The organism is Rhizobium sp. PDO1-076 (assembly GCF_000247475.1).
Taxonomy (GTDB): Bacteria; Pseudomonadota; Alphaproteobacteria; order Rhizobiales; family Rhizobiaceae; genus Allorhizobium.
Map to the genome: position 1 here is coordinate 1 of NZ_AHZC01000177.1, position 46,414 is coordinate 46,414.

General features: G+C 60.1%; 36 protein-coding genes and 2 pseudogenes. 16 read left to right on the forward strand and 22 right to left on the reverse strand.

Annotation, left to right across the window (positions count from 1 at the left end; translation table 11 throughout):
* A partial coding sequence (locus PDO_RS11310) for a M20/M25/M40 family metallo-hydrolase (protein WP_141649887.1) occupies positions 1-352 on the forward strand: 352 nt, incomplete at its 5' end.
* Positions 353-395: 43 nt separating this feature from the next.
* On the opposite strand, the gene PDO_RS11315 is transcribed toward PDO_RS11310, so the two are convergent.
* The 6 genes from PDO_RS11315 to PDO_RS11340 form a co-directional block, all read right to left on the reverse strand.
* On the reverse strand, positions 396-1,925 hold the full coding sequence (locus PDO_RS11315; RefSeq protein ID WP_009109408.1) for a helicase HerA domain-containing protein: 1,530 nt from the start codon (positions 1,923-1,925) through the stop codon (positions 396-398).
* 291 nt (positions 1,926-2,216) lie between these two features.
* Positions 2,217-2,453 (reverse strand): hypothetical protein, encoded by a 237-nt coding sequence (locus tag PDO_RS11320; protein ID WP_009109410.1) that lies wholly within the window; start codon positions 2,451-2,453, stop codon positions 2,217-2,219.
* Between the two features lie 442 nt (positions 2,454-2,895).
* On the reverse strand, positions 2,896-4,182 hold the full coding sequence (locus PDO_RS11325; RefSeq protein ID WP_081593171.1) for a hemolysin family protein: 1,287 nt from the start codon (positions 4,180-4,182) through the stop codon (positions 2,896-2,898).
* An 84-nt stretch (positions 4,183-4,266) separates the two neighbouring features.
* A complete protein-coding gene (gene murI, locus PDO_RS11330; protein WP_009109415.1) occupies positions 4,267-5,100 on the reverse strand; it encodes a glutamate racemase in 834 nt (277 codons plus the stop codon).
* Complete coding sequence (locus PDO_RS11335; RefSeq protein WP_009109417.1) at positions 5,078-5,917, reverse strand: RNA methyltransferase; 840 nt, start codon at positions 5,915-5,917, stop codon at positions 5,078-5,080. Before PDO_RS11335 ends, murI begins: the two co-directional genes overlap by 23 nt.
* Before the next feature lie 136 nt (positions 5,918-6,053).
* On the reverse strand, positions 6,054-6,578 hold the full coding sequence (locus PDO_RS11340; RefSeq protein WP_009109419.1) for a hypothetical protein: 525 nt from the start codon (positions 6,576-6,578) through the stop codon (positions 6,054-6,056).
* 224 nt (positions 6,579-6,802) lie between these two features.
* Between PDO_RS11340 and PDO_RS11345 the strand changes: the two genes are divergently transcribed.
* The gene (locus tag PDO_RS11345; RefSeq protein ID WP_009109421.1) at positions 6,803-8,017 is read left to right on the forward strand and encodes an NADP-dependent isocitrate dehydrogenase; all 1,215 of its coding nucleotides are present in this window, start codon (positions 6,803-6,805) and stop codon (positions 8,015-8,017) included.
* A 126-nt stretch (positions 8,018-8,143) separates the two neighbouring features.
* Positions 8,144-8,775 (forward strand): annotated as a pseudogene (locus PDO_RS11350) (glutathione S-transferase family protein).
* A gap of 72 nt (positions 8,776-8,847) precedes the next feature.
* Here PDO_RS11350 and PDO_RS11355 read toward each other — a convergent pair.
* From PDO_RS11355 to recA, 3 genes are all read right to left on the reverse strand, one after another.
* The gene (locus tag PDO_RS11355; protein ID WP_160167036.1) at positions 8,848-10,026 is read right to left on the reverse strand and encodes a GGDEF domain-containing protein; all 1,179 of its coding nucleotides are present in this window, start codon (positions 10,024-10,026) and stop codon (positions 8,848-8,850) included.
* 232 nt (positions 10,027-10,258) lie between these two features.
* Positions 10,259-12,919: an alanine--tRNA ligase gene (alaS, locus tag PDO_RS11360; RefSeq protein WP_009109427.1), complete on the reverse strand. Its 2,661-nt coding sequence runs from the start codon at positions 12,917-12,919 to the stop codon at positions 10,259-10,261.
* A 155-nt stretch (positions 12,920-13,074) separates the two neighbouring features.
* On the reverse strand, positions 13,075-14,160 hold the full coding sequence (gene recA, locus PDO_RS11365; RefSeq protein WP_009109429.1) for a recombinase RecA: 1,086 nt from the start codon (positions 14,158-14,160) through the stop codon (positions 13,075-13,077).
* Between the two features lie 241 nt (positions 14,161-14,401).
* Between recA and PDO_RS11370 the strand changes: the two genes are divergently transcribed.
* Both PDO_RS11370 and PDO_RS11375 read left to right on the forward strand, forming a co-directional pair.
* Positions 14,402-15,346 carry a carbohydrate kinase family protein gene (locus tag PDO_RS11370; RefSeq protein ID WP_009109431.1) on the forward strand — a complete coding sequence of 315 codons (945 nt, stop codon included), beginning with the start codon at positions 14,402-14,404 and terminating at the stop codon, positions 15,344-15,346.
* 25 nt (positions 15,347-15,371) lie between these two features.
* Positions 15,372-16,298 (forward strand): pseudouridine-5'-phosphate glycosidase, encoded by a 927-nt coding sequence (locus tag PDO_RS11375; protein WP_009109433.1) that lies wholly within the window; start codon positions 15,372-15,374, stop codon positions 16,296-16,298.
* A gap of 76 nt (positions 16,299-16,374) precedes the next feature.
* On the opposite strand, the gene cckA is transcribed toward PDO_RS11375, so the two are convergent.
* Complete coding sequence (gene cckA, locus PDO_RS11380) at positions 16,375-18,990, reverse strand: cell cycle histidine kinase CckA (protein WP_009109436.1); 2,616 nt, start codon at positions 18,988-18,990, stop codon at positions 16,375-16,377.
* 272 nt (positions 18,991-19,262) lie between these two features.
* Here cckA and PDO_RS29430 point away from each other — a divergent pair.
* A pseudogene (locus PDO_RS29430) lies at positions 19,263-19,541 on the forward strand (flagellar biosynthetic protein FliO); the annotation flags it as partial.
* 1,485 nt (positions 19,542-21,026) lie between these two features.
* On the opposite strand, the gene dksA reads toward PDO_RS29430, so the two are convergent.
* Positions 21,027-21,446 carry an RNA polymerase-binding protein DksA gene (gene dksA, locus PDO_RS11390; RefSeq protein WP_009109440.1) on the reverse strand — a complete coding sequence of 140 codons (420 nt, stop codon included), beginning with the start codon at positions 21,444-21,446 and terminating at the stop codon, positions 21,027-21,029.
* A gap of 274 nt (positions 21,447-21,720) precedes the next feature.
* Between dksA and PDO_RS11395 the strand changes: the two genes are divergently transcribed.
* The 4 genes from PDO_RS11395 to PDO_RS11410 all read left to right on the forward strand — a co-directional run bounded on the left by PDO_RS11395 (position 21,721) and on the right by PDO_RS11410 (position 25,657).
* Positions 21,721-22,227, forward strand: coding sequence for a SixA phosphatase family protein (locus PDO_RS11395; protein ID WP_009109442.1), 507 nt, complete (start codon positions 21,721-21,723; stop codon positions 22,225-22,227).
* A 157-nt stretch (positions 22,228-22,384) separates the two neighbouring features.
* A complete protein-coding gene (locus tag PDO_RS11400; protein ID WP_009109444.1) occupies positions 22,385-23,860 on the forward strand; it encodes a YcjX family GTP-binding protein in 1,476 nt (491 codons plus the stop codon).
* On the forward strand, positions 23,857-24,960 hold the full coding sequence (locus PDO_RS11405) for a YcjF family protein (RefSeq protein ID WP_009109446.1): 1,104 nt from the start codon (positions 23,857-23,859) through the stop codon (positions 24,958-24,960). Before PDO_RS11400 ends, PDO_RS11405 begins: the two co-directional genes overlap by 4 nt.
* 142 nt (positions 24,961-25,102) lie before the next feature.
* A complete protein-coding gene (locus tag PDO_RS11410) occupies positions 25,103-25,657 on the forward strand; it encodes a hypothetical protein (RefSeq protein WP_009109448.1) in 555 nt (184 codons plus the stop codon).
* A 30-nt stretch (positions 25,658-25,687) separates the two neighbouring features.
* Here the strand turns inward: PDO_RS11410 and folK are convergent, their stop codons facing one another.
* From folK to folP, 3 genes are all read right to left on the reverse strand, one after another.
* The gene (gene folK, locus PDO_RS11415; RefSeq protein ID WP_009109450.1) at positions 25,688-26,134 is read right to left on the reverse strand and encodes a 2-amino-4-hydroxy-6-hydroxymethyldihydropteridine diphosphokinase; all 447 of its coding nucleotides are present in this window, start codon (positions 26,132-26,134) and stop codon (positions 25,688-25,690) included.
* Between the two features lie 61 nt (positions 26,135-26,195).
* Positions 26,196-26,555: a dihydroneopterin aldolase gene (folB, locus tag PDO_RS11420; RefSeq protein ID WP_192814363.1), complete on the reverse strand. Its 360-nt coding sequence runs from the start codon at positions 26,553-26,555 to the stop codon at positions 26,196-26,198.
* A 5-nt stretch (positions 26,556-26,560) separates the two neighbouring features.
* Positions 26,561-27,436: a dihydropteroate synthase gene (folP, locus tag PDO_RS11425; protein ID WP_009109455.1), complete on the reverse strand. Its 876-nt coding sequence runs from the start codon at positions 27,434-27,436 to the stop codon at positions 26,561-26,563.
* A 110-nt stretch (positions 27,437-27,546) separates the two neighbouring features.
* Here folP and PDO_RS11430 point away from each other — a divergent pair, with 110 nt between their 5' ends.
* A complete protein-coding gene (locus PDO_RS11430) occupies positions 27,547-28,170 on the forward strand; it encodes a DUF922 domain-containing Zn-dependent protease (protein WP_009109457.1) in 624 nt (207 codons plus the stop codon).
* A gap of 305 nt (positions 28,171-28,475) precedes the next feature.
* Here the strand turns inward: PDO_RS11430 and PDO_RS11435 are convergent, their stop codons facing one another.
* Both PDO_RS11435 and PDO_RS11440 read right to left on the reverse strand, forming a co-directional pair.
* Entirely contained in the window at positions 28,476-28,796 is a 321-nt protein-coding gene (locus PDO_RS11435; RefSeq protein WP_009109459.1) for a 2Fe-2S iron-sulfur cluster-binding protein, read from the reverse strand.
* 117 nt (positions 28,797-28,913) lie between these two features.
* On the reverse strand, positions 28,914-29,285 hold the full coding sequence (locus PDO_RS11440; RefSeq protein WP_009109461.1) for a hypothetical protein: 372 nt from the start codon (positions 29,283-29,285) through the stop codon (positions 28,914-28,916).
* Positions 29,286-29,760: 475 nt separating this feature from the next.
* Here PDO_RS11440 and PDO_RS11445 point away from each other — a divergent pair, with 475 nt between their 5' ends.
* Positions 29,761-36,168 (forward strand): apolipoprotein A-IV repeat region-like domain-containing protein, encoded by a 6,408-nt coding sequence (locus PDO_RS11445; protein WP_009109464.1) that lies wholly within the window; start codon positions 29,761-29,763, stop codon positions 36,166-36,168.
* A gap of 98 nt (positions 36,169-36,266) precedes the next feature.
* Here the strand turns inward: PDO_RS11445 and PDO_RS11450 are convergent, their stop codons facing one another.
* The 5 genes from PDO_RS11450 to PDO_RS11470 form a co-directional block, all read right to left on the reverse strand.
* A complete protein-coding gene (locus tag PDO_RS11450; protein ID WP_052023439.1) occupies positions 36,267-36,893 on the reverse strand; it encodes an ABC-type transport auxiliary lipoprotein family protein in 627 nt (208 codons plus the stop codon).
* Between the two features lie 29 nt (positions 36,894-36,922).
* The gene (locus PDO_RS11455) at positions 36,923-38,296 is read right to left on the reverse strand and encodes an MlaD family protein (RefSeq protein WP_009109467.1); all 1,374 of its coding nucleotides are present in this window, start codon (positions 38,294-38,296) and stop codon (positions 36,923-36,925) included.
* A gap of 7 nt (positions 38,297-38,303) precedes the next feature.
* Positions 38,304-39,122: an ABC transporter ATP-binding protein gene (locus PDO_RS11460; protein WP_009109471.1), complete on the reverse strand. Its 819-nt coding sequence runs from the start codon at positions 39,120-39,122 to the stop codon at positions 38,304-38,306.
* 8 nt (positions 39,123-39,130) lie between these two features.
* Positions 39,131-40,282, reverse strand: coding sequence for an MlaE family ABC transporter permease (locus PDO_RS11465; RefSeq protein WP_037073581.1), 1,152 nt, complete (start codon positions 40,280-40,282; stop codon positions 39,131-39,133).
* A 178-nt stretch (positions 40,283-40,460) separates the two neighbouring features.
* Positions 40,461-41,315 (reverse strand): UDP-2,3-diacylglucosamine diphosphatase, encoded by an 855-nt coding sequence (locus PDO_RS11470; protein ID WP_009109476.1) that lies wholly within the window; start codon positions 41,313-41,315, stop codon positions 40,461-40,463.
* A 157-nt stretch (positions 41,316-41,472) separates the two neighbouring features.
* Between PDO_RS11470 and PDO_RS11475 the strand changes: the two genes are divergently transcribed.
* Entirely contained in the window at positions 41,473-43,785 is a 2,313-nt protein-coding gene (locus tag PDO_RS11475; protein ID WP_009109477.1) for an NADP-dependent malic enzyme, read from the forward strand.
* Positions 43,786-43,851: 66 nt separating this feature from the next.
* On the opposite strand, the gene PDO_RS28585 is transcribed toward PDO_RS11475, so the two are convergent.
* Positions 43,852-44,406, reverse strand: coding sequence for a hypothetical protein (locus PDO_RS28585; protein WP_192814365.1), 555 nt, complete (start codon positions 44,404-44,406; stop codon positions 43,852-43,854).
* A gap of 30 nt (positions 44,407-44,436) precedes the next feature.
* Between PDO_RS28585 and PDO_RS29045 the strand changes: the two genes are divergently transcribed.
* The 3 genes from PDO_RS29045 to PDO_RS11490 form a co-directional block, all read left to right on the forward strand.
* Complete coding sequence (locus tag PDO_RS29045) at positions 44,437-44,679, forward strand: helix-turn-helix domain-containing protein (RefSeq protein ID WP_280113369.1); 243 nt, start codon at positions 44,437-44,439, stop codon at positions 44,677-44,679.
* Between the two features lie 116 nt (positions 44,680-44,795).
* Positions 44,796-45,437, forward strand: coding sequence for an acyl-homoserine-lactone synthase (locus tag PDO_RS11485; RefSeq protein ID WP_009109481.1), 642 nt, complete (start codon positions 44,796-44,798; stop codon positions 45,435-45,437).
* Between the two features lie 150 nt (positions 45,438-45,587).
* Positions 45,588-46,414, forward strand: an 827-nt coding sequence (locus PDO_RS11490) for a DUF2865 domain-containing protein (RefSeq protein ID WP_009109483.1), incomplete at its 3' end; no start/stop codon positions are given.

Consider the following 46,414-nt stretch of genomic DNA (forward strand, 5'->3'; position numbering starts at 1 on the left):
CTGGAAGACATCACCAAGGAACGTGATGAAGACCTATCCGGGCTCCAGCTACACATTCAAGGTCAAGCAGCAATATCGCAACATGAAGCAGGTGCTCGACCAGCATCCCGAGGTCGTCGACAATCTCGCCGAAGCTGTTCGGCGCATTGGACTGGATCCCAAGCTGCACAGTATCCGCGGCGGCACCGACGGCTCACGCCTGTCGTTCATGGGCCTGCCCTGCCCCAACATCTATACCGGTGGTCACGCCTATCACTCACCGCTCGAATGGGTCAGCGTCCAGGATATGGAAACGGCAGCAAGGACCATTGTCGAACTAGCGAAGGTCTGGGAAGAACGCGCGACGGCCTGACATGGCGCCGTCTCGAACGCAGCATAAGGCTCCGTTCAGCCCGTCACTCGGCCGCCGACTGCGACAACACGTCCGCATCCACCACATTGGGATCGCCCGGTTGGGTCTCCGCTTCGAGATCCGGGAAGGCGACGATGCGCTTGCCGGAAAAATCGGTATGCACCACGACCAGTCCCTGCTCTTCGAAATAGCCGAGCAGGCGTCGCGCCCGGCGGGACGAATGGGTACCATAGGCCTTGGCGATGCGATGGTCGGACGGGCACTCCTCCGACAACAAGGCGGCCTTGGCGAGCAGCAGGAATACGCCCTGCAGGTCGTCGGAAACACGCACCGACAGATCGAGTGCCGTCGCCCACGCAGCGCTCGCTGCCGTCTCCTCATCGACGCCGGAACGTGAAATCGCCACGCGTCGACGAAACTCACCCATCGGCATTGGCGGCCCCGACACCCGGCGCATCCGGGCCCGCACGAGAAACTCCTGGTAAAGCACGCTGTCGGTGCGATAGGCGGCCTGAGGATCCCCGAGAATTTCCGACAGAACGGCAGCCAGCCGCTCCTCGCGTTCCTCCGCCGACATTTCAGCGCCGCGCGTTGGCGTTCCCGGTTCGCTGCCGCCGACCGGTGACAGGGCAGCCGGTGTCGATCGCGACAATTCTGCGAGAATGTCCGTCGTCGGACGCGGTGCCGGCGGCGCCCGGCGCACGATCGGCCGGGTGAACTCTTCCGGATCCGGCGTGAAGATCAAATCCTCGACATCCTGTGGCGCATCCGGCAGAGGCATCAGCTTCGGGCTGGACGAACGCGCCGATGTCTCCACCTCGCCAATCACGATCGGCAAGGGGCGGCGCGACAGGGCTGGGCCAAGCGCCACGAAATTGCCGCGCTGCAGATCGCGGAACATCTCGGCCTGGCGACGGTCCATGCCGAGCAGGTCGGCGGCGCGCGCCATGTCGATATCAAGAAAGGTGCGGCCCATCAGGAAGTTAGACGCTTCGGCGGCCACATTTTTCGCCAGCTTCGCGAGGCGCTGGGTGGCGATTACCCCGGCAAGCCCGCGCTTACGGCCACGGCACATCAGATTGGTCATGGCGCCGAGCGACATCTTGCGCGCATCTTCCGAAACATCGCCACCGACCGCCGGGGCAAACATCTGCGCCTCGTCGACCACGACCAGAACCGGAAACCAGAATTCCCGGTCGGCATCGAACATGCCGTTGAGGAAGGCAGCCGCCGACCGCATCTGCTGCTCGACATCAAGGCCTTCGAGCGTCAGCACGCAGGATACCCGGTGCCTGCGGATTCGGTCGGCAATACCGGCAAGCTCCGCTTCGGTGCGCTCGCCATCGACGACGACATGGCCGTATTTGTCCGACAATGTGACGAAATCGCCTTCGGGATCGATGATCACCTGCTGCACCCATTGCGCGGACTGTTCCAGCAGTCGCCGCAGGAGATGCGATTTACCCGATCCGGAATTGCCCTGAACGAGCAGACGCGTGGCGAGAAGTTCCTCGATGTCGAGCTTCGCCGGAGCGCCGCCCGTCAGGGTTCCCATATCGATTCCGACCTGCACCAATGCCACCTCGTATGCTCACGCGCTTACCGCGCGTCCGGACCGCCAAACGACCCGCAGATGCTTTAGCAAATAATTCACGAATCAGCGTCGCGAAACACGTCGCCATCAACAGGCAATTATGCCGCTTCGACAGACAAAATTCGAGAGCCTGACTGTTTGTCCCACGTATTGCCCGGCTGATCGATACACCTAGACCGACCGCAAACCGAAATCACTTGCCGAAATCACCGGGCGAGTTCAGCCAAAAGCCCCGGCGGATGCCATCCACCGGAGCTTTTGCACCAACCATCACAAACGGATATCCCACAGGGAAAGCCGCGATGGCAACCGCCAGTCCTGGCGCGCATCGAGACCGATGTCCTGGCGCATGCGGTCGGACAGACCGTCAACCGAATTGGACTTCCGCCGCTGTGCCCACGCAACATAGATCAAGGTGCGGGCGGCAGCCCAGACGCCGAATTTCTGGCACAGTTCGTCGACCGTAGCCGTCAGGGTATCAACAACTATAGATTGTTCTTTGTGCATAGCTTTTCCGTCCCGGCGCAGCGAAGCGACCAGGTCCTCTAGATGAAAAACACGGAGAGACGGACGAGCAAAAACGCAGCAGCGTGCTGTCAGCCGATCACGTTAGTTTTGTTGAAAATGGCGCCAGACGCCGGAAACCCTGTACGGAATAACCGTTCAGGCGGTGGTTCGTGGCGAATAGGAGCAAGTGGCCCCTGCCGTAAACACCGATCCGCCAGAGAGGCGCATATATACAGAATGAGTAATCATTGACGCCTCCTATTGTTTGAATTGCGGATGTGCAGAAGATTACACAAGAAAAAGCAACCGGCAAGATCACAATTCGGGATTGCAAACTTTGTCGAATTTTAGTTGCTGAAAAGCAACACTGCACAAACCGGTTCCGGCTGCGAAGTGTTGCTTCGGATCAGATGCCGAACCTGAGCTGGCTTCGCCTTCGGCGTCAGTCCCCCGGCCCCACCGGCGACACCAGCAGCTTGTCGATCCGGCGTCCGTCGAGATCGATCACTTCGAAGCGCCAGTTATTCTTGACGAAGCTCTCGCCAAGTTCCGGGATCCGCTTCATCTCTGCGATCACAAAGCCTGCAACGGTGGTGTAATCCGGATCGGCATCGATCGGCACACGGATGCGATCGATGAATTCATCAATCGGCGTCCAGCCGGCCACCAGATAGGAACCGTCTTCGCGCAGGACCAGCGAAGGCTCACCCTCGTTGTCGTCCTGGAATGCCCCGGTGATCGCCTCGAGAATGTCGCCGGAGGTGATGATGCCTTCGAAATGACCGTATTCGTCATAGACCAGTACCATGTGCAACGAGGTCTTGCGCATCGCCTGAATGATATCGATCGCCCCGGCAAGATCGGAGACGATCGGCACTTCGCTGACCAGTGTGCGGATGTCCACGGCTGTCCCGAGTGCGATGGCCTCGTAGACCTTCTTGACGAACAATACGCCGATGATCTCGTCGGAATCGCCCGAACGGACCGGCAGGCGCGAATGCTGGCTGTCGCGCAACGATTCTTTCAACTCGTCGAGTGTATCCTTCACATCGAGCATCTCGACGTCGCGGCGCGGTGTCATCAGACCACGGGCAGTGCGGTCTGCAAGGCGCATGACGCCCGAGATCATCGCTGATTCTTCCGATTCGATAACGCCGGCGCTATGCGCTTCGGCGAGAACCGTCTTGATTTCTTCATCTGTGACCGTGCCGGCCGACACACCTTGCTGGCCAAGCAGCGACAGGATCAGCTTGCCGGATCCATTCAGCAGCCACACAAGCGGAGCCGACACCTTTGACAGAACGAGCATCGACATCGCGACGCGTGCTGCCACCGCTTCCGGATTGCGCAGTGCAATCTGCTTGGGAACAAGCTCGCCGACAATCAGCGACAGATAGGTGATCATCATGACGACAAAACCAACGCCGACGGCGTCCGAAACACCGTTGGACACGCCCTGAAGCTCAAGCCAATCCGAAAGGCGCGCTCCGAGGGTAGCGCCGGAAAATGCGCCGGACAGGACGCCGACAAGGGTGATTCCGATCTGGACTGTTGAGAGAAAGCGGCCCGGATCTTCCGCCAGCCGGATGGCAACAAGCGCACCGTGGTTTCCCAGTTCACTCATGACTTTGAGACGTGCGGGTCGCGATGAGACTACGGCGAGTTCAGACATGGCCAACACGCCATTCAACAGCGTCAGGAATACGACAATCGATATCTCGGTTAACAAGACTGCGAGCAAAGCTCCTCTACACCGGCTAAGCGTCCGGCAACGGCTCGACCTCTAGCACACCGACATACTGATCCAAAGGCTCTATCGGCAAAACCCGGCATGATCGGCGGATGCGATCGACAGTCCCATGCCCTGCATCAGCCGTCGGGTCGAAAAATTGGGGTGCCCGGAGGTAAATACGGCAAAATCGAACCCATCGGGATGCTCTGCCCCCTCGACCAGTGGAACCATGCGTCGCGACTGTCGCGCAATCGCTTCGGCCGGATCGAGCCAGTCGACAGGCCATGGTGCAAGACGGCGAAAGACATTGGCCAGGAACGGATAATGCGTACAGGCAAGCACGACGATATCCGTCCGGGCACCCTCCCTGTCGACAAAGCACGGTGCGATTTCCGCAAGCACCTGCGCATCGTCCAGCGCCTCGCCGCGAATATAGGCTTCCGCCATGCGCGCCAGGTTTTCCGAGCCGACCAGCCGGACATGGCACTGGCTGGCAAAAGATTGAATGAGATCGCGGGTATAGGCGCGCTTGACGGTGCCGGGCGTCGCCAGAACCGAGACGAGGCCGGAGCGCGTGCGCTCAGCTGCCGGCTTGACTGCCGGCACGGTCCCGATGAAGCGCATCGCGGGAAAGGCGGCGCGCAAGTCGGCACCAGCCAGCGTGAAGGCGGTATTGCAGGCGACAATCACCGCTTCCGGATCATATGCGGCGAGCAGATCGCGAAACAGGGAAACGATCCGCACTTTCAGCGGCTCTTCCTCCCAACCGCCATAGGGAAAGCCGGCATCGTCGGCAACATAGATGAAGCCGCGCTCCGGCATCAGCAGTCGGGCCTCGCGAAGAACTGTCAGGCCACCGATGCCGGAATCAAACACCAGAACCGGTTTCAGCTCACTCGTTGTCGCCGCTATCATGCCGCTTGCTGCCCCTGGATAGCGCCGGATCTGGCGCGCCTGCGCCGCGTGGCCGGGACCGCTGGAACCGGTCGAGCGAAGAAATCACGCCACGCAAAACCTTGATTTCGGGCGAGGTGAAGGCGCGCCGCGAAAGAACAGCACGAAGGTTGTCGATCATTCTCGGTTTTTTCGAGGCCGGATGGAAATAGTTGCGCGCATCGAGCGCCTCTTCCAAATGATCGAAAAGCCCGATGACCTCGTCTTTGGTGGCGGGCGCCTGCTCCACCGCGTCGAATGGCACGGCCTGAACGTCGTCCATGCTGGACTTCATCCATTCATAGGACATCAACAGCACTGCCTGGGCAATATTCAGCGATGCGAAGGCGGGATTGACCGGAAAGGTGACAATTTCGTCGGCCAACGCCACATCCTCATTCGACAGGCCGGATTTCTCCCTGCCGAACATGATGCCGGTCTTTTCGCCCGCCGTGAAACGGTGACGCAATGTCGAGGCCGCCGTCACCGGCGATCGTACCGGCTTGAAGCCGTCGCGGAAACGGGCAGTTGTGGCATAGACGAAGTTAAGATCGGCGACAGCCTCTTCCAGCGTCTCGAAAACGACCACGCCGTCGATCACATGGTCTGCCTTGGATGCCGCGGAGCGCGCCTTGTCGCTTGGCCATCCATCGCGCGGTTTGACCAGTCGCAATTCGGCCAGACCGAAATTGGCCATGGCCCGCGCCACCATGCCGATGTTCTCGCCCAGTTGCGGTTCGACCAGGATGATCGCCGGTCCCTCGGCCAGAAGTACGCGTTCGCTGTTGGTGCCTGCCATATTCGCCCGTCTCAATCGATATTTGCGGCCTCACTGACACAAACCGACGGAAAAATCAAAAGCTGCGGAAAAGCACGATGCCGGAGGTTGCCGCGATGGCGTAATTCATCCTGTCGATGAGACTGAAGCGTTCGAATTACTGCCCGGCAATCGCTTTCAACTCATCCTTGATCGATTGCCCGGACTGACCGTTTTCGACCGGATAGATGTCATCGATCACCGCGCGACCGTTTTCGTCCAAAACATGAAAAATCAGCACCGTATCTTGCCTGTTGGCCGAATCGTCGCCCATGCATTCGCGATTGTTGAACAGGGCAGTCACCTGCCCGTCTCCATCGTCCTCGATACGTATATTCTGGAACGGGCAACCATCCTGGCCTCTGGCAATCGGATCATAGTCGAACGGAAACCCCGTCGTTTCGCCTTCCGGTAGATCGTAGGCCGGGTTCTTCGAGGCTTCACGGTACATCATGGCAAATTCCGCGCTGAAAATCCGCTCCAGCCGATCTTCCGTGAAGACCTCCTGTTCGTTGCCGAAGGCCTCTTCCGTCCAGTTGCTTGCGGTCGCCTCAATGATTTCGCGGACCGGGGCAGTCACGTCAGCAGCCAGCGCACCGACGCTGGAGATGAGAAGCATCGAGGCGGCAATCAGGATGTTCATGTCGGATTCCATAGGCAGAGTGAATGTTGCGGCACTCTATAGCGGCGCTGCCAAAGCTCAATGTCGATAGACGAGCATATGAGACCTTTGTTGGTGTCAATTTGTGAATGAAATCGCGCTATCAGCCTGTGCCGGTGCTTTGCGTTCTCAACCGGGAATGCTATAGCCCAGCGAGCCGAACCAAGTGGGACGCTCGTCCCTATTCATTCCGAGCGAGGATATTCATGAGCAAGATCAAGGTAGCCAACCCGGTCGTCGATCTCGACGGCGACGAGATGACCCGTATCATCTGGCAGTTCATCAAAGAAAAGCTGATCCTGCCCTACCTCGACCTCGATATCGAGTATTACGACCTGTCGGTCGAGAACCGCGACGCGACGTCCGACCAGGTCACCGTAGACGCCGCCCATGCCATCAAGAAGCATGGCGTCGGCATCAAGTGCGCCACGATCACCCCGGACGAAGACCGCGTCAAGGAATTCAATCTCAAGCAGATGTGGAAGTCGCCGAACGGCACGATCCGTAACATCCTCGGCGGCGTGATCTTCCGCGAGCCGATTATCTGCAAGAACGTTCCTCGCCTCGTTCCGGGCTGGACCAAGCCGATCGTTGTCGGCCGTCATGCCTTCGGCGACCAGTACAAGGCAACCGACTTCAAGTTCCCGGGCAAGGGCAAGCTGACGATCAAGTTCGTCGGCGAAGACGGCCAGGTGATCGAAAAGGACGTTTTCGACGCCCCCGGCGCTGGCGTTGCCATGGCAATGTACAACCTCGACGAATCGATCCGCGAATTCGCCCGCGCCTCGATGATGTATGGCCTGATGCGCAAATGGCCTGTCTATCTGTCGACCAAGAACACCATCCTCAAGGCCTATGACGGCCGCTTCAAGGACATCTTCGAAGAAGTCTACCAGGCCGAGTTCAAGGCAAAGTTCGATGAAGTCGGCATCACCTATGAACACCGCCTGATCGACGACATGGTGGCATCGGCCCTGAAGTGGTCCGGCGGTTACGTCTGGGCCTGCAAGAACTACGACGGTGACGTCCAGTCCGACACGGTTGCCCAGGGTTTCGGCTCGCTTGGCCTGATGACATCGGTCCTGCTTTCGCCGGATGGCCGCACGGTTGAAGCCGAAGCAGCCCACGGCACGGTGACCCGTCACTACCGCCAGCACCAGAAGGGTCAGGAAACCTCGACAAACTCGATTGCCTCGATCTTCGCCTGGACCCGTGGTCTCGCCCACCGCGCCAAGCTCGACGACAATGCCGAACTGGCACGCTTCTCCAGCACGCTGGAAAAGGTCTGCGTCGACACCGTCGAAGCCGGTTACATGACCAAGGACCTTGCTTTGCTGATCGGCCCTGATCAGCCGTGGCTGTCGACCACCGCCTTCCTCGACAAGGTCGATGAAAACCTGAAGAAGGCCATGGCTGCCTGATTGCCGCCCAATGACTGACGAAAAGCCCGGCCCCGCGCCGGGCTTTTTTATTTCTCCCATAGCTTGCATCAAACACCTCACCGTTCCTATGCTGAAACATAAAGGGAACAAACAAGGTGGAAATCCATGGCGGAACTTGTGCTTTGTACCAATCCCATGTCACGCGGATGCATTGCCCGTCTGATGCTGGAGGAAGTTGGCGAACCTTATCGCGCACGGAAATCGTGGCCTTCGGTCCATCAATGAGCGTGCCAGATTACCTAGCAATCAATCGGATGGGAAAGGTTCCAGCATTGAAACATGGCGCCACCATCGTCACCGAATGCGCCGCGATCTGCGCCTATCTGGTGGACGCTTTTCCCAAGGCTGGCCTTGCACCGACTGGGGAGGAACGCAGCGCTTACTATCGTTGGATGTTCTTCGCGGCAGGCCCGCTCGAAGCGGCGGTCATCAATCGCAGTCTGGGCGTAGAGATCGCGGCCAACAGACGCCGCATGGTCGGCTACGGTTCGTTCGGAGCCGTGATGAACGCGCTGGAGTAGGCGGTTTCAGTCAATCCTTACATTGCTGGCGATCGATTTACCGCAGCAGATGTCTATGTCGGCTCACAGATCGGCTGGGGTTTGCAATTCGGCTCGATTGAGAAGCGCCCCGCCTACGAAACCTATTACAGCCGCCTTGCCGCACGACCGGCATGGCAACGCGCCAGATCGCTCGGCGGTGCAGCCGTGGCAGACCTGCAGCAAGCAGAACGATAAAGACGCAATCGCACTCCCCAGCGTTTCACCCGAGAGCACGCAAGCCAGTGCAGTATAGGCGATCTTCGGACTTCATGCGATCGTAGCTGCAGGGGCATGAACCGGAGAACCGCCGATCCGGTCCTTGTCACTCGGAGCAAAAATGCTTGTCGTGACACAGTTGCGACCTGCCTTTTTCGACGCATAAAGCGCACGATCCGCCACCGCCAGGGCCATCTGCATATCGAGCCGCCCTGCCGGGAGAACGCAATGGCCGATGCTCACGCTCATCTGGATGCATGCCGTCCCGTGCTGAACGACCATGGCGCCAATATCGACACGGATGTGCTCCAGCAGATCGGCATTGATCAGAGCAGCGGAGGCCGGCAGATAGATGGCGAATTCCTCTCCGCCAACACGCCCGAAAACCGCACCCTGCGGCAGCCGGCTGGCAACCAGGCCTGTCAGGCAGGTCAGTACGATATCGCCAGCACCATGCCCATGCGTGTCATTGATCGACTTGAAATGATCTGCATCCAGCAGAGCCAGAACCGCACCCGCTCTGTCGCCCTCTGGGCGCGCTCGACTGGCATCGATGGCGGCAAGAAAGGCACGGCGATTGCAAATACCTGTCAGATAATCGATCTCCGAGGCCACCTTGTAGCGCAGGGTCAGGCGCTCATGCACCATCGCGAAGATGGCAAGCGCACCGAACAGCACCTGAATGAAATATTCAAAAGTGACCACCCCAAACCACAGATTGGGATGTCCTCCATTCAAGGTAGCGGGGAAAAGCAATGGCACCGGCAGTCGCAACAGGTAGAACAAACCATGCAGCCCGAAGGCAAAGACCGCGAGCCGTCTGGCAGGCAGAGGTTCCTGTCGATATCCCCGCCATACCGTGTTGACGATGAGAAACGAATATCCTGCATAAAGGGCTGAGGCCGCGATAATGCGGATATTCAGGTCTTCGGCAAAGCGCGGCCAGCAAGCAACCAGCGTAAACCACAAAAGCCCGCCTGCCATCGCCAGCGCTGACGGCGCGTCGGGATCCCATTCATTGAACGCCCGACAGCCAAGCCAGATCAGACCAAGGCTCCAGAGACTAAGCGCATTGCCCAGCCCTATCGAAAGGATCGGCGGCCCAACATCCCGCAAGCCCAACAGGATCAGGCCGAGGCAGCCAAGCCAGAACCCCAGTGTCCAGCGCAGCAACGCCTGGCTCGATCGATCCCAGAGCCAGAGAAGCGTCAGAAAAATTGAGATGATCACGCAGGCTGCCGAAAGGCAGAGCATCAATGTGGGAATGTGGAAAAGATGGTCCAAGCCGGCAAACCTCAAAAACGAGGCAACACATACCAATCAAGACTGAAGGAAAAGAAAACCCGCTTGTTAAATGACAATACATCCGGCCCGCCAGGCGCGGCAAAGCGCGGCTGAAACACCCGAAATCGTCATGTCTGGCTTCGAAACACATCAGCTTTCCGAAGCCAGACTGACAAGATCAAACCGCGAGCGCTGCGGCGACCGCTTCGATCGCGGCTTCCGCCTGCGCACCGTCCGGGCCACCCGCCTGCGCCATGTCGGCTCGACCGCCGCCACCCTTGCCACCCAGTGCAGTCGAGGCGATCCGCACCAGATCAACCGCACTGAAACGCTCGGAAAGGCTGGGCGTGACCGAAACCACGGCGCTCGCCTTACCATCCTCGGCCACGGCGATCAGCACAACCACTGCAGACTCGAGGCCGGCCTTGGCCTCGTCGGCCATGCCTTTCAGGTCTTTGGCATCGATACCGGCAAGCTGGCGGCCGACAAAGCTGATGCCATTGATGACCCGCGGGGCGTCACCGCCACCGGAAGCACCACCGCCCATCGCCAGCTTGCGCTTGGCATCCGCCAGTTCCTTCTCAAGCTTGCGGCGCTCGTCGATCAATGTCTCAACACGCGAAAGCACATCGGACGGCTGAACCTTCAGCGATGTAGCCAGCGCCTTCACCCGTTCGTCCTGCTCGGCTAGATAGGCCCGTGCCGATTCGCCGGTCAGCGCTTCCAGACGCCGAACACCGGCACCGACAGCGCTTTCACCGACCAGGCGCACCAAGCCGATATCGCCAGTCGCGTTGACATGCGTGCCGCCACACAGTTCGATCGAATAAGCCTTGCCGGCCTTCTCGCCACGAACGGCGGTACCCATCGACACGACGCGCACCTCGTCACCATATTTTTCACCGAACAACGCCATGGCACCCTCGGCAATCGCATCGTCGACGGCCATCAGGCGCGTCGTGACCTGCGCATTCTGCACGATGATTTCGTTGGCCATCTCTTCGACGATTTTCAGCTCTTCAGCGGTGATCGGCTTCGGGTGCGAGATATCGAAGCGCAGCCGCTCGGGCGCAACCAGCGACCCCTTCTGCGCCACATGCGTTCCCAGCACGTCACGCAGCGCCTCATGCAGCAGATGGGTCGCGGAATGATTAGCCCGAAGTCTGGAGCGGCGGGCATGATCGACATTCAGCGTCATCGCTTCGCCGGCACGAACGACGCCGTTGCGGACGGTAGCGATATGAACAAAGAGCCCCTCGCCCTTCTTCTGGGTATCGGTCACGTCCAGCGAGAAACCTTCGCCGATGATTTCGCCGGTATCACCCATCTGGCCACCGGATTCTCCGTAGAACGGGGTCTGGTTGACAACGATCTGAACCTGTTCGCCGGCAGACGCCGCGTCGACAGCAGCCCCGTCACGCACTATTGCCTGGATCTGCCCTTCGGCCGTCTCGGACGAATAGCCGAGGAACTCGGTCGCACCGTGTTTCTCGCGCAGTTCGAACCAGATCGTCTCAGTCGCCTTGTCACCGGAACCAGCCCAGTGCGAACGAGCCTCGGCCTTCTGGCGCTGCATCGCATCGTTGAAACCGGTGATATCGACGCCGATGCCACGAGTACGCAAGGCATCCTGTGTCAGGTCCAGCGGGAATCCATAGGTATCATAGAGCTTGAAAACGGTTTCGCCATCGAGGCTGTCGCCCTGGCTGAGATCGGTCGTCGCATCCGAGAGCAGCGACAGACCGCGTTCGAGGGTCTTGCGGAACCGGGTTTCTTCCAGCTTCAGCGTCTCGGCAATCAGCGATTCTGCACGGGCAAGCTCGGGATAGGCGCGGCCCATCTGCTGAACGAGAACCGGCAGCAGCTTGTAGATGATCGGATCGCGCGCACCGAGCAGCTGCGCATGGCGCATGGCGCGCCGCATGATGCGCCGCAGGACGTAGCCGCGCCCCTCATTCGACGGCAGAACGCCATCGGCAATCAGAAAGGCCGACGAACGCAGGTGGTCGGCGATCACCCGGTGGCTGGCGCGACGTTCACCCTCGGCCTTGACGCCGGTCAGTTCAACCGACGCCTCGATCAGCGAACGGAAAAGATCGATGTCATAATTGTCGTGCTTGCCCTGCAAAAGGGCGGCAACGCGCTCGAGGCCCATGCCCGTATCGATCGATGGACGGGGAAGATCGACACGTTCTTCCTTTGTCACCTGCTCGTACTGCATGAAGACGAGGTTCCAGATCTCGATGAAACGATCGCCATCCTCTTCCGGCGAGCCGGGCGGTCCGCCCCAAATATGGTCGCCATGGTCATAAAAGATCTCAGAACAGGGACCGCACGGACCGGTATCGCCCATGGCCCAGAAATTGTCGCTGGTCGGGATTCGGATGATCCGGTCATCCGTCAGGCCCGCGATCTTCTTCCATAGGCCATGTGCTTCATCGTCCGTGTGATAGACGGTCACCAGCAGCCGGTTCTTGTCGATGCCGAATTCCTTGGTGATCAGGTTCCAGGCCAACTCGATGGCGTTCTCCTTGAAATAGTCGCCAAAGGAGAAATTGCCGAGCATTTCGAAGAACGTATGGTGACGGGCGGTGTAGCCGACATTGTCCAGATCGTTATGCTTGCCACCGGCACGCACGCATTTCTGCGCAGTCACGGCGCGCGAATACGGACGCTGTTCCAAGCCGGTGAACACATTCTTGAACTGCACCATGCCCGCATTGGTGAACATCAACGTCGGGTCGTTGCGCGGCACCAACGGACTGGAGGATACGACCTCGTGACCGTTCGTCTTGAAGTAGTCGAGAAAAGTCGACCGGATGTCGTTTACACCGCTCATGTCACGCCCTTCATTCAGGCCGGAACCCGGCCAATTCGCAAAATCAATGGCTTTTATCGTCCGCCATGGTCGCTGTCCAGCCGCGCAATAGAAAACCGGCCATGCCTCTTTCGAAACATGGCCGGCTGGAATTCGAATTTGGCAGCGCGCGAGACTTAATCTTCGGCACTGTCACCATCATTGGTGTCGGGACCACCGTTCTGCAGGAACTTCTCCGCGATCAGCCCCGCATTCTGCCGCAGCGCCAATTCGATCTCCTGCGCAAGCGCCGGATTGTCACGCAGGAACAGCTTGGCGTTTTCACGCCCCTGGCCGAGACGCTGGCTGTTGTAGGAGAACCAGGCACCTGCTTTTTCGACAATGCCAGCCTTGACGCCGAGATCGACGAGCTCGCCGGTCTTCGAGACCCCTTCGCCATACATGATGTCGAACTCGACCTGCTTGAACGGTGGCGCCATCTTGTTCTTGACGACCTTGACGCGCGTCTGGTTGCCGACAACCTCTTCGCGATCCTTGACCGCGCCGATACGGCGGATATCGAGGCGCACCGAAGCGTAGAATTTCAGCGCGTTGCCGCCAGTTGTGGTTTCCGGTGAACCGAACATAACACCGATCTTCATGCGGATCTGGTTGATGAAGATCACCATGGTCTTCGACTTGGAGATCGAGGCTGTCAGCTTGCGCAGCGCCTGGCTCATCAGACGCGCCTGCAGACCGGGCAGGCTGTCGCCCATTTCGCCTTCGATTTCGGCGCGCGGCGTGAGCGCTGCAACCGAGTCGATAACCAGCACGTCGACAGCGCCGGAACGCACCAGCGTGTCGGTGATTTCGAGCGCCTGCTCGCCGGTATCCGGCTGCGAAATGAGCAGGTTCTGCAGATCGACACCCAGCTTGCGGGCGTAGACCGGATCGAGGGCATGTTCGGCGTCGACGAAGGCGCAGATACCGCCCTTCTTCTGCGCTTCGGCTATCGTCTGCAGCGCAAGCGTCGTCTTGCCCGAACTTTCCGGACCGTAAATTTCAATGATTCTGCCCTTTGGCAGACCGCCGATACCCAGCGCGATATCGAGGCTGAGCGATCCCGTCGAGACAGTCTCGACTTCGACCACGCTCTCGTTTGCACCGAGCTTCATGATCGAGCCCTTGCCGAACGACCGTTCGATCTGCGAGAGCGCCGCTTCCAATGCCTTGCTTTTATCCACCGATTTGTCCTCTACCAACCGCAAAGAATTCTGTGCCATTTGATCCACCTTTAGGTTATTGAGGCCGCATAGGCAATGAAGCCGCCGATGGACTGTATGTACTTCGTTTGTTCTCATTTGGCAAGCTCCATTCAAGCCATTGAGAAAAAACGGATTTTTACCCTATGTTCGTTATCTGTTCCGAAGACTGGAAAAGCTTTTGCAAACAGGGTCTTACATTGCAAAATCGATGTTTTGATGTCCTTGCGATTCGTATCAGCCGCGTGAGAAAGTGCCGTGCATGAGCTTTGATATTCTGGCCATAGGCGGCGCCCATATCGACCGTCGCGGACGTCTGTTCGGTGACACGAAGCCAGGCTCCAGCAACCCCGGACAATGGTTCGAGGAAGCGGGCGGCGGCGTGTTCAATGCCGCCTGCAATCTGTCCCGGCTCGGACACCGTGTTCGCCTTGTTGCGCCCCGAGGTGGCGACCCGGCCGGCCAGACGGTGGCGGATGCAGCAGAGCGTGCCGGTCTCGACGATTGCCCGGTGGTCTTTCTCGATTGCGCCACACCGAGCTATACCGCCATCCTCGAGCGCGACGGCAATCTGGTCATCGCCCTGGCCGACATGGCGCTATATGACATGTTCAGCGCCCGCCGGCTCCGCGCCCGCTCTACCCGCGACAGCCTCGACATCGCTCGCCACGTTCTGTGCGACGCGAACCTGGCTGGCCCAACCATCACGGCCCTTGCCGAAGAGACCACCAAGCGCGGCATAGGCCTGTCGGCCATCGCCATCTCCCCGGCAAAGGTCCTGCGCCTCAGGGAGGCCCTGCCCCGCATCGACCATCTTTTCCTCAATGTCGCCGAAGCCGAAAGCCTGACCGGAAAAACGGCAGCGCGTCCGGAAGACTGGCCAGCGATTCTCCGTCTTGCCGGGCTTCGCGGCGGCAGTGTCACCAGTGGCGGACGCATTGCGATTGCCTTCGACGAGACATCCGCGGCCGCGATCGAGCCAGCACCCGTAACCCAGATCGCAGACGTCACCGGCGCCGGCGATGCCTTTGCTGCCGGATTTCTGAGAGCCCGGCTCGCCGGCGACGATCTGTGCGACGCGCTTCGCCAGGCGACGGCGGCGGCCGCGATAACCCTTGCCTCCCCGCATGCAACCGAAGAAAACCTCACGCCCCAGCGGCTGGAAACACAGTTGGCTCTTGTCCCACGGGCCCGTTTCCTGCCATGACGGGCAAAACCATCTGGAAGCTCAAATGAACCGTTCCATCTCCCCTCTCCTGCCCATTACCTATTCCAGCGAAGTCAGCGCCGCCAAGCAGCGCGGCGCGCCGATCGTGGCGCTGGAATCGACCATCATTACCCATGGCATGCCTTATCCTGGCAATCTCGACATGGCGAAGAGTGTCGAGACGATCATCCGCCAGCAGGGCGCTGTGCCGGCGACCATTGCCGTGATGAACGGCGTGCTGCATATCGGCCTTGAGCCTTCCCAATTGGAAGCACTGGCCCAGATGAGCAATGTGATGAAGCTGTCGCGTGCCGATCTGGCCTTTGCGCTCGCCGAACGCCGCAATGGCGCCACCACGGTCGCAGCAACGATGATTGCCGCCTATCGTTCCGGTATCCATGTGTTTGCAACGGGTGGCATCGGCGGCGTGCACCGTGGAGCGGAAGAAAGCTTCGATATTTCCGCTGACCTTGAAGAACTGGCGCGCACGGCCGTCATCGTGGTGTCTGCAGGTCCGAAGGCCATTCTCGACATTCCCAAGACCCTTGAAGTGCTTGAAACCCGCGGCGTGCCTGTTGTCACCTATGACAGCGAAGACTTCCCGGCTTTCTGGTCACGCAGTTCCGGCCTCAAGAGCGTGCTCAACCTGACGAGCCCGGCCGCGATCGCCAATTTCCAGAAGCTGCGCGAACAGCTTGGCATCGATGGCGGCATGCTGATCGCCAATCCCGTGCCGGAAGCAGACGAAATCCCGCGCGAGGAAATGGAAATCTACATCAGCCGTGCGCTGGCCAACGCCGAACGTGACGAGATCGCCGGAAAGCAGGTTACCCCTTATCTGCTCGACAATCTCTTCCACCTGACCGAAGGCCGCAGCCTGAAGACCAACATCGCGCTGGTCGAAAACAATGCACGCCTGGCCGCGGAAATCGCCGTCGCAATGAACGGTTGATACAGGCGCCGGACCCTCGAAGCAAAAAACCGCACTGTCGCCAGCGCGGTTTTTTTATCTTCGATATGCCTGGATCTCAGGCTTGACCGTCAAGCATCTCACGAACGGCTACCGCCAACTGCTTCAGCGAGAACGGCTTGGGCAGGAAGCCGAATTTGGCATCTGCCGGCAGATTGCGCGCAAACGCGTCCTCGGCATAACCCGATACGAAAATGAACTTCATGTCGGGATATTTCTTGCGCAGTTCGGTGAGCAGCGTAGGTCCATCCATTTCCGGCATGACGACGTCGGACACGACGATGTCCACCGCCCCACCTAGCTCTTCCAGAATGTCCAGCGCCTCGACGCCCGAGCCAGCTTCGTGAACCGTATAGCCACGCGTCTCCAGCATGCGCTTGCCACCGCGGCGCACGGCCTCTTCATCTTCCACCAGAAGCACGATGGCCGACTTTCCGGTCAGATCGCGGTTCTCGGCGGATGCTTCACTGCTCGCAGTGGAAGCCGCATTGGCGGCTGGATCCGGCGTACCGGCCGCCTGCTCGATCACCGGCTGGATCTCCGGGATATGCCGCGGCAGGAAGATGCGGAACGTCGTACCTTTGCCGACTTCCGATTCCGGATAGATATAGCCGCCGGACTGCTTGACGATGCCATAGACCATCGCAAGGCCGAGACCGGTTCCCTTGCCCACTTCCTTCGTCGTGAAGAACGGCTCGAAGATCTTGTCCATGATATCAGGCGCAATGCCGGTACCGGTGTCGGCAACCTCGATCAGCACCATCTCTTCCGCCGGCAGGCCGCGGTACTGGAAATCATCCGATTCCTGCGCCGAGACATTGCGTGTCGACACGGTGATCGTCCCACCGTTCGGCATCGCGTCCCGCGCGTTGACGCAGAGATTGATCATCACCTGCTCGAACTGCGATAGATCGGTCTTGACCGGCCAGAGATCGCGCCCATATTCGACCCGCAGCTTGACATTGCTGCCGGAAATCAACCGATCGACCAGCATGCGCAGATCGCCGATTACGTCGGTGAGGTTCAACACCGAGGGGCGCATCGTCTGCTTGCGTGAAAAGGCCAGTAGCTGACGGACCAATACCGCCGCACGATTTGCGTTACGCTTGATTTCCATCAGGTCGGCGAAACTCGCATCCGACGGTCGCGCCTGCAACAGAAGGTGGTCGGACGACAGCAGGATTGCGGTCAGGACATTGTTGAAGTCATGCGCGATACCGCCGGCAAGCGTGCCGACTGCGTTCATCTTCTGCGTCTGCGCCATCTGCGCTTCCAGCGCCTTCTGGTCGGTGACATCGACGGCATAGACGATCGCCGCCTCTTCGGGCGCCTCGTCGCTCTGGTCGATCACTGCATTGACGTAGAAACGGAAATGCCGGGTATCGCTGACCGGATGCCGGCTGTCGATCGGCGCGATATCGACCTGACGATCCTTGGCCAGCGCCAGGGCGTCATGAAACCGCTCGCGCTCGCTCTCGTGGAACACGATCTCCAACTTGTCATGCTGCTCGATCTGGTCGCGGCTGATAATGTCGGCAAACAGCTTCATGAAAGGCGCATTGGTGCGCAGGATCCGGCCTTCGCCATCGACAGATGCAATCGCCATCGGCGTATTGTTGAAGAAACGGGTGAAACGCATGGACGCGACCGAGGCCGAGTGATCGCCGGTATCGCCACTTTGCCGGGCAAGCACGATCGACCGGCTTTCGCCCGGTGCCCCGTCACGCGCTGCGCGCACGCGGTGCACCAGTCGCACAGGCAGGATCTGGCCATTGACCCGGCGCAGATCCAGATCCAGCGTCTCTGTCCGCGAATTGCCGGGTTCGGCCTGCACAGAATTGATCAGCGCCATGCCTTCGCCGGCAACCAGATCGGCAATCGACATCGAGCCCGGGCTGAACTGCGTCAGATCGACACCCAGCCATTCGGCCAGTGTCGCATTGAGATAGTAGATTTCGCCCTTGCGGCCGGCGGAAAAGAATCCGGCAGGCGCGTGGTCGAGATAATCGATTGCGTGCTGCAATTCCTTGAAAAAGCGCTCCTGGTCGTCGCGCTCGACGGTAATGTCGGAAATCTGCCAGACATGCAGGCCACGTCCGCGGCTCTCGCTCGCCAGCAGCCGGGCCTTCAGCCGATACCAATGGGCACCCGAGCCATTGCCGGTCTGGTTGCCGAGCGGCTTTAGCAGCCGGAATTCCTCGTAGCTCTCGCGACCTTCGCGCAGACCATTGGTCAGCCGGTAGAGCGCTTCGCTCGACTCACGGTAGCGCGACAGCAAGGCCTCGAGCGTCTGGACATCCGTCGCCTTCTTCGCGCCGGTCATCTCGCCATAGGCCGCATTGGCATAAACAATGCGCCCTTCCGAATCGGTGATCAGCGTGCCTTCCGGCTGGCTGGCGAGAAAACGGCGCGCAAGCGTATCGGTATGCGATTGCGGCATCACCTCGACGAAGCCGATCACGGCCGAGACGATGAAGAAGATCCCCATCATGGCCAAAACACCGAGGACACCGAGAACGATCTGGTTGTCCAATTGGTCACGGAAAAAGACAAAGGCTGCCGATGCTCCGATCAGGACCAGAGCGAGCAAAAGAATACGCAGCGCCGTCCCGAATCCGCCCCGGCGGTCCACCAGAGGGCTGTCGTTATCGCCGGGCTTCTGCTGTCGTGTCATGAATGCCTCTTGCCTGTCCGCGCCTTGCTCCCGACCCGCTACGGGAATCGGCGCACCGTCCTGTTTAGCAATTTGCAAGGGGTGCAAAAAGCGAAGAAAGCCCGAAACCCGCATGCTTTGTCGCTACCCCACAGGATTGCCGCATTCTGAGTGGAAATTGAGGGGTGGTGACCATGCAATTGCTGCCTGGGACGGACGACAAGTCATGATTGCGGCCCGTGATTGCAGAACCCGCCATCTTCTGCGAGAAAGCGTGACAAGGAGAGCGTATCATGCTGGACGAAATGATTACCGCCTATGGCAACCGTTTACTGGTGGCGGCACTTGGCGTGGCGCTCGCTCTGCTATGTTTGTTCATCGTGCTCTGGCTGATGCGCAATCGCGCATCCTCACCTTTCGTTCGCGGCGGCAGAAACCGCCAGCCCCGTCTGCAGGTCCTGGATGCTGCAGCCGTCGACGCACGCCGTCGGATTGTCCTGATCCGCCGCGACAATGTTGAACACCTCGTCATGATCGGCGGCCCGACCGATATCGTCATCGAAAGCGGTATTGGCGATGACCGTGCCTATCTTTCCGCTTTGGCCGTCAAGGCTGAGGCCTCGGAGGTATCACAGAATCTGCCTGCTTCCGAGACGGCCAGGATTGTCGCCGCTCCCAGCGAGCCGGAAGCTGCCGTCAAGCCTAAACCTATACGTCCCGTGGAAGCAGTTGTTGCCGCGGAACCAGTACTAGCCGAACCGGAACCGATCCGCTCCAAGCCACAACCGGTGTCCGCGCCAGTTGTACCCGCAGAACCGCTGCGCACCACACCGCAGGCCAGCGCGGTGACTGCGCCGAAAGCTCCAATCGCTACGGGCGCGCAGACAGGCGCGGCAGCCCCGATCTCCGTCGTTCCGCTCACTGCAGCTTCGGTAGCACCTGTCGTTGCGGCAGCAACGACCCCGGTGATGACGGTGCAAGCCACGCCACTACCGCCGACGCCACTGCCGGCTGTGCAACTGGTGCGTGACGAACCACAACCGATCGATCCGGTTCGCGCGCCGAGTGCTGCCGGCCCGGCCGAGGTGCGTCCGGAACCGCGCCTTGAAGTGGTGGCATCGCCCGTTCCTCAGACTCCGCCCGCGGCAATTGCTCCCATTGTTGAACCGGCTCAAACGGCAACGATCCAGGCTCCGGTCGAAATTGTGTCCCCCGCAGTGCCAACAGACGCCTACGCCTCGATGGCCATCGTCCCTGAAGTTTCGCTTGCGGCTTCGCATGAGCCGCAGTTCGAACAGCCGATGAATACCGGCCGCGCGCCGGAGGTTGCATCGATCGCTTCGTACGCGGTGCCTGATGTGCCTGTAATCCACATCCCTTCAATTGATATTGCGTCAGATGCCACACCGGCACGCGCACCCCATGTAACGGCACCGGATGCGGCCAACATACTGGAAGCGGCGCGCGCGCGTGTCTTGCCAATCAACGCAACGGAGCGTCCGGGATCCGCGCAACCCTTCGCAGCCGAACGCTTCTCACCACAGCACGAACCGGTCAAGGCCGCCGAGAAGCAGGAGCCGCCGCGCGACATGAGCGATTTCGAGCGGGTTCTTGAAGAGGAAATGGCGCTGCATCTGGCCGCTGATCCGCTGCCACTGCCCCCGGCCGGCAACTTCAAGGGCGACAGTCCCATGAGCCAGCCATTTCTACCCGAGATCCGCAGCGACCGCCCCGGTCTGCCGATATCGGCGGTCCTGCCGGAAAGCAGGCATGCGACGACCCCGGTGGCGAAGCCGGCCACAGACGCTGACGCTAAACCAGACGAACCGAACCTGCAGAACGAGATCGCCCGCATCTTCGGCGAGATGTCAGCCAGCCGAAACTCGTAAGAATGGGGCAGTCAGACAACGTCTGGCTCTTTGGTCGGACAAGTATGCGGCACGCACGTCCGTCGTCACGTTCGACCGCATGACCCATCACCAAAACGAAAAATGCCGGCCCGAAGGCCGACATGGAAAATCAGTCGCTGCTAGGGGCGCAGGCGCGAGCGAAGAACTTCACTCGTCGCGATAGACCTTTTCGCGACGCTCGTGGCGCTCCTGCGCTTCGATCGACAGGGTCGCAATCGGACGGGCGTCAAGGCGCTTCAAACCGATCGGCTCGCCGGTCTCCTCGCAAAAACCATAGGTGCCTTCATCGATCCGCTGCAAGGCGGCGTCGATCTTGGAGATCAGCTTGCGCTGTCTGTCGCGAGCACGAAGCTCGATGGCACGGTCCGTTTCGGAGGAAGCCCGGTCGGCGAGATCGGGATGGTTGGCGCTCTCTTCAGCAAGGTGACCGAGAGTTTCGCGCGCTTCGCGTAGGATATCATTCTTCCAGGCAACAAGCTTTGCCCGAAAATAAGCCCTCTGGTTCGCATTCATGAACTCTTCATCCTCAGAGAGCACATAATTGCTAAGATTGATCTTCTCACTCAACGCGATTCTCCTGAAGAACATCTCAATGTGCGGGTGTATAACCTTTCATTCAAACCTGTTCAAGCCTCCTGACTGTTTCCACGGCATTTTTAAATCTGTTACATTTTTCATCTAAGAGTATATTTTTTAAGCACTATTTCCCACAGCCACATCGGACCGTGCCTTCGCAAGGCATCGGATGCGGACCACGATATGCCACCTGCGACCAGTTGACGTGGAGGGTTGATAACCGCTAGTTCATTAGCAGGATGATCTGACGCGGATAACCCAACGGATGACGCTCTCCACTAAGCCTCCTGAACGCATCTATTTGTTGCGGCATGCAAAATCCGGTTGGGCCGAACCTGGCGGCCGCGATTTCGATCGCAGCCTTTCCGACGCAGGCTTTGCCGAGGCCGAGTTGCTCGCGGAGACTGCCGCGGAAAAGGGCTATCGGCCCGAACTGGTGATTTCCTCAACCGCAAAGCGGTGCCGCCAGACTGCCGATGCAATACGCAGGGCCTTTTCCGGCCAATCGGAATTTCGTTTTGTCGATGAACTGTATAACTCGCCGGCCGACACTTATCTCGAGATCCTGACGTCGACGCGCGGCGTCCAATCGCTGATGATGGTGGGTCACAACCCTGCCGTTGAGGAAGTCTTCGCGCGACTGGTCGGCCATGACATTGTCGGCCGCACCGTGCCCGAAGGCTATCCGACATCCGGCCTTGCCGTGATCGACGCCCTGAAGATCGAAGGCCCGGGTCAGGGCTGGAAACTACAGGACTTTATCGTCGGCTGATCAGGCGAGTACCATCAACAAGGTGCAAAGCGTCCCCGCTCCTTTTTTGCAGCGCAATGGCAACCTATATGCTGCAAGGCAGATGCGTGTCTCCGGCCCGGGTCTTCGGTCGACGTCCTGCAGCAGACTGCGCCACGACAATTTCAGGAACCCGCCATTGCCTCCTTCCCTGTTCACCAGCATTACCGACGAAGCAGCAATCGCTCTCGACAATGTTGCCGACCGTGCCGCCAATCTGGTCCACCCGACGATCCGCCTTGGCGTAACCGGCCTGTCGCGCGCGGGTAAAACCGTCTTCATCTCCTCGCTCGTCCACAACCTTCTGCATGGCGGAAGACTGCCGCTGTTCGAACCCGTTCGCTCCGGCCGCATCGCTGGCGCGAAACTGGAGGAACAGCCGGACGACGCGGTACCACGGTTCCAGTATGAAGATCACATCCGCGCCCTGATCAGGGACCGCGTCTGGCCGGATTCGACCCGGGCGATTTCCGAGCTGCGATTGACCATTGAATACAAGAGCGCCAGCGCATGGAACCGCCTGCTTTCGTCCGGGCGCCTGTCGATCGACATTGTCGATTACCCGGGCGAATGGCTGCTCGATCTGCCCTTGCTGCAGCAGGACTATCGCCAGTTCTCCGACGCGACGGCAAGTCTTGCGACAACAGGTGTGCGCGCCGAACTGTCACGCGAGTGGCGGGAACTTTCCGCATCCGTTGATCCGCATGCCCCGTCGGACGAAATGCTGGCACGCCGACTGGCGGAAACATTCACCACTTATCTGCGCCTGTGCAAATCCGATGAACGCTCGTTGTCGACGCTGCCGCCAGGCCGCTTCCTGATGCCCGGCGACCTGGAAGGCTCGCCTGCGCTGACCTTTGCCCCCCTGCCAGTCCTGGCCGACGGCAAAGCGCCGAAGGGATCGCTGCAGGCGATGATGGAGCGCCGCTACGAAGCCTACAAGAGCCTGGTGGTGAAACCCTTCTTCCGCGAACATTTCGCGCGGCTCGATCGCCAGATCGTGCTTGTCGATGCGCTGCAGGCCATCAACCGTGGTCCGGAAGCGGTTCAGGATCTGGAACGGGCTCTGGGCGATGTACTCGCCTGCTTCCGCGCCGGCTCCAACAATATTCTGACCTCACTGATCCGCCGCCGCATCGATCGCGTGCTGGTTGCCGCCACCAAGGCCGACCACCTGCATCATGAGAGCCACGACCGGCTGGAAACCTTGACCCGCCGCCTGGTGGACCGGGCAATCCAGACGATCGGTATGAGCGGCGCGGGTATCGAGGTGATGGCGCTTGCCTCCGTCCGCGCGACGCGAGAGGCCAATGTCAAACGTGACGGCCATGATCTGCCGGTCATTGTCGGCACCCCGATGGTGGGGGAACGGATCGGCAGCGAGACCTTCGATGGCGAGCGCAAGACCGCTGTCTTCCCCGGCGATCTTCCCGAAGATCCGGAAGCCTTCTTCCGCTCGATCGACGCCGGCGAGCCCGCCGAACTGCCTGATCTCGACATTGTCCGCTTCCGTCCGCCGCGCCTTGAAGAGACAGGCGGCGGCATCACATTGTCGGTCCCCCACATTCGCCTCGATCGCGCCATGCAGTTCCTGCTCGGAGACCGTCTCGCATGACCAAGCCCCCGTCATCCTCCGTGCCCGGCACCGGTCAGGGCAACGGCAACCGCCGACGCCCCGCGGCATTTTCCGTCGAGGCAGAACCGGCAACCGAAGCCGCCCGTCCGGCAGCAGCGCGCCAGCCGCAAAGCTTTTCGCATGAAGTGGTGATCGTTCCGGACGAGGAAGATCCCTTTATCGGCGCCGGATCGGCAATCGGCGAGATACCTCTGGCCATTCCGAGACGTCGCAGCTTCTCGTTTGCGCGGATAGCGGTCGGCGCTTTCGGCATCCTAGTCTCCCTCGCGCTCGGCCTTTGGGTCGACGGCCTGATCCGCGACCTCTTCGCCCGTTCCGACTGGCTTGGCTATGCCGCGATCGGGGTCCTCGTCGTCGGCCTGCTGGCTCTGGCGATCGCCATCGGCCGCGAGATCGCCGGCCTTTATCGGCTGGAAGCGGTTCAGTCGTTGAAATCGGAAGCCGAGGCTGCCAGCGCCGATCGCAAGCGCCCGGCGGCCCTTGCCGTGGTCAAGCGGCTGACGCGTCTCGTCTCCCATCGTCCCGAAACCGCCCGTGGCCAGAAGGTAATGGCCGAGGTCGAGGATGACGTGATCGACGGTCCGCAACTGATTGAACTCGCCGAGCGCGAACTGTTGAGCCCGCTCGACATCCGGGCGAGAAACCTCATTCTCGGAGCCTCCAAGCGGGTGTCGGTCGTCACCGCTGTCAGCCCACGGGCACTGGTGGATCTGGGCTATGTGCTTTTCGAAGTCGTGCGGCTGGTCCGCGGCATGGCCGAACTTTATGGCGGACGGCCCGGCAGTCTCGGAATGCTGCGTCTGCTGCGCGACGTGATCGCACATCTTGCCGTGACCGGCTCGATCGCCGTCGGCGACAGCCTAGTGCAGCAGGTTCTGGGCCACGGTATCGCCTCGCGCCTGTCGGCGCGCCTCGGTGAAGGTGTGATCAACGGCCTGATGACGGCGCGAATCGGCATTGCCGCAATGGATCTGTGTCGGCCTTTGCCCTTCAAAGCTCTGAAGCGGCCGGGCATCGGTGACTTCATCGGCGACCTCACGCCATCGCTGAACGGCAAGCCAGGCGGCGAAACCAACTGAGTCTTATGGGCAACACCCGCCACTGAACCTGTGTTTTGCCGATTGCCGGCGACGCCATTTAAGGTTAATTGCAAGGATGCATTAACCAATACCGCGCTAAGTTGACTGCGGGTTTTCTGGTTTCTCGTACCAAGGTAAATCGATGTCTTCTCGCATCTTCTCGTCGCTCGGCCGCAGTGCCGTCATCATGGCCGCTGCAGCACTTCTGCCCGCAACCGTTGCGGACGCAGCTTCGCGCGACAAGCGCTTCTTTGAGCAGGTCGCCGGCGTCTGGAAGGGCCCAGGCGAAATTGTTGCCGGAAAATACAAGGGCACCAAATTCACCTGCAACCTGACCGGCCTGTCCGCAGACGGCAAGGAGCCAGGGATGAAGCTCGATGGCACCTGCCGCGTCGGTGTATTCAGCCAGCCGATGTCCGCATTCATCTCCCAGGCAGGCAGCACCTACAAAGGTCAGTTCCTTGACGGCGCCGAAGGCAAGGGCATGGACATCGTTTCCGGAACGGTCACCGGCAATCGTGCGGTCATGGGCATCAACCGCAAGAAGCTGAATGGCGCGATGGTCGCCCGCATCGAAAAAGACGATGCGATGAACATCACCATCTCGGTCAAGGTCGAGGATCGCCTGATCCCGGTCATCGGCCTGAAGCTGAACCGTCAGGCCGATGCAATGGCTGTTACGGCCGCCAGCGAATAAACACGTAACCTTCGGTCCCGACCGAAATGATCAACCGCGCCACCAGGCGCGGTTTTCGTTTGCAATATCGATGCCGGCGCGATCGCTGTCACGGAGCCAGTCGGCAACTGCCCTTCCCCTGACCTTCAGGTCCGGAGCAATATCGGCGAGCGGCATCAGCACGAAGCCGCGTTCCGTCATCCGCGGATGCGGGATCTTCAGATGCTCGCCGTCCACGACACTGTCGTCATATGTCAGGATATCGATATCGATGGTGCGCGGTCCCCAGCGTTCGATACGCACACGCTTCATCTCGCGCTCGATGTCGAGGCAAGCGTCCAGCAGCGGTTCGGGCGCAAGCGTGGTTTCGATAGACGCACAACTGTTGTAGAAATCCGCCTGATCGACCTTCCCCCAAGGCGGTGTCCGGTACAGCCGCGACACGGCCGTCACCCGACAATCAGAGCGACTATCGAGACGCTGCAGAGCCGCTGCCATGGCTGAAACCGGATCGCCGATATTGCCACCTAGTCCAAGAGTTGCCTGACGCCACCCAAACTCACCTGAATTGTTCAACGCTCACCTGTACATAGTCGAGAATGCCAGCAATCGGGGCGCTGGGCTTGCGCACCGTGATGCGCGTTCGCAGGATTTCCGGAAAGCGCTCCAGCAGCGCCTTTGCGATCGCCAGAGACAGCGCTTCGACCAACATGACGCGACTGCCGGTGACGATCCCTTCGATGACCTCAAAGGCGATACCATAGTGCACGGTGCCCTCAAGCCTGTCCTGCGCGGCCGCCTCCCCGGCATCCACATCGAACTCCGCATCGACGTAAAACCTCTGCCCAAGCACCCCCTCCTCGGGAAAGACGCCATGATGTGCGAAGAAGGCGCAATTTTTCAGGGTAATGGTGAAGATAGCGCTCATGACTTCATTCCTTCGGCAAGCCGCTTTTGTGTGGCAAGCATTGCATCGGCGACGGCCAACGCGTCGCGGTTGATCACGACATTATGGACCCTGAATACGGCCGCCCCTTTGAGACGCAAGGCAACCGTGGTTGCAGCCGTCGCCGCATCCCGTTCTGCAGCGTCGCGCCCGGTTAGACTTCCCAGAAAGCGCTTGCGCGAGGTTCCGGCGAGAAGCGGCAGACCGAACCGATGCAATTCCTCGAAACGCACCATCAATTCGACATTCTCCTCCACTGTCTCCTTGGCAAAACCGAAACCCGGGTCAAGCGTGATCGTGTCCGGCAAAACACCTGCAGCCCACGCGATGTCTAGCGACTGCGTCAGGAAGAAAATCTGGTCCTCAATGACGTCAGAAAGCGTCTCCCGTCCGCGCCCGGTATGCATGATGCAGAGCCCGGCCCTGCTCTCTGCCGCGACGGAAGCGATTTCCGGCTCCCGCTGCAGCCCGTGCACGTCATTGATGATGTGGGCGCCGGCAGCGATCGCCACGCGGGCAGTCGCGGCTCGGTAGGTGTCGATCGACAGCAAAACGTTCGTGCGCGCAACCAGTGCCTCGATCACCGGAACGACCCGCTCCATTTCTTCCTCAGGCGTCACGTCAGCAGCGCCGGGGCGTGTCGATTCACCACCGATATCAAGAACGTCCGCGCCGGCCTCGACACAGGCAAGCGCATGGGCAACCGCCTTTTCGGTCGTGGCATGCAAACCGCCGTCGGAAAACGAATCCGGCGTGACATTGATGATGGCCATCAGCGCGCCCTGCGCCGTCAGGTCGAGATTGCGACCATGGGCAACGCGCCAGATGCTTCGATTGCCGGTGGTCACGTTCATCTGTCCTCTCGACGGAAATCCGCGAAGCTGCAATAGTGCTCGCGGCTTGGCTATGCCCCAAGGGCGCAGCGAATTCAACATTGCGGGTCAGTAGATTGCGGAAAATGATAATGTCAAATGCTTGCCGTTTTTGGGCAACCGCAGTCGCCACAGCCCTTATTTCGGTTTCCGCCGGCGTCGCGCGCTCCGAAACGATCGTTCGCAAATCGACAAGCTATTTTCAGATCGGCGGCAAGACTGCGGCTGAGATCGACGAAGAACTGACGCGCAAGGGGCCGATGACCCAGATGACGGGAAACCGCCATCCAGGCGCCACGCAAATCCGCTTCGGCGGCGACCTTACCTATGTGCGCAAAGGCGAGCGCTGCGCCATCGAGGATGCCCGGGTCACCCTAGACACCAAGATCATTCTGCCACGGTGGAAGAACCGTAAGCGCGCAACGAAAGAACTTGGCTTCATCTGGGATGCCCTGTCGGCAGACATCAAGCGTCACGAGGAACGCCACGCGGAAATTGCCCGACAATATGCACGCGATCTGGAAAGGGCGCTGAAGAGACTTCCCGCCCAAGACAACTGCGACAAGATGCAGGACAAGGTCGCCGACGTCACCGATCGCATCACGCTGGCGCATGACGAGGCGCAGATGAAGTTCGACCGCATAGAGGCAAAGAACTTCCAGAACAGGATGGCGCGCATCCTGCGCTACAAAAGCGGCAGGGTAAGTCAGGACTAAGCGTTATCGCGGAAATAACCCACTAAAAATTACAGCGCACTAATGCAGCAAGGACACATCTTGCTCGAAACTTGCGCCCCGACCTGTGAATAACCGGCTATTTCTCAGCGTGGCACTTGATAAGAATCTGAAATATACCTGTCATCAGCAAACGTTGATTAAGCGTTTTCCGATTTGCCAGTTCTCCCGGCGCGTCCTGGTGCCACAGGTGTTTCCTCCCTCGCCTGCTTGGCGATGCGCCCCCTTGCCCCGCTCCTCGCTCCGCGAGAGCGGGGCTTTTTTTGGAGCGCACAGGATCGGTTCTATCACCCCTGGCGTTCGGGAACATGCACCACAAGGCCGTCAAGTGCGGCAACCACCTTGATCTGACAGCTCAGTCGCGAGCTTGGCTTTACGTCGACTGCGAAGTCGAGCATGTCTTCCTCCATTGCCGATGGTGCACCGACCTTGTCGGTCCATGCGTCATCGACATAGACATGACAGGTGGCACAAGCGCAGGCGCCGCCACATTCGGCGTCGATGCCAGGAACGGAATTGCGCACGGCATTTTCCATGACTGTGGAGCCATCTGCGGCTGCGATGTCGAAGCGCGTGCCGTCAAAGGCGATGATGCTGATATTTGCCATGTGTTCTGTGTCCATGCTTCGCCGAAAAAATCCGCGAAGTCATCTAACAAATCGAAACACCAGTCAACTCGAAGGAGAGACGACAGTGGCCCCGATCATCCGCCGCGTATGCACCGTCTAGCGGGCGAGCTTGAGGATGAAGTGCTCGGCCTCAAGAACGGCAGCACTCACCGACGCGATCGAATCGATGGTCGCACCCTTTGTTTCGATCAGGTCGGCTGCCCCGGCAACCCGAAGTGCGCCAACCGCCATTGCGGCATTTCGCAACCTCTGTGCGGCCGCCTTGACCTGCAGCGCGTCGCTATGGCTGGCCAGAGCCTGAAGACAGCCACGTGCCTGGCGCGCGAACATCTGCAGGATTTCGATCTCGACAGCCCGATCACCCTTCGTCTGGGTGGCCAGATGAACGAGGTCCACAGGTCGCTGCTGCGAAGGGCAGAGCCCGCCAAAGTTTTCCGGAGCTTCGAACGCGACATTTACGGCTGCCATAGCCATATTCCTTCTTTTCTTGTTATTTGTGAGTGCCAGTTTCTCTGGCGCCAATGGCAATTGCGTTAAAATGGGACTCATCGGCGCGGAAAACTTCACACTATGGTTAACGTGCATTAAACCCTGACGGACATTGGCTTTTCACGCCCTTCACTGGTTTAAATATTGTTAACAACCGAAAACCGCATTAACCGCCGTCTGGGCCATTAATTGTATCGGAAGCCCGAATGTGTCACTACGATACGGTTGATTGGGCTAAAGGCGGAATTCTTTGCCCCAATGTCGGATAGTGCTAAAACACATCGCGAATGTCATGATGACAGGCTGCTCCGACGATGAAATTCAAGGGGATTTTCGACTGGCGTGGCGGCAGACGGGGATCCTAAAGTAAGGCAGTCTGACCAGGGCTCGAATGCAGGCGGCGTAGTGCCCTTGGATCGAACTGCCGAGAGTAGCGGTAACGAGGCGTAACCCTATGGCGAACAAGAAGTCCGACTCTATTGATGAGAGCGCTTTTCAAGCTCTCGAGGCGGCCCTGAGCATTGATTTCGACAATGAGGCGCCGGCGACCAAACCCGTCCGACCGGCGGCACGCGCATCGGAGAGCCCCGTGTCTGAACCCGTTCAAAATCCTGCATCGGCGAAGAAGCCTCAGGAACGCCGTACCGCACGCTCAAGCGAGCTGGCACCGGAGCCGGCTCCGAAAGCCCCGGCCTTCGCGCCGGCCAACGACACATCGCGCCGCACGCCGGCTGCCATTCTGAAGTCGCTTGACGGCGCATCCCTGCCGACAGCACTGCGCAACGCCACGATCATTTCAGCACTTTGGGTGCTGGGAGCGATCGGACTGACACAGCTGCTTTACGGCGGCCAGATGTGGCAGGCACCTTCGGTTGCCGACATCGTCGCGATGCCGGGTGTCGTTGCAATTTTCGTCGGCACCCTAGTGCCGATCATGCTGTTTTTTGCCTTCTCCATCATGATGGCCCGCGCCCATGACCTGCGCAATGCAGCACGGTCCATGGCGGAAGTGGCTTTGCGACTGTCCGAGCCGGAAACCATTGCGTCTGAACGGATCATGACGGTCGGCCAGGCCGTACGCCGCGAAGTCTCGGCCATGAACGAGGGCATCGAACGCACGATTGCCCGCGCGACCGAGCTTGAAACGCTGGTACATTCGGAAGTGACCGCGCTTGAGCGCAGCTACACCGACAACGAACTGCGGGTGCGCGGTCTCGTGCACGAACTGGGCGCCGAACGCGACGCCATCGTCAATCACGCCGAGCGCATCCGCTCGTCCATCATCGGTGCGCATGACCAGTTGAAGGAAGAACTGTCGCTGGCGACAGAGGAAATCTCCGTGCGCCTGCAGACATCGGGCGAAGCCTTCGCCTCGATGATCGACACCCGCGCAGCCACGCTGACCGAGAGGTCGGATGCTGCAGTGACCGCACTTGGCTCGCTTCTGACGCACAAGACCGAGAACATGGTCCAGACGCTGGCCGCCTCCGGCATTTCCCTGGCTTCGGAATTCGACTCGCAGCTCGCCAATCTGTCTTCCACGCTCAACCAGCGTGGCACGGAACTGCTTGGCCAGTTCGAGACGCGCGCCTCGACGCTCGACGCCAATACCGAAAAGCTCAACGCCGCTCTGAACGAGCGTGCCCGCCAGCTCAACGAAACCCTTGTCGAGCGCACCCGCGACATTGCCGAAGCCCTGAAGAGTGGCGAACGCACCATCACGTCCTCGCTGGACGACGTTCTCACCAAGCTCAACGGCTCTCTGGACGAGCGCGGTCAGTCCTTCCGACAGAGTATGAAGTCAGCGGCCGATGACGCGATTGTCGATCTGGACCTGCGTTCCGGACTCTTCGAGGATCGCTTCCAGACGACGATCGGCCAGATCAACACGACATTCGACACCCGCGTTGCCGAGTTCTCCAGCGCCTTCGACCAGCGTGCGGGCACGCTGGACAACAAGCTGATGGAAAGTCTCGCGCGGATCAACGAGACCGTCACAGGTGGCTCGGACTCGATCGATGGCATTCTGACATCGAGCATCGACCGTCTCGGTTCCACTCTGGCGGATCAGTCGTTTGCCTTTGCTGCCACCCTGGGAACCGGCCAGGAAATGATCGACAGCGCCCTTGCCGACCGCGCCCAGGAAATCGCCGACGCCATGTCGGCCAAGGCAGCAGCTCTCACCGAGAGTCTGGAGAACGCCCAGAAGCGCATCGACCAGGTCATGGAAGAGCGCGGCGGTGCACTGTATGCGGCCCTTGCCGACAATCAGACCCGTTTTGATGAGACCCTGACCACCCGTTCCGAACTCATCGTCAACGCGCTCAACAGCAATCAGGATCGCCTTGCCGATACGCTGGACAGCAAGAGCCGCGAGATTGCCCACACGCTTGAGACGCAAAGCCGGAACATCGTGGAAACCGTCGAAGCGGCCAGCCGTGACATAGCCGATACGCTGGGCACCAAGAGCCTCGAACTCGACATCGCCCTCAGCACCGGCAGTCAGCACCTCGCCGAGACGCTGGAAATCAAGGGGCGCGACATCGCTGACACCTTGGGTTCGCAAAGCCTGAACATCGTTCAGTCCATCGACGCGGCCAGCCGCGAAATAGCCGACACGCTGGGCACCAAAAGCCTTGAACTCGACATCGCAATGAGCAGCCGCAGCCAGAATATCGCCGAAACGCTGTCCATCGGTCAGCGCAGCCTGGAAGAAGCCCTGTCGCTGCGCGCGGCACACATCGTCGATACGGTCGCCGATGCCGATCGCCGCATCGATGCGGCATTCGCCGAAAAGGCGGATGCAATTCGCAGCACCTATGGCGAGAACCAGGAGAAGCTTGATCTTTCTCTGGCTGGGCACACGGCATATCTGGCGTCAACACTGGAAGACGCAACCGGCACGCTTGAGCGCACACTTGGCCAGAACTCCGGCCGCATCGTCGAGGCCCTGTCGGACGGACAACGTCGTCTGGACGAGACCCTGTCCGAGCGCGCTTCCGGCATCATCGACACCGTCGCCGACGCCGATCGCCGCATCGATGCAGCATTCGCCGAAAAGGCAGAAGCGATCCGCAATGCCTATGGTGAAAACCATGAAAAGCTCGATCTTTCGCTGGCCGGTCACACCGCTTATCTCGCATCGACGCTGGAAGATGCCAGCGGCACGCTGGAACGGACGCTCAGCCAGAATTCCGGCCGCATTGTCGAGGCACTGTCCGATGGACAACGCCGCCTCGAAGAAACCCTGACCGAACGCGCCTCGGGCCTGATCGATGCCGTTGCCGACGCCGATCGACGCATCGATGCCGCGTTTGCCGAAAAGGCTGAATCGGTTCGCAGCGCCTATGGTGAAAGCCAGCAACGCCTCGATCTGTCGCTCGCCGGCCACACAGCCTACCTTGCGTCGGCACTGGAAGATGCGGGTGGAGAGCTGGATCGGACGCTTGGACGCCATTCCAGCTATATCACCGAGGCGCTTTCGAGCGGCATTACCGATATCGACGGCAAGCTTGCCGGCACCAGCGACCATCTGCGCAATACGCTGGAAGGTGCGAACAGCGAACTGTCCCAGACACTCGGCTTCAACACCAATCGCATCGCCGATACGATCGCATCGGGTGTCACCCAGATCGATGCGCGGCTCGTCGACACCCACGAACGCATTCGTTCGACGCTCGATGACCGCACCAATGCAATCTCGACGACACTGCGCGAGGCCCAGGGCGATCTGGAAAATAGCCTGGTCGAGCACTCGACCTCGCTCGGCGCATCGCTGGCCGCATCGGCCGGCATGCTCGAAATGAGCCTGGAGGATCACGAAGGCACGTTGCGTCGCGCTATCGACGACAGCAGCAAGGCGCTCGATGAGCGCCTGCGTGGAACAGCCGGCTCACTGACCTCGCAGATCCGCGACGCCGCCGGTGATATCACCCGCTCCGCCCAGGAATTCTCTGGCGTGGTGGAGCAATCGGTCAGCGGCATGACCTCGCGCCTCGACGAAACCAGCACCCGGATCGAATTGAGCCTTGGTACCCTGGAAGACCGCCTCCGCAACGGCCTGGACGGCGTCGACGCCCGCGTCAACGATGCCGGCGAGAAATTTGCAGCCCGCCTCGATGAAAAGGTGACCGCGATCGAGCGCGTTGGCAGCGAAGCGAGCAGCCGCGTCGCCCAGATCCTCGACGACGGCACAGCCAAGGTGGCCGAAACCTTCGAAGGCCGCACCGCCCAGATCGACGAACGGCTGTCGACCATGGACCGCGCGCTCAACATCGGCCTTGAAAATGTCAACCGTACCATTGAGGGCAAGGCCGCTGGTCTCGCGGCCGCGCTGCGTGGCGCCGTTTCCGATGCCGCCCGCGATCTCGACACCGAAGCACAGCGCTCGGTAGACCGCCTGACAGCCTCCAGCACCCAGTTTGCCGAACAGATCGGCGAGCGCAGTGCCGAATTGAGCCGTACAGTCGAGGAACAGTCGCAGGATCTCACCCGGCGCATCGAAGACACCCAGAGCCGCCTTGCGGGCCAGGCAGCAGCCGTTGCCCAGACCTTCTCCCAGGCCGGCGATGCGATCAGCAACAAGGTCTCGCAGGCAAGCGATGCCATCACCAGCAAGGTATCTCAGGCCGAAGCGCTGGTCAGTGCGCAGGTCGCCAACCTGTCGGGCACGCTGGCGGATGTGGGATCGACCCTGGAGGGCCGCACCGCCGCCATCCGCGAAGCGATTGCCGGCAACACGCAGGAACTCGCCGTAACCATGGATGCGGTCGAAAAGGCGCTCGAAGCACGGGGCAACACCATTCGTTCCGTCCTCGACGACAGGACCCGCGAACTGAACTCGATGCTGTCGAGCCGCTCGGCAGAACTGTCGCGCCTGATCGACGAAAAGGCCGGTCCGATGATCGCGACCTATGCCCAGACCGGACGCACGGCAGCCGAGCAGATCACCGCGGCTGCAGAACAGAGCGCAGAACGCCTGCGCAGCGAAAATGCAGCCATCCTTGGTGCGATCACCGAGCGTGCCGACCGGGCCGCAGCGACCCTGGGTGCTGCGGAAAACTCGATCGTCACCAGTGCGTCGCAGCTCATCGAGCGTCTCGGCGAAAGCAATTCCGGTATTTCTGCCATCGTCGAACAGGCGGTTCAGAGCATCGGCTCGCTGGATAGCCGCCTGGGCGCCACGGCCGCGCGCTTCAATGACACGGCAGGCAAGGCAACCGACATCCTCTCCACGTCGAACCGTCTGCTGGACGGCCAGCTTGAGCGCCTGACAGTAGTCTCGACCGAAACGCTCGGCCAGGTGTCTTCGATCGTCGGCCGCTTCGGCGAACATACCAAGGTGCTGGGCAAAGCATCCGAGCTTCTCTCCGCCGCGCAGTCCAATCTGGTCGGCACGCTGGAAGAACGCCAGCAGGCCCTGCGCGAGCTTTCGATCGGCCTGGTCAAGCGCTCCGAAGAAATTGAAAACACCATGCAGGGCCTCGGCAAGATGGTCGAAACCGCCTTCGACCGTGCCGAACAGCGTTCGGGCCAGATGGCCGGAAACCTGCGCCAGAGTGTCCAGGCGTCCTTCACCGACATTGGCCAGATCCTTGGGGAGACGGAAAAGCGCGCCCAATCGACGGCAGCCAACATGCGAGAGAGCGTTCAGGCCTCCTTCGCCGACATCGGACAGGTGCTTGGGGAAACGGAAAAGAAGGCACAGGTCACCGCGGACAACATGCGCAATGCCTTGCTCTCCGCCGAACAGGAGGCACAGGTCTCCATCGACAAGACGCTGACCGAAGCCGAGAAGCGTTCGGGCGAGCTTGCGAACCGTCTGCGCGGCGGCCTCGCTGTCTCCCTGAACGACATTGACCACCTGCTCGGAGAAGCCGGTCGCAAGTCGGAAGGTGCCGCCGTCGCCCTTCGCGAAGCCATGCAGCAGGCAGTGACCGAGGCCGTCGCCCGCTTTGCCGGCGCCACGGATGAAATCCGGCGCTCGGCCACAGACATCCGCAAGGAACTTGACCTGACCCGCAACGAGTTGAAGCGCGGCGCGTTCGATTTGCCGGAAGAAGCCAAGGAAAGTGCAGCCGCCATGCGCCGCGCCGTGGCCGAACAGATCAAGGCCCTGCAGGACATTTCACAGCTTGTTGGCCGCACCAGCCAGACGCTGGAAATCTCCGAACCGGTAGCCCGTCGCCTGACAGAAGCCCAGCCGGAACCAGTCCGCCGCGCCCCCGCCGCAGCACCTGCTCCAACACCAGCGCCGGCGCCTCAAGCCCAGCCGGTTGCCCGCTCCGCCGAAAACTTCGGCCTGCGCGGCAGCCTGGAACTTGGCGAAAGCTACGGCCAGACGGCACAGCCGGCGAGCCGTGTCGAAGGCGGCGGCTGGATCAGCGACCTGCTGCGCGGCGCCTCACGCGACGAGACGGCAGCCGCGGCGACACCCGCGCCCGCACGTGCGGCCCCTGCCCGTCCGGCACCGGAAGCGCCGGTCGCCCAACGCCAGACCGACAGTCGCAATCCGCGTCACATGGTCGAATCGCTTAACTCGCTTTCGGTCGATATCGCCAGGGCGATCGACCACGACGCCTCGGTCGAACTCTGGCGCCGCTACCAGCGCGGCGAACGCGACGTGTTCACCCGTCGCCTCTACACGCTAAAGGGTCAGCAAACCTTTGACGAGATCAAGCGCAAGTATGACCGCGAACCGGAATTCCGCGTCGCTGTCGATCGCTACATCGCCGATTTCGAAAAGCTGCTGGCCGATGTTGCGCGCACCGATCGCGACAAGAGCGTGACCCAGTCCTACCTCACCTCGGATACGGGCAAGGTCTATACCATGCTGGCACACGCTGCCGGTCGCTTCAGCTGAGATAGCGGCAAAGGCGGCAGGCGGTTCGCCCACCTGAAAACGAAAAAGCCCCGGATCTCAAATGGATCCGGGGCTTTTCTGACTCAAACTATGAAAAATCAGATGGCGGTGAGCGCCCAGGTAACGATCTCTGCCGTGACCGAACCGAAGGCCTCGTCCATTGCCTTGACATAGGCCTCGTTGCTCGTGCCCGCCGCGCGGGCTTCTGCCCTGAAGACCTTCTGGGCAACGACAGTTCCGTTGCGGTCATTGAGCAACTTGGCCGAAATTTCGACGACACCGCGATCTCCGCCGACGGTCGCCACTTCGAAGGCGCGGACATCGGTGATCAACTGATAGTCGATGGCAAGGCCCTGGCCCGGCTTTCCGACGCCGCCCAGACGTCCGGTGTCCTCGAACGCTTCCACCAGCTTTGACTGGACCATGCGTGTCAGCTTGTCGCTCCACTGCGACTTCGAGAGATAACGGATCTCGGAGTTGGAAACGCGCACAAGGATCTGCTCGCTGTCGACCGCCTTGAGCGCCGTCGGATCGGCGATGAGCAATTGCCTGTTCTTGGCTGAAGCATTCGTTGAAACGACAGCACTTGCCGACAGATCGAACGTATCGTTTGGCGCCTTGGAAGCGCAGCCCGGCAGACCGGCAAGCAACATCGGCAAGAACACCGCGCCGAGCATCCGCACACGCCTGTCGCGCGCCGCACCTCCCAAGCCGGACATAGTCATGCTGTCATATCCCTTCCGGTTTTGATCCGTCATCGGCGTGTCCGCCCATCAAACTGCTTGACCGTGTCACCGCCGAAGATCAATCGCTGCGGGTCGTTGTCGAAATTGGTAATCGCATCGTTCAGACCACGCACCGTCTGGCGCGTATCGTTGACCAGTGTCTGGATGTCACGCAGGCCGGTGCTGGAGAAGCGTTGCAAATTCTCGGCAATCGGTCCGATCCGGGCATTGAGGTTTTCGGCCGTCAGGCGGATCTGTTCCAGCGTCTTGCGCGCTTCGGCACTCAGCGAATTGGTATCGTCGGAACCGAGAAATCCGTCGACCTTCCTCAGGATTCCATCCACCTGTTGCGATGCATTGTTCAGTCGGTTGGCGAGCTGGGTAAAGTCGTCGATCGCCTTGTTGATGTCATCCTTGCGACCGGTGATGCTGACAGAAAGGTCCTTGAACCCGGCAATCGCGGCACGGGCATCCGCTGATGCCACAGAAACATCGTCCACGACCTTGCCGACCTTCTGGCTATCGATGGCGTCAACCAGCTTGGACACCTTTTGCAGGGTCAGGTCGGCATTGCTGCCGAAGCGTTGGAAGGTCTCTGCCGTTTGCCGGAAGCTGTCGATGGCCGGACCCACCCGATCTGCTGCGCTGGCAATGTTCGCTGTCGCACGCTCGGTATTGGTCAGGATCTTGTCGATCTTCTCCGAATTCAGCGCCTTGAACAGGTCTTCGGCGGCACCGAGGGTCGAATCCAGGCGGCCCGACAGGCCCGACACGGAATCGGACAATGCGCTGACGCTTTTCAGGAACTGATCGATGCCCTTGGCATTGTCGGCCAGCGATTTTGAAAACACCTCGGCATTCTTCACCGTATTGGTCAAAGGCGCGCGCGCATCGCCGATGAAACCCTGCAATTCGCCAATGGCATCATTGGCCCGCTGCAGGATCTTGTCGGCTGTGGAAAGCAGGTTGGTGACGCTCGACTGATCAGCCATCAGCACGGCCGGCTCACCCGTCGCCATCGCCTTGGCAAGGATATTTTCCTTATCGTCGGCTGTCCCGCCGGAAAGCTCGATATAGGCAGCTCCGGTCAGACCCTGGATTTCCAGAACCGCTTTGGTGGAGGACGTCACGGGCGCATCGGCGCGCACTTCCGTAAACGCCACCGAGAACTGCGGGTCGTCATTATCGATATAAAGATTGCGGACTGAACCCACGGCAATGCCGTTGAAGCGCACCGGCGAGCCGATGCTCAGGCCGTTGGCCGAGCCTGGGATGCGAATGGCAAGTGGCGCAACCGGGCCGCCTCTGCCATACTCCGCCATCCAGTAAACGAAGCCGAAGGCAGCGCCGATGACCAGCAGGGTGAAAAAGCCGACGAGGGCATAGTTGGCTTTGGTTTCCATGTGTCAGTCACTCTATCGGATGCACGCCGGACGATTCCGGCCGAGGAATGGAGCGGGCCCGCTTGCCCTTGAAATAGGATTGCACCCATGGATCATCACAGGCGAGCATGTCTTCAAGCGTACCTTCGACCAGAACCTTCTTCTGTCCCAGCACCGCGATACGGTCGCAGACGGAGAACAAGCTGTCGAGATCGTGGGTGACCATGTAGACCGTCAATCCAAGGGTATCGCGCAACCGAGCAATCAGATCGTCGAATTCCGCGGCACCGATCGGGTCGAGACCGGAGGTGGGCTCGTCGAGAAAGACGAGATCGGGGTCGAGCGCCAACGCACGCGCAAGTGCTGCGCGCTTGATCATGCCACCCGACAGTTCCGAAGGGTATTTGTCTGCAGCATCCGGATGGAGACCGACAAGTTCGATCTTCAGATAGGCAAGCTCGTCCATCAGCCATTGAGGCAGATCAAGGTACTCACGCATTGGCAACTGGATATTCTCCTTGACGGTCAAGGCAGAAAATAGGGCGCCATGCTGAAAAAGCACGCCCAGCCGCGTATCGAGCATCGTCCGCTCGCGCTCGTCGACCTCATCGTAGTCGGCACCGAGGATTTCGATCTTGCCGGAGCGCCTTGGCAGCAACCGGAGCACCGTACGCATCAGCACGGATTTGCCGGCACCCGATGCACCGACAAACCCGAGGATCTCGCCCCGGTAGATATCAAGGTCGAGCTTGTCGAGCACGACATTGTCGCCGAAGGCAACGGTCAGCCCCTTGACGGAAAGGATCGTTTCCCGGTCTTTCATCATCGCGTTTGTCTTCTCTTCCATCCGCGCCCTCAAAAATCGATGGCCGCGTAGAAGATGGCAAACAGCCCGTCTACGAGAATGACGACAAAGATGGATTTGACCACGGCTGCCGTGACGTGGCGGCCGAGCGATTCTGCGCTACCGCCGACCTTCATGCCTTCGACTGCGGCAACAATGCCGATGATCAGCGCCATGAACGGCGCCTTGATCATGCCGGACGCAAGCGTAGAGTAGTCGACGGCGTCATGCAGGCGCGTGATGAAGACGTCGAAGGTGATGCCCGAATAAGCCCAGGCAACCACGGCTGCGCCGTAAAGCGCAGAAAAATTGGCGACAATGGTCAGCAGCGGCAATGCAATGGTCAATGCCACGAGCCGTGGAAAAACCAGCACTCCGATGGGATTGAGGCCGATCACCTTCAGCGCATCGATCTCCTCGCGCATTTTCATCGAGCCGATTTCGGCTGTAATGGCGCTGCCGGACCGACCGGCGATCATGATGGCGGTCAACAGAACACCGATTTCACGCAGTTGCAGAATACCGACAAGATCGACGACAAACACTTCGGCACCGAAATACCGGAGCTGGAAAGCACCCTGCTGCGCGATGATGGCGCCGATCAGGAACGACATCAGCACGATGATCGGCATGGCGCGAACGCCCATGTGGTCGAGTTGATTGACCACCGATGCAGGAGACACCCCGCTCCCGCGTCCGAATTTCGTCTGCGCACCGCGCACGGCAGAGCCGAGCACGAACATCATCGCAACGAAATCCTCCCAGAGACTGATCGTCAACTTCCCCACGGGGGCGAAGATGGTTTCGAACAGGCTGCTGTGGCTGCTTTTCTTTTCCGGAGGCTGAACGTGATCGGGCAGTGCATTGATCAGCTCACGCATTTCGGGCGTACCGCCCTCAATCGAAATGCTGCGGCCGTCAGCCTGACGCTGCGCGACGAAACGGCGAACAAGCCATGCGCCGGCAGTGTCCATGCTGAGAACACTGTCGAGATCCACGGTTTCGGCAATCCCGGACTTGTCGTCCACCAAGCTGCCGGCACTCTTCACCATGGCGCTGAGGCTGGTATTCTTCCAATTCCCGGCAAGGCGAATGACACGCCCACGCCCCTCAGGCAGGTCATCGACCGTGATACGCGCGATTTCAGGCTGAGCGGAGTTCAAGGCTACGACAACTTCCAAATTACGGGCCCAGGTCAAACCCCGTCGACGCAAATCATACAAATGGAAGTGTACTATAACGATCGCGGTTGGCGATGTAATCCTTAACCGGGAATTAATCGCAACATCGCTTGCGAAATCAGAGCATGCTGTCGCATTCCAGCACCGGTATCCGATGCACTCAGGCTGCGCGCACGCCCTCACCTTCCGCCATATCGGCAAGTACAGGCAAGGAAATCGGCACCATGGGCGACGCTTCCCGCTTGCTTGCCGCGGCCTCGCCGATCTTGTGCCCCCAGGAAATCAGCTCGAATCGACCGTCGTGATGCTCGACAATGGCGGTGCAGCTTTCCACCCAGTCGCCAGTGTTGACATAGTGGATCCCGTCAATGTCTTCCATGACGGCATGATGGATATGACCACAGATCACCCCATCAACCTCGTTGCGACGCGCCTCTTCAGCAACAACCTTCTGGAATTCACCGATAAAATTCACGGCATGTTTGACTTGCAGCTTTGCCCAGGCCGAAAACGACCAATACGGCATGCCCAAACGACGCCGGACGGCCGCCAGGAAAATGTTGATCGCGATCGCTGTGTCATAGGCCCAGTCGCCGAGATAGGCGAGCAGCCGGGCATTGCGCACGACAACATCAAACTCGTCGCCATGCAAAACGAGATATTTCTTGCCGTCGGCCGTCTCGTGGATCATCCGTTCGGCGACCTCGATGCCGCCGAAATGGGTGCCCGGAAACCCCCGCAGGAATTCGTCGTGATTGCCGGGAATGTAGACGATCCGGGTGCCCTTGCGCGCCTTGCGCAGCAGCTTCTGCACGACGTCGTTACATTCCTGCGGCCAGTACCAACTGCGCTTCAACCGCCACCCGTCAACGATGTCCCCGACCAGAATGATCGTCTCCGCCTCATGCAGGCGCAGGAAATCAAGCAGGAAATCGGTCTTGGCCGCTTTCGAGCCGAGATGTACATCCGAGATGAAAAGTGTCCTGAATTGGCGGATTTCGCTGGCTTCTTCCACGTCGCGGTCCTCTAGCACTCTTTATCAAGCGCTTAACCAGAGTCGTGTTTCAGGAAGATGACACCGTACCGATCGGCGCACTTAGCGACTACCACTTGCGGGCAATTCGTGTATTGAGGAACCCACACTTCCCCTTCAAGAAACTGCCGGTGAGCCGATGAATTCCCAGGACAAGAACAAGCCGCAAGCCTCCAACACCTCTGCGGACCTCGATGAACAGGCGCTTTTCTATCATCGCTATCCGCGACCGGGGAAACTGGAAATCCAGGCGACCAAGCCGCTCGGCAACCAGCGTGACCTGGCGCTGGCCTATTCGCCCGGCGTCGCAGCACCCTGCCTCGCCATCCAGCAGGATCCGGCAGCGGCAGACGACTACACCGCCCGTTCGAACCTCGTGGCGGTGATCTCGAACGGAACGGCTGTTCTCGGTCTCGGCAACATCGGTCCGCTCGCCTCCAAGCCGGTCATGGAGGGCAAGGCGGTCCTGTTCAAGAAGTTCGCCGGCATCGATGTCTTCGACATCGAGATCGAGGCACCGACCGTCAATGAGATGGTCTCGACGATCTCGGCACTCGAGCCGACCTTCGGCGGCATCAACCTGGAAGACATCAAGGCGCCGGAATGTTTCGAGGTCGAAGACCAGTTGCGCGCCAAGATGAACATCCCGGTTTTCCATGACGATCAGCATGGGACCGCGATCATCGTCGCGGCCGCGATCCTGAACGGCCTGGAACTCGCCGCCAAGAAGATCGAAGAGGTCAAGATCGTCGCCTCCGGCGCCGGCGCCGCAGCGCTTGCCTGCCTCAATCTTCTCGTCATCCTGGGTGCCAAGCGTGAGAACATCTGGGTTCACGACATTGAAGGCCTGGTCTACAAGGGTCGCAATGAGCTCATGGACCCGTGGAAGGAAGTCTATGCGCAGGAGAGCGACAAGCGTGTCCTCGCCGACAGCATCCATGGTGCGGACGTGTTCCTCGGCCTGTCGGCCGCGGGCGTCCTGAAGCCTGAACTTCTGGCACAGATGGCTGCCAATCCGCTGATCATGGCCCTTGCCAATCCCAAGCCCGAGATCATGCCGGAAGAGGCGCGCGCGGCACGTCCCGATGCGATGATCTGCACCGGCCGCTCGGACTTTCCGAATCAGGTCAACAACGTTCTCTGCTTTCCCTATATCTTCAGGGGCGCACTCGACTGCGGTGCGACCACGATCAATGAAGAGATGAAGATGGCCGCCGTGCGTGCCATCGCAGCCCTCGCCCGCGAGGAAGTCTCGGAAGTTGCCGCAAAAGCCTATACCGGCGAGACCCCGACATTCGGGTCCGATTACCTGATCCCCTCGCCGTTCGATCCGCGCCTGATCCTGCGCATTGCGCCGGCTGTCGCCCGTGCCGCGGCGGAAAGCGGTGTCGCCCGCCGTCCGATCACCGACTATGATACTTATCTCGACCAGTTGAACCGTTTCGTCTTCCGCTCCGGCTTCGTCATGAAGCCGATCTTCGCGGCCGCCAAGACCGCCACCAAGAAGCGCGTGATCTTTGCAGAAGGTGAAGACGAACGCGTCTTGCGCGCAGCCCAGGTTCTGCTCGAGGACGGGATCGGCGAACCGATCCTGATCGGTCGCCCGCAAATCATCGAAACCCGCCTGAAGCGCTACGGCCTGCGCATCCGTCCGGGTGTCGACTTCCAGTTGGTCAATCCGGAAGATGATCCGCGCTACCGCGACTATGTCGACGACTACTTCGCCATCGTCGGACGCGCCGGCATCAATCCGGAGGCTGCCCGCACCATCGTGCGCACAAATACCACCGTCATTGGCGCCCTTGCGGTCAAGCGTGGGGATGCCGATGCACTGATCTGCGGCGTCGAAGGCCGGTTCGATCGCCATGTCCGTGATGTTCGCCAGATTATCGGCAAGCGACCGGGCGTTCGCGACTTCTCCGGCCTCAGCCTGCTGATTTCCCAGCGTGGCGCGATCTTCTTCACCGACACTTTCGTCACAGACGATCCCTCGGCGGAGGAAATCGCCGAAATGACCATGCTGGCCGCCGAGGAAATCCGGCGCTTCGGCATTGCACCGAAAGCAGCCTTGCTGTCGCATTCCAATTTCGGATCGCGCCCGTCGGCCAGTGCCACGAAGATGCGCAGCGCGCTGGAAATTCTGCGACAGGAAGCTCCGGAGCTTGAGGTCGATGGCGAAATGCAAGGCGGATCGGCCTTGTCGGAGGCTCTGCGCAAACGCGCCATGCCGAACAGCACCTTGACGGGTGAAGCCAATATCCTGGTCTTCCCGAACCTTGATGCGGCCAACATCTCGCTTGGTATCATGCGCACCATGATGGACGCGCTTCATGTCGGCCCGATCCTTCTGGGTGCCGCCATGCCGGCCCACGTCCTGTCAACCTCGGTTACCTCGCGTGGCGTCGTCAACATGGCCGCTCTTGCCGTTGTGGAGGCATCACAGCCCGCGTGACGGCAGCGCCCGCCAGACTGCGGGACGCGGTGCACCGAAATCTCTTTGCTCAGAGCCAGCGGCAAATCACATTGTCGCTGGACAAGTCCGATCATGCGAAACCATCTTAAAGCCCTTGGTTTCTAGGGTTTTTTCATGGTGTCTTCGCAGGCCTATTTCGAACTGCATGACTGGCTCGAGCAAGCCGACCATCTCGAGCCCCAGCATTTTTTCGACCGCATGCGGCAGGTCTATGGCCTGGACCATCTGCTGTACTTCGATGGAATCCTCCACGGCAATCGCTTTGCCGCTCACAGCCTGCATCACACAACATTGCCGCGATTGGCGAGGCTGCCCGACAAATTCCGACAGACGCTTCTGCATGCCCCTTTCCTGCACGCAGCAATGGCCATAGAGCCGTTCGACTGGCAGGATCTCGGACCTCGAACGATCGCTGGCCAAGACCTGTCGACATTCGCCAGCCTGTTCGATCTCGTCCCCGTCGGTGCCTGTTATCCGATGCTTTCGCAGGAGGGTAGAACAGCCTTTCTCCTCGTCCAGGCCGACATGGCGGTTCAGGATTGGCGGCATCTGCGTCGAACGCACGACCGCGACATTGCGGCGTTGGCCATCAGCTTTCATGCAAAAATCCTAGCGCACAGATCGTCCCAAATGCGCACTCGACGTGGACAAGACCGGCTCACGCCTCGAGAAATCGAGACACTGTCCTGGGTCGCCGCCGGGAAGAGCTATTGGGAGATCGCCGTCATTCTCGGCATCACGGAACGCACAGTGCGTTTTTTCATGTCCAATGCGCGGCGAAAACTCAATGTCGTGACCAATCCGCAAGCGGTCGCCGAAGCCCTTTGGCGCAAGCTAGTTGCAAACCCGCACAATGCGACCGAGCCGACCTAGCCGTCCCTCGCAATCCCATCCCATTTGATTGCAGGGGAAAGCTGTCACTACCGACAGTTTCATCGATCATCCGCAACCGACATCGTTGCCACTCGTTCAAACTGAAGGAGTGCCGAATGATCCGGATCATCAATGGCGTGAATCGCAAACGCCACCCACATGAAATCGATGCCATGCATCGCTTGCGCAAGACCGTCTTTCACGACCTTCTGGGATGGGATGTCAGCCTGCGCGGTGACTGGGAAATTGACCACTACGATCAGGCCAATCCGCTCTATATCCTGTCCTACAGCGACAGCGGACGCCTGCGGGGAGCACTGCGCCTGCTGCCGACCCTCGGACCGAACATGCTCGATGACACGTTTCCGGTGCTGCTTGGCGATCAGAGCGAAATCCGCAGCGCCGCCATCTGGGAATCGAGCCGTTTTTGCATCGATCCACAAATCTCGCAGGACCGCGCCAGCAATCAGGTCACCATCGCCGCGGCCGAACTGATGTGCGGCGTCGGTGAGCTTGGGCTTGCCTCGGGACTGAGCCAGATCGTCACCGTCACCGATGTCTTCCTGGAACGCATGTTCAAGCGCATGGGCTGCCCCGGTATGCGCATTGCTGATCCCCAGCGGATTGGCTCTGTCCAGGCCGTTGCCGTCGCATGGGACGTGACGGAGGCGTTGCTTGAGCGGATGAAACATGTCGCATCGATCTCTGGCAGCGTCCTTGATCAGCCGATGACGCTTCAAACGGCGCGCGCCGCCTGAGCCAGAGCGACCGCCATCGTGTCAAACCCGATGGCGGTCGATGACAGCACCATCATTTTACTTTAGCTTTAACTGGCGTATTCTCGGTCAGGTAGTATAGGAGCAGGAACCGACGACCGGCATCCACGAAAACCCAGCGGGAAAGTGATCTTGCAGACACGGATACCAGGACTTCTCGCTGCAGCGCTGTGCTTTGCCTGGATTGTGCCGAATGCCGCCGCTGCATCGGTTGTCTGCGAACGTCTGCGTGATCGGCTTGCCGATGTCTCGACAATCATTGGCGAGAATCCCGAAATCAACAGCTATGCCAGCGCGATCGCACAACAGAATCTGGAGTTGCGAAAGGCAAGGCAAGACCAGAAGCGCCTGCGCTGCCTGACATCTGCGGTCGTGGTCGTGCGGCCGGACGGGGGCAGCGATTGCGGCGATCTTTCAGAGGCACTCGACCGGATGGAGGCCAACAAGGACATTCTGGTGGCCAAGCTGGAGGAAATCAGATCCGGCGGAGCTCAGAGCAGGGACGCTCGCGCCCGGCTGACCTCCGCTCTCGAGGCAAACCGCTGCAGCGCGCAGACTGATGGGACCTTCGGCGGCGATGTTGAGGAAGCCGAGCGCGTCCCGTATCTCGACACGCTGGCGGAGCCCTATCAAGTCAGCCGCAATTCGCTGGAGGCCCTCCCCGACCAGCCGGCCGCACTGCCGACCGGCAATATCCGGACACTATGCGTACGCACCTGTGATGGAGGCTTCTTTCCGATCTCCTCCAGCACATCCGCGATGAATTTCGCACATGACGCCGGCCTGTGTCAGCAGATGTGCCCTAACACCGAGACGGAACTGTATTTCCACGCGCCCGCGGTCAGCGAGACATCTGAGATGATTTCGGCGGTCAGCGGACGACCCTACCGCGACCTTCCCAATGCCTTCGCCTATCGCAACCGCACGGCTGGCGACAATCCGCAATGTGGATGCGATCT

Coding starts and splice junctions, on each gene's coding strand:
- PDO_RS11320 (WP_009109410.1), bottom strand. CDS start 2,453: ATGCACAAAGAACAATCTATAGTTGTTGATACCCTGACGGCTACGGTC.
- murI (WP_009109415.1), bottom strand. CDS start 5,100: ATGATAGCGGCGACAACGAGTGAGCTGAAACCGGTTCTGGTGTTTGAT.
- PDO_RS11335 (WP_009109417.1), bottom strand. CDS start 5,917: ATGGCAGGCACCAACAGCGAACGCGTACTTCTGGCCGAGGGACCGGCG.
- PDO_RS11340 (WP_009109419.1), bottom strand. CDS start 6,578: ATGAACATCCTGATTGCCGCCTCGATGCTTCTCATCTCCAGCGTCGGT.
- PDO_RS11345 (WP_009109421.1), top strand. CDS start 6,803: ATGAGCAAGATCAAGGTAGCCAACCCGGTCGTCGATCTCGACGGCGAC.
- alaS (WP_009109427.1), bottom strand. CDS start 12,919: ATGAGCGGTGTAAACGACATCCGGTCGACTTTTCTCGACTACTTCAAG.
- recA (WP_009109429.1), bottom strand. CDS start 14,160: ATGGCACAGAATTCTTTGCGGTTGGTAGAGGACAAATCGGTGGATAAA.
- PDO_RS11370 (WP_009109431.1), top strand. CDS start 14,402: ATGAGCTTTGATATTCTGGCCATAGGCGGCGCCCATATCGACCGTCGC.
- PDO_RS11375 (WP_009109433.1), top strand. CDS start 15,372: ATGAACCGTTCCATCTCCCCTCTCCTGCCCATTACCTATTCCAGCGAA.
- cckA (WP_009109436.1), bottom strand. CDS start 18,990: ATGACACGACAGCAGAAGCCCGGCGATAACGACAGCCCTCTGGTGGAC.
- PDO_RS11395 (WP_009109442.1), top strand. CDS start 21,721: ATGACGCTCTCCACTAAGCCTCCTGAACGCATCTATTTGTTGCGGCAT.
- PDO_RS11405 (WP_009109446.1), top strand. CDS start 23,857: ATGACCAAGCCCCCGTCATCCTCCGTGCCCGGCACCGGTCAGGGCAAC.
- PDO_RS11410 (WP_009109448.1), top strand. CDS start 25,103: ATGTCTTCTCGCATCTTCTCGTCGCTCGGCCGCAGTGCCGTCATCATG.
- folK (WP_009109450.1), bottom strand. CDS start 26,134: ATGGCAGCGGCTCTGCAGCGTCTCGATAGTCGCTCTGATTGTCGGGTG.
- folP (WP_009109455.1), bottom strand. CDS start 27,436: ATGAACGTGACCACCGGCAATCGAAGCATCTGGCGCGTTGCCCATGGT.
- PDO_RS11430 (WP_009109457.1), top strand. CDS start 27,547: ATGTCAAATGCTTGCCGTTTTTGGGCAACCGCAGTCGCCACAGCCCTT.
- PDO_RS11435 (WP_009109459.1), bottom strand. CDS start 28,796: ATGGCAAATATCAGCATCATCGCCTTTGACGGCACGCGCTTCGACATC.
- PDO_RS11440 (WP_009109461.1), bottom strand. CDS start 29,285: ATGGCAGCCGTAAATGTCGCGTTCGAAGCTCCGGAAAACTTTGGCGGG.
- PDO_RS11445 (WP_009109464.1), top strand. CDS start 29,761: ATGGCGAACAAGAAGTCCGACTCTATTGATGAGAGCGCTTTTCAAGCT.
- PDO_RS11450 (WP_052023439.1), bottom strand. CDS start 36,893: ATGACTATGTCCGGCTTGGGAGGTGCGGCGCGCGACAGGCGTGTGCGG.
- PDO_RS11455 (WP_009109467.1), bottom strand. CDS start 38,296: ATGGAAACCAAAGCCAACTATGCCCTCGTCGGCTTTTTCACCCTGCTG.
- PDO_RS11460 (WP_009109471.1), bottom strand. CDS start 39,122: ATGGAAGAGAAGACAAACGCGATGATGAAAGACCGGGAAACGATCCTT.
- PDO_RS11475 (WP_009109477.1), top strand. CDS start 41,473: ATGAATTCCCAGGACAAGAACAAGCCGCAAGCCTCCAACACCTCTGCG.
- PDO_RS28585 (WP_192814365.1), bottom strand. CDS start 44,406: ATGAAAGCTGATGGCCAACGCCGCAATGTCGCGGTCGTGCGTTCGACG.
- PDO_RS29045 (WP_280113369.1), top strand. CDS start 44,437: ATGCGCACTCGACGTGGACAAGACCGGCTCACGCCTCGAGAAATCGAG.
- PDO_RS11485 (WP_009109481.1), top strand. CDS start 44,796: ATGATCCGGATCATCAATGGCGTGAATCGCAAACGCCACCCACATGAA.